This is a genomic window from Bacillus infantis (assembly GCF_020171945.1).
GTDB lineage: Bacteria > Bacillota > Bacilli > Bacillales > Cytobacillaceae > Bacillus_AB > Bacillus_AB infantis_A.
In genome coordinates this window covers 57,672-114,068 of record NZ_JAIVAP010000013.1, presented here as the reverse complement: position 1 = coordinate 114,068, position 56,397 = coordinate 57,672, and the positions used below count along the sequence as shown (strand labels likewise).

The following is a 56,397-nucleotide window of genomic DNA, read 5'->3' as shown; positions in this document are numbered from 1 at the left end:
TGTCCGGGTAGAACTGAAGCAGGGCAAAGCGAACCCATTTTTAAAGGTTTCGAGCAATAACCGATCCTGCCAGACCGCAATTATTGTGTATTGCATATGTTCACTCCCTGCCTTTGCGTCTCTAATGAAAAATCCTATTAAATAACTTCTGTAGATACCCGAATACTCCTGCCCGAAAAGATACAGCCCTTTGTTAAGTAATTTTCTTGGGGTTTATGATTAATTTGCCCTTTTAGAATTGTAACCGCACTTCATATGTTAAAATTAGGAAAATGGATGCGTAGCAGCAGAGAGGTGAATAAGAATGGATATCGCATTTATGGTTGCCATTGCGGCACTTTTCTTTTACCAGATCTTCATTAAAGCAGATAAAGACGAGTGGAGCGGCTATCATCCTGACTCTTTTTCAATATTAGCCCGTTACCTGTATTTCGGAACGATGACTTCTATATATGCCTATTTTGCATTCAGGATCACCTGGCTGCCGTGGATTGCCCTTTATTCTCTATTAGGGGTCATTATTAGTTTTAAACCGAAGGATGCAGAAGCAAAAAATCGAAAAAGAACGTTCGTACTGATTGCACTGCTTTTGCTCATTATCAATATGATCAGGATTCCGAATAATCCTGACTCATTTCAGGACTATATCAGCAGCAAAGAGACGTATCAGTGCATCCATAGTTTTGAGTGTGTGAAAATGGCGTCTGTAATAAATTCAGATGATTCCTTGGAAACAAAGGTCGAGGTCTTGCCTGTAGAAGGATACACTTATCATTCGTATTTCTTATTTGCGAAAGCTTCTATGACACTCGAAGGCGAGGAAGAACGGAAGGGAATCAATATTGCGGGATTTTGGATTGAATATTGAATGGGGCAGTACTTTTGCAGCATAATAATAAAACAGCGCAGTCTACTAATGACTGCGCTGTCTCACTTCACTAATGAGGTTAGGTGCTCAATTGATCATGTAGTGATTACATACATGTCAGTGTTCATTGAGCGGTAATGTGTAAAGGTTTGTTCTACCTGTTCTCTTTGTTCCTCATCAACTTCCACCATCACCAGGATATTTCCTTCTTTTAAATACCTGTTATATTCTTTTGCTTTGTCTTCCGGTATGCCAGCGCCCGTTAAAGCACCGACGATTCCGCCGCCAGTGGCGCCAATGGCTGCGCCGCTTAATGTGGTCGCGAGCGGCCCGGCAGCTGCCAAAGCACCGATTCCAGGGATGGTCAGAAGCCCTACTTCAGCAATCAGGCCGACGATTCCGCCCAGTACACCGCCTGTGCCTGCCCCAATGCCGGCTCCTTTCCCCGCATTTTCTCCTCTATCTGAACCATGATCAACCTCTTCCACATCTGTTTTATTCTCAATATTATCTAAGGTGTCCTCATCTTTTGCAAGAACAGAGATATGGTCTTTATCAAATCCGCTGTCTTTTAAACTTTCTATCACTCTCACTGCTTCATCCGAATTTTGAAATACTCCGCCCACAATCATTTTTTCCATATTAAAACTCCTCCTTTTTGAATTTATTTCCCAATATGCCGCTGCATTTAACAGCGGGTATATTTAACCCTTACCCTGCTTAAAACCTAGTAAACGCAAGAATTTATTCTATCTTCATGCAGATGAAAAAATTACAGGAATTAATATTTTCGGGATATTTCCCAAACTTTTCATTTAATATCCGAGTCTATCAGACTGCCGAACAGGACGAATCGTTCAGGTGCATTTCCAATATATCCAAAAGGGTAGCAGGTTGTAACAGTCAGTGATGCTTCGGGCTTCGGTACGATGACCGTCCTGTCATCAGCATCGACAATCCGAATCTTTTCAACCCTGTAAGTAAAGGTGCCGGCTGTCGTTTTAACTACCATCAGATCACCTTTTTCCACTTCGCCAAGCCGGCGGAACACTGTATCCCTGTGTCCGGACAATACACTGTTGTTATTCTCCCCTGGGAAAACACTTCCTGAAAAATGGCCTACGCCTTTCGCCAGCTGGTCCTCATCTGCTCCTTCATAGATAGGAATCGCAATTTCCAGCTTTGGTATGGTTATTTCACCGAACTTCTCCCCGGCAGCAGGTTTTTCCGCATAAAGGGGTTCTCCTTTACTTCGTTTTACATTAGCTTCTTTATCAGGAACAGGCTGATGATCTGCCTTTACCTCTTCAACCGCAGAATACCCCTTTACCCAGCTGACAGTATGGTTTACTGCCAGAAACAACCCTGAGTATATCAGGAGACAGCCAAGGAGAGGAACAAGAAATCTGTTCCGCCTGCCCATTAGCGGTCACCGAATTTTCTCCTGGCAGCCAGCATCATACCGCCAAGCATGGCCACTCCAACACCAAGCAGTGCGTAAGAAAGGGAATCAGAGGCTGTTTCAGGCATTTCAGCCCCTTTTTCGGTTTCGGCATTGTTTGGCGATTCACTTGTGTAGTATCTCAGTGCGTCGCCCAACTCATAAAGGAACTGGTAGTCCTCAGGAGTTTCCCCATACTCTTCCAGGAGCGATTTATATTCATCTTCTGTCAGTCCATATTCTTCAATCAATTCCATTTCATTTTCATCGGTCAGCACAGGGCCCACTTTCGCTACCAGATCTTCCAGTTGATCAAAATCGTCCAGGCTCATATCGTAATTGTCATTCAGATAGGTATTAAATTCGTCCACAGACCAGCCCAGAGGCTCCAAGTAGGTTTCCTCTACCCTTGACATGAAAACATCATCATTCTCATCTGAGTCCGGCTTGTTATTAACGGTCCCTTCAATTGTTTCATCAGTCTTTTCCGGCTCAGTACTTTCACCTGATTCATCAGTTCCATCCGTTTCTTCATCCGTTATATTGACAGGCTCATACCCTTCCTCTAAAAGGGCATTTTCGAGGTCCCCGGCGAAATAGATATTATCCCTGTTCTCGTATTGATCGAGCAAAGCAACAAGCCCTGCACTATCAAGATCATATTTTTCCATAATATCAAGAATGTTTTGGTCCCCTCTGTCCCCATTGGCAATAGAATCCAAATCAATCGGTTCGCCAAGGTCACCCTCAAGGTCTCCAACTGTGTCATAATCAGCTAAGGAAGTTCCATAGTTCTCTTCCAGATAGTTATTCCAGTCCTCTTCTGTCCATCCGGTCAATGCAGGATATTGATCCTTCACCTCATCATATTCAACTGCACCTGCAAAATGGGGAGCAGTTCCTAAGGCCAGAGTTGAAGCAACTGCTGCTGTCATAATCTGTTTTTTCACACTTGACTCCTCCTTTTTTGATTACTTTTGGCGGCTATGATGAAAAGTTCATACTTCCTGCCAAAATAAATAAAAGCCAATCTATGTTGTTTGGCCTATATTTTTCAGTTACCCGTAAGAATTTCGTTAAAACGGGAAATTGGCATTTGGAGCCAGAGAGGCTTATGAGCCGGGGGGTCAGGTCCCTTGGCACAGAACCAATTTTAAAAAACAAAAAACGTCCCCTGACCCCGCTATCAGTAAAACTTCTACAAAGCGGGGACGGGCACCTAATGGGGATGCTTTTTCGCAAAAAGACTACTCTTTCGGATCGGGTTTATCGATACTATTCTGTATTTTTTTCAGTGTGCTATTGATATTATTCAAGCTCAATAATATAAAACCAAGCATTATAAAAGTCACGATTTCTCCTGTGAAAAAAGATGCGATTGCCAAGATCGCAAAATAAAGAGCCAGGGGGTCAGGTCCCTTGGCCCAATCCGTAAAACCTGTACAACAGGCACGCCCCCTATCTCCTTATGTGAATGATTTGTCTATATTAAAGCCGATGTTCCTCAATCAGATCAATATTCCTCTTATGTAAGGCATAATCCTGGATTTGCTTTCCTATGTCCGCATATAGCTGGATCTCTTCGAGCTGGGATAATGCTATCCATTTTACACCAGTTTGATTAGGATCTGGCTGTTCTGGAAGCCTTGCAGCCAAGCCGCTTAGTCTAGTACATTCAAACATCAATACTAGAGTATGGACCGGCCCATATTTTTCGCCTGTCAGATGAGGTGCATATTCGTAGACAAAGGCCAATGGACCAACCTCCACTTCTATGCATGCCTCTTCTTTAGCTTCTCTTTTTACGGCATCAATAATAGACTCGCCCGGTTCCACTCCTCCTGCAGGCAAATCATACACAATCCCTCTGTTTGGGTCGTTATACTCTGTCAGCAGAATTCTGTCCTGCTCGATAATGACTGCACCTGCTCTAACCCTCATATGGTAAGGCATCTTTTGTTCCTTTCTTAAATGGCGTCATCTTCTTTAGCTACTGCACTTCCCCTTGAAAGACATAAGAAGCAGATTGTTTCAGCAACTGCTTGATTCCATTTTTATGATAAGGCATCATTTCATCAGCAGTTTCTAAGCTTACCCATTTTACTTCTGCTATCGTTTCAGTATCTTGTATACTGATTTCACCGCTTATGATCCTTGCTTTAAATGTAATGAAAACGGCATGATGATCATGATTCATCATCATCGCTTCATTTACAGAAAGTATGTGATCAACCTCAATCGTTAGACCTGTTTCTTCTTTAGCTTCCCGAACAGCCGCTTGTGATAGAGTTTCTCCAGCTTCAACCGAACCGCCCGGCAAAGACCAGTTATCATATTTGGAATTCTTTACAACCAATACCTTCTCCTGTTTTTCGTCAAAGATAAGTGAATAGACCACATCTACCCTTTTCATGAACACACTCCTTTTTTCTGCCTTACAACCCTTTCTTTATCGCGAGTAAAAATTCCTTCTTTTACCAACGGGGTCTTCTTTCAGGATAAAAAACACAAAGTATGCTATACTTATGATATTAAAAAAAAATATGTTGGGAACTATGAGACTTTGCTTAGTCACCTCCCCCCATAGTGGAAGGAGGCTAAGACTATATGTCTCTAGACCATATGAGAACAATGTTAACTACCATACAGGAATATCCTAACTGTGAAATTTCATTAACTTTTAATGATGACGACCAGCAGCCGGTATTGTATGTATGCTATAAAGAAAATCTATTCGAAGTCACACATGCCCATACACATGCTGTTGACACATTTTATACAGTAGAATCAACACTCAAAGCGATTGACAATGAAATAAATTCTAAATTGCAAAAAAACCTCTGATTAGAGGTTTTTTTGTTTGCCTGCAGGACGGAAAGCCAGTTTTCTATCCCTGCCCTATAAAAATAGGAAAGCAAAACTGCCCCATTGTCTCTTATATTGTATACCTAAAACAACGAAAGCCCTGCCTCTCTTTCATCATTACGGCTCCTTGTCCGTGCCAGTGTGAATCAGGATTAACTTAAAAATCGAGTGACTGTTTTATGAGTTATTTGATGATATTGTAATCGTAGAAATTGAAATGGATAGACAGAAATAACAAAGAGGTTAATTCTAAAGGTGAATTGAAGAAGTAGAGTGCCCTGGCACCTTTACTGCCAAAAGATTCAGGGTATTTACTCTATAGCTTTAACAGAAGCTTTTTATTTGAGTTTCAGTGATTCCCTTCATTAGTCCCAGTTCGCTGATCAAAATTTCATGTGCGTTGTTCAACATTTGTCTTTCGCTTGTGTTAAGTGCTTTTTCTTTCTTCATACGCATTAAATCACGTACAACTTCCGTACATTCTTGAATTTTGCCCGTTTTTATTTTATCCGTGTTCACTTTATACCTTTGCTTCCAAGGCAGTACTCTATCTGTTTCTCCGTTTTGAAAGATGTTTATAAGGTTTTTTAGCGCAACTATATCAGTAACAGGACGTATACCTGAACTCACTATTTTACCCGCAGGAATCATGACTTCCATATTGCCGATCAACATTTCTATGACATAATACTGTTGTTTTTCCCCTAAGATTTCCTTTTCTTCTATCGCTTTAATGATCCCTACTCCATGCATTGGATAAACAACATTATCGTCAACCTGAAACAAATAATCCCCTCCATATTGCAACTACCTTAACCTTAACACACATATAAATTTTTATCAAATTTTTAATAATATCATAAATTAATTTTAACTGTCAACAGTTTATCCTTCAAAAATCAAAAAAGAGCCAGGGGGACAGGTACCTTGGCCCAATTCTTTAAACCGGGACAGCAGCTTCTTCTCAAATCGTATACTTAAATAAGAGCTCTCCATTCTGCGGATCTCTTTCATTCATATACTCAAAACCGATACTTTTGTATAAGCTGTAAGCTGTTCTGTTCTCTTCTTTAATACTTAAGTAGATAACATTTACATCATATTCTCTTGAAGCAATCTCAATCAGTTTCAGCATCGCCAACTTACCCAGGCCTTTACCCTGATATTTTTCATCAATCATGATTCTGTCAATCCAAGTATCTTTATTGGGGCCAAAAGAACCGTACATGGCAAAGCCAATCACTTCTTCATCCCAATATACAGCCATCGGCTGCCATTCACTGTAAGTACCCGCTTCTTCTAAACACTCATCTACAGTTTCAATGAACTTTTCCTGCCCGGGTTTTAGTTTGATATTCCTGACTTCATATTCATTAGAAGCATAAATGTTTCTGAAATGCACATTACTCATAAGTTAAGATGCACCTCCACTCTTGGTAAATAACTTCCCTGGCCAGCAGCTGTTTTCAACTTAAAAATCCGCTATTTTAATTACAATTGCAGTGCGAGGAAAATGGTCAAAAGCGATATAGCTGTGATGCCGTAAGCAAAAAGGGATTTTTTGTTTTCTCTGAAGGCTTGGATGCCCAGCATAATCAGATTTAATGACAATAAGATATAAGCGATGTATAGCAGCTCACTATATCAATCATAGTTCAATGAGAAAATGACTAATAACACAGCTGGAAAGATGAGCATGGCCCTTAACCTTTTTTCCATCGTATCTCTCCGTTCATAAGATGCCTTTACTATAATATACCAGTTTTAACCAGATGCCTGTACTTTTTTGAAACAAGAACAAACCGCCTGTTTGGCATCTGCTCCTGCTTTCAAGTATCCTGTCCAGATAAAAAATCAATCTTCACAAAGAAGTGTGATTGGTCACATATTCCTCTCGCTGTATTCAACACCCATGCCATCCAGCCATTCTCTAAGCTCCATTCTGGGCATATATTCTTTTAATGTATAGATAAACGTGTCATTTTCACTTTCAAACTCCAGCTGTTCTGGCTTGCTATTATTGAGAACAATGACAACCTGATCGATTTCGTCCCACAAAGTTACTTCTTCTTTAAATCCTTTTAGCGATGTATGGTGAATCCCTGTTGAGTCAATATAGGTGTATGTATGAAGGGCAGTAAAAATAAGTACAAATGCAATCAATATAGTAAGCACACCAACAGATTTCATCCAAATTTTCTCAAACAAGAAAGCCAGAACACCGGCTGATATAAGCAGTCCGCCCACTATATTCACCATATAGGCTTTACTCGGTGTATCCTGAAAATAAACAGTGCCAGGGAATATATTTACTTTTTGATAAAACATCATTACCAGAAAGCCCAGAGGAAGCCACCCCAAAGCAAAGATAAGCCCTAAAGTAAATATCTTCGGCCTATTTGAAAATTTAATTTCCAACTATATCCCTCCTCAAAAATTAAAAAAGGACGGGAAAAGCTCCCCGTGCAGCAACCCAAATGGTATTTATTGGATATTAACCTTATATTGATTAAACGAATAAGGCGGGATAAATGTAACAGTTTAGGGTATAAACGGTTGGATTTATGAATATTTGCGTTAACAGTTTAGCTGACTGCCATAGTAAAGAATGTTAGCCTTTGTGGTAAAGGTGTGTTATGGTTTAGTTGACTCATCCAAAGGGACAAGAGACTTTTCTTAGTCACCCCTAAGCTAAGTAAGGGGGCGAAATCATTTGAAAAAAATTAATGTATTCTTAGATGACTACAGGAAACCGCCGGATGGCTTCGTATATGTTAATACAATTGTGGAATGCCTGGAACTGCTCCGAACCTGCGAAATTGGCCACTTATCACTGGACCATGACCTGGAAAGCAAAAGAGAAAACGGTATGCTGCTAGTCAATATTATGGTCAGGGAAAAACTTTCTGCAGACCATATAACCGTTCATTCAGCAAATGCGGTTGGCGGAAAAGCCATGTATAAATGCCTTAAGCTGGCCCAAAGCAGCCATATATACTCCTTTGATACCACCCTCTCACTAAGACCCCTGCCCTTGGATTCTTATACTCCCATGATGCTGAAGCATTACCAATAGCATAGATTGGCCAAGGGATTTATATCTCTTGGCTTATTTTATTTTTCCATGAAGTGATAATCGCAAAGGGTTTTTCTACCGTTAATCAGTATGGTTATTTTTATACTTCAGCCATTCGTCTATCTCTGATTTAATAAATCTTTTCTGTTCATCTATTTCTAAATAAGGTATAAACTGGTATGTATCGTACGTACTTAAATTAGCTTTTGCTGACATATCTTCCCTGATGATCTTTTCTATTAAATCTTCGCTTATCTGTAAATAACCGGAAAGCTGATTGATGGTCATTACATCATTTGCTGAATATGTTAGAGGCTGCGTCTGCCCATTTTTATCAGCAGACTTTATGCTATTACCTATAATAAAAGCAGAAATTACAATTGACAGACTTAAAATTGATACTCCAATGATACACGTTAGCGGTTTCAAGTGTGCTGCCTCCATATAAAAAGATAAAATTCCTGTTGGTTAATAAGGGGTTATACTCCGGCATCTTCTCCTATATCCTCTATCAGATCCTGCTGCTGAACGATCCGATAATACCCCCTGCAGAACACTGCACCTCTCGGCTTGATTATTATCAATACCGAATTGATAATATCTGCAGCAGAAAAAATGAAATTAATCCAACTCACAAATATTAGGAGGGTCTGAATATCCCCTGATACGAAAATCGCCACAAAGGCTGGCACTACTGATAATCCTATAAACGGCAGAGTCATAAAGACCAAGAATCTTCTTTTTGATAAAACGGCATTGGTATTCAGCCAAAAAAATATCCCGCTGAAAGTCAGGCTTATATCACCTTTTTTATATATGGTGACAATATGCAGAAATTCGTGAAAAAGGAAGACCGCAATTCCTATTAGAATCAGAATATATAGGGGAATTCCAGTAAAAAGCCCTCCCAAGAGGCCAGGCACCAAAAAAACAGCAAGCTGAAGTAAATAAGCAAATTTCATAAAGTGTTCCCGAAACCAGCTGTTCTGTATGAAAGGGGTCCATTCTGAGGAATTCATATTGATTTGGGGCAAGCGGCGGAACCAATGGATCATAAGGGGTGCACTCCTTCAATTTCTCTATCAGTAAATAAAACCTGCAAGATCAAAGAAACTAATATAATCTGCCTGCCAAGTTATAAGGATCCATTTCCCAAGTCTCATAGGGAACGATATTCTTCGATTTCATCGCATCCATTGTCCGTGACTTCATATGGGGGCGGGTTATATATTGGCCAATATTGTGTTCATTTAACAGTACGAACCCGGCTTCCTGGATCTCTTCAGGCGGAAATTTGATCTCCGCTAATGTATGCTGCCTTAAAAACAACTGATAATATTTGCTTGGCCGAATTATAATATACGCCTGTGATGCCAACTGGCTTGATATGAATTCCGGTTTCCTCAAGAACTTCCCTTGCGACTGCCTGATCCAGCGGCTCCCCCAGCTCCACCTGGCCCCCGGGCATTTCCCATGTATCCTTTCTCCATTGAACCTTTACCAGCAGTACTTCATCCTTTTCGTTTTTAATAAACGCTGAAACCGCATTAATATGTTTAGGGACTTTGTGCATATTCGCGCTCCTATAGTTGATTTATATATAGATTCTAGAGAGAATATGAGAATTCCTTTTTTATCCAAAAGGGTGTTTATCTAAAAAAAAGCTGAAGCAATGCAGTTTACTTATTCTATATCACTGCTTCACAGCTTTTTATAAATGCCAATGTCTTTTCGAACAGCTTCGGCTGGATTTCCGGATAAGTAAGGTTTATGGGTAAATCCTCAAACAGTTTGATCTCATCAATTTCTGAAGCTGGCAGCTGGTCCAATTCTCTTATTACTCCTAGGTATAGCCTTCCGTATTTTTTAGCAGCCGTATCGCCTAATGAATAGTCACATATCGGGATCAACTGGCCATCTATACAGCCTGTTTCTTCAAATAACTCTCTTTGAGCCGTTTCCTCCATGTTTTCTCCAAATTCTCTATGTCCCCCTGCAATTTCCCATGTGGTTCTATCCTTATGCCTGACATACACCCATTTTCCTTTATAGATGGCGCTTATTACTGCAAACTCTATCTGTTTATTATCCACTTTATCCAGTTGGTAAAATTCAAGTTTCATATAATCACCTCAGCAGCTTCCTGCACCTTGACCAGCACTCGTACCTCACTCAAACACCTGCCTAAGTTCAATCTGCCCTTCCCCATATCCCTGCGGGTCCGGCATCCGCTTAGCCCAATCGATGGCTTCTTCCTTCGACTTCACATCAATCAGAATAAATCCGGCGATCAATTCATTCGTCTCTGCAAATGGACCTTCTGTAATCACCGGACCTTCTCCCGGTTTCGGAAAAAAAAGGCGCATTCCATCTGAACTGGGATGCAGCCCTTTCGCCATAACCCTTACGCCTGCCTTAACCAATTCTTCATTGTACTTCGTCATGGCTTCCATCAGTTCAGGGCTGGGAAGATTACGTCCCTCCGAATTCTTTGAGGCCTTGACAATGAGCATGAATAGCATAGAATTTCCTCCTTCTTTTCTCAAATTTATATCTGTTATAAATTCAACTCCGTTAAAACCTAACTATTCCTCCAGCTCCCCTGCAGCTTCCGCACATACACCATCTGCCCAATATGGTACGCATTGTGTGTGGACAGATTCCCAATGATAGCCCACCATTCCGCCGATTCAGGGAAACCGTTCACTTCACTTTCTAGCTTTTCTTGGGAGAGAAGATCCTGCCACTGCAACAGCACCTCTAATAGCCGCTCCTTTAAATCACTGAAGGTTATATTTTCCGGCACCGCAAAGCTTTCATCATTTTTGCCAATGGGCGGAACTGCATTGACATGACCCTTTTTATATCTCTTTTGCCAGGTTTCATTCCAATAAAGAAGATGCTGCACCATTTCGGCGATGCTGCTGCCCTCCTCATTCGGCTTCCAAAAAGCATCTTTTTCTGATAAGTCTTCAACAGCTTCTGAAAAAGGAACATACCAGCTCGGATCATTCGCATTTGCAGACAGCTGGCCGGCCAGCACATCAATAGCATGAGCCATACTCTCCTCACTCCTTTGATAAGATAGTGACTTATTCGCTGCGATTACCGGACTTCCTGCCTGATTGATAAAAAGGGATCATAACCAAGGCCTTGCTCAGAACACCATTATCTATTTTCCAATAAATACAAAAACAGGATTATATATAGACGAGAAATGTTAAAATATAGAAAAAGGAGGTGGGCGAAATGCCTTTATGGATTATATTGCTGGCAATAGGAGCCTTTTTCTTTGGTCTTGGGAAATTAATTGATTTTCACTACAGCAGGGAAGGCCGCAGTATAGACACCTCAGCTTTAAGGGAAAGCACGAAGGATAATTTAGGCGGGAGCGTTTATTTTCAATAAAGGCCGGGTGCCAGTATAGACATCACACCATTAAGGCAGAATAACGAAGATAATTTGGGAGCAAAAGTTTTTTAGAACTTATTTTACCACGTCCTCTCTGAGCATGGTCACTTTGAATGTCCGAAAGATACTTGGAGAGGAAATCTCTGTGGTAAAAAGACAAACTCAAATTAAGCGGGCAGAGGGGGGAAAACATCAGCCAGCCGAAGCAGCGAGGCCTTTTAACCCATATTGCCAGCGACTTTGATTAATACATGAATACTTACTATAAAAATGACAAGAGCAAAATGGTAAACAGATTGGCAATAAAATGACCGATAGCACTGACCAAACGTTGTCAGTTAAAAAAAACAACACCGTATAAAACACTAATTATGAAGATTAATAATAAATCATAACCGTTTATTACTGTGTTTATATTAGAATGATATTTTGAAAAAGGAGGCCGAAAAGAGTTAGTCCCAAATCCGGGTTCTTGGGACTCCTGCGGTTCTTAAATAATCCAATAACTGCCCAGTATGAACGGATTCATGATAAGCAACCCTCAATAGCATGTCACCTAAATCTCTTATGTATCCTGACTCGGAGCGGTCAATCTTAATATTTTCCAAGTCTTCCTCAGAAAATGATTTTATAGTGTCTATAAATTCTCTTCTGTGAGTTTCTGCAAAATCCAATTCATTTTGTACTGATATGTACGGACGATTTTCGTACGGCGAATTATAAACGGTTAAACTCCCTCTATTTCGAATAGCCAAATGATAGTAGTGTTCACTTTCTAATACGTGCCGGATCATTTCCAGACAATTCATTGCTTCATTATCAGGCTTCCAAAAGAGCTTTGCATCAGGAATAGTTGTCCAGACTTTAATGCTTCTTCTTCTGACTTCATTTAAGTTTAAAATGATTAAATCGATTGAATTCATACAAAAACCTCCTCTTCTTTTTATCAATTATACACGAATGCATGTTCGCTTTGAAGAAAAAGAAGAAATGTTTAGATAACTGTTGAAAATATTTTAGCGGAGTTTTATTGCAGCTATTTCCGTGCTAAAACTGCTTCACTCAAATTGATGCCATAGCATTTTTAGCAAAAAATACAGGACCCTATTAGGAAGCTAGGGTCCTGATCATTTTTATTATTCTGGCCGCTCAATCGTAAAAACTTCCCCAATCTTGCCATAATCATTCCCAGCCAGCCTGCTGACGGCAGCAAGCTCTTTCTGGTCGATCCGTCCCTTTTCATATAGATGTTCTTCTATATGGAATTGAACAACCTTCCCGATGATAAAGTCGGTACCAGGTGAGTCTGTCCCGCCTAATTCCAAGGCATGCTCCAGCACGCATTCCATCCGGACTTTCGCTTCCTTTACACCAGGTACTGCTATTTTTTCGCTTGCCTCTGCTGTAAAACCGGCCGCCTCTATTTCACTCTGTTCAGGAGGAAGAGTGGCCGCTGTTTGATTAACCTTTTCGATATTATGCTCGTCAACAATGTGAACCACAAATTCCTTTGATTCGAGAATGTTTCGGGCTGTATCCTTCTGCCTGCCCTGCGCACGCTGGATGGATAGTGAAATCATGGGCGGATTGGCTGAGACGATGTTGAAATAGCTGAATGGTGCACCGTTCACCACACCGTCCTTTGAGATGGTGGTCACAAAGGCAATAGGCCTTGGGATGATGCTGCCGATGAGAAATTTATAATTTTCCCTTTCCGGCAGGCTGACAGGATCAATGGAAAGCATATGAATCATTCCTTTGCGAGTTAATCAACTTCTCTTACTCTGATCGGGATCAGACTCTGTTCTAACTGCTCTCTGAATTGCTCATACTGCTCGGGAAGCATAATGAGCCAGGGGGACAGGTCCCTCGGCCCATTCGGACCAAAGGACCTATCCCCCTGGCTCTTATATTTGCCGGTTAGCGGATGGTGGATAAAGCTGTTGACCAAGGGATCAATTGATCCAGCATTTGATTGACTGAATCCTCTTGTACTTCTTTCGGTTTGAATTGATTGCCATTTTCAAAGTCTGTGAATAAAGACAGAGCCGGATGGACGCGGACGTCAGCGACTGACAATTCACCCAGAATGCCGCGCAAGTGTTCTGCAGCACGCGCCCCGCCTACTGAACCGTAAGAAACGATTCCAGCTGCTTTGTTGTTCCACTCAACACGCAGGTAATCCAGGGCATTTTTCAGCGCGCCTGTGATAGAGTGGTTGTATTCCTGCACAATGAAAATGAATCCATCCTGGGCAGCGACGATTTCTGACCATGCTGCAGCCCCAGAAGCATCTGCGCCCGCTTCGCCAAGCAATGGAAGCTTGTAGTCAGCGATATCAATGATTGTATAGTTCGCGTCACCGCGCTTGTCAGCTACTTCTTTCACCCATGCACCTACTTGCGGGCTTACCCTTCCTTCACGTGTAGAACCTAGAATAATACCAATGTTTAATTTTGTCATCGTTTCTTCCTCCTCTTTCTTTGTTCCAAGAAGTTTATTTAGAAAACCCATAGAATAGCTCCCCTTCCAACATATCTCCAGAGCCGGGGGACAGGTACCTCGGCTCGTTTGGGCCAAGGTACCTGTCCCCTTGGCTCAATATATCTCGAATTCGAGATATATTCTCAAAAAAATTAAATGCATTCTGCCCTGCAGCCGATTTTTTTCATTAAATCAATCGTTTGATTGACTTCATCCGCACTTAACTCATCGAACACTTCACCCATTTTGCTTTCATGCCGGGGGAAGACTCCATCCATCAAAGCCTTCCCCTCAGCTGTCAGCACCGCATAAATGACCCGGCGGTCTTCTGGGCACCCCTGGCGCCTTACATACTTTTTCTGCTCTAATTTATCCACCACATAGGTGATGCTGCTGCTCGAGATAAGAACTTTCCTGCCAATCATCTGAATAGGCTGATCACCCTTATGGTATAAGAGCTCAAGGACAGAGAATTCCGTAGGATTCAAGTCGTAGTTGGCTGCATCTTTGCGAATCGCTTCTTGTATGGCTTGGGAAGCACGAAGTATGACCGTTACAGCTTTCAACTTATTCATACGTTTTTCTCCTTTAACCAGCAGCCCCCTCAAGTTCTATATTATGCTGCTGGATTTACTTCTAATTCCACTTTGATTTTAATATCCTTGCCTACAAGGACACCCCCTGTTTCAAGAGCTGCGTTCCAAGTAAGGCCGAATTCTTCACGGTTGATTTTTGCTTCTGCTTCGAATCCGTATACTTCAACGCCCCAAGGGTTTGTTCCTTTGCCGCCGTATTCTACATCAAAAGTGACCGGCTTTGTCACGCCCTTGATAGTTAAATCGCCTGTTACTTTATAATCATCGCCGTCTTTTGCGATGTTTGTTGATTTGAAATCAATCGTCGGGTGGTTTTCAACATCAAAGAAATCCGCTGACTTCAGGTGATTTTCACGATCCTCACTGCGCGTATTAATGCTTGCAACATCAAATGTGAATGCAATTGAAGCAGTTGTCAGATCTGTTAAGTCTGCCGCTTCCACATCTGCTGTATAAGAATCAAAAGAACCTTTCACCTTTGAAACCATCATGTGCTTCACTTCAAAACCTACTGCTGAATGTGATTGATCTACTGTCCACTTTGCCATTTAAAATCTCCTCCAAATTGTCATTTTTATTTATCTCGAATTCGAGATATGTTGTCAAAAAAATAAGCTGCGATGCTTATTCAGAAATAAATTATCTTTAATTCGAGATAAATTTATCATATATTGGGAATGGAAGTCAACAACTTTTTTTGGATTGGGCCAAGGGGTCAGGTCCCATGGCCCATTTTAAAAAGAGCCAAGGAACCTGTCCCCTTGGCTCACTTCACTCCCCCTGTTCCTCTCCATTTTCTCTTTTCTTTTCTGACATCAAGTATGCAAACGCCACCCCCACCGCAAGAAGGGAAGCAATCACTGAATAGCGGAATATGGTAAAAAAGTATTCTGCGTATGGCGTCACGATAGTTGAAGTGTATCCCTCATAATTGGTTGCTTCATCTTCCCTCTTCGTAAAAGCAACCAATATAAAAAATGGAATGATAAATGAATAGACTCCTGTTTTCACTAAGATTTTTTCCATGGTTACCTCCGTTTTTCGTTTTAAATTTCTTTATGCCGGCCTATCCGCTTTCCTGCAGGCTTGATTTTTTTTTCTTTTGCCATCGACCCCTAAGGCTGCATCTCAATCCGGCTGCTTGCTGACAATTTCAACATTCTGTTCAGCAAGCAGCGAATAAAAGGCGCTTCTCTTCACTATAAAATCACTTTGCAGGTCAAATTTATATGTCCCAGCACCTTTTATCTGAAACTCTAATTTGTAGGGAACTCCATGTTTGCTTATTTGTGTAACTTTTTGAATTCTGTCCCATTCAAAGTTCTGTTCGCGGGCAAAAGGCTCCTTGACCATTAGGCCTTCCTTGATCAGATAGGAATGGGTTTGAAAGGACTGCCAGAGGAAGAAGACTGCAATCGCAGATAAGAGGATGTTAGATAAGATCAATAGAGGCGCAGCCTTTGATTTAACGATATAAAAAAGCAAGGCAACAATGACAAAAAGAATGGCATATCCAATAATAAACAGGAAATAGGCTATCTTAGGTGTACTGAAAAACAGATAATAATCAGGCTGAAAATAAAACTTCTGAATCGCATTAACGCCCAAAACACTGATTGGCAAACAACTGACGGCTAATATCAGGCCAAGAGCAAAAAACTTTGGCCCCAAATCTTTTCCATGTATCACTTCCACAACTCTCACCCACTCTCATTTCAATTAACTAACTTATACGGACATAGCCGCAAAAAGTTTCCAAATTTTAGAATATCCTTGTTCCTAGTGTTCAATTAGAACAATAAAAAAGGCCGCCATGATGGCAGCGAGTTGTGAAATGGGTATGCCACGGGAACAGGTCCCATGGCCCAGTTTTTTAAAAAGAGCCGTGGGGTCTGTCCCCTTGGCCCAGTTTCAAAAAGAGCCGTGGGGTCTGTCCCCTTGGCTCATTAATACATATCCTTCTGAGTGAAGTTCCAAAATGCCACAGCCAGGCAGGCAGCCGTCCATGCGGCAAGGATGATCAATGAAAATGGCAGTGTCATCCCTTCGATCGGCGGTGCTTGGCCTTCCAGATAGTTGATCAGATCAAAGTTCAGGTTCACCAGATACTTGGAGCTTGTCCAGCTCGACCCGATGGAGCTCAACAGGGTGCCGGCGATTAAAACTGCCATCATCGCGCCTATTCCAGTCGCTGTGTTTTTCACGAGCACAGAGATCATGAGGCTGATGGTTCCAACCACTGCAGTTACCACCCAGGCAAGTCCCACTGACATGAGCAGGTATTCCCACATCGGCAGGGTATGGATGAATTCCGTTGAAAATTCGCCGGTTGCCGAGGCTTGAAATCCGGTCAAAATAGGTGCGGTCCAGCCATCATAACCGAGCACGATTCCTGAGACCGCATAGCAGGCGATCACTGTTGCCGCCATCAGCAGGGAGGTGTAAAGCAACACTGTCAGCCATTTGGCCATCAGGATTTTCCACCGTCTGACAGGCCTGGACAGCAAGGTTTTAATGGTGCCGTCATTGTATTCTCCGCTCACGATATCGGCCATGATGATGATAATGAATAATGGCAGGACAAGCGTGACTCCCTGCGAGAAAAAGATGCGAATAAACGTAGGAGCCCCCGGATAGTTCGGATTGATATCGTTGTCGAGATAGTATTGCTTTTGCTTCAGGTCAAATTCAAGAAACTGCCTGAATTCATCCTGGATCCCGCTCGAAGCCAGCCGGTTTTGCCGGTCAACGATCTCCTGCTGCAGATCCACCCTCCAGTCAAGAGTGCCCTGCTTTTCAATCTTTTCTTGTATCTCCCGGTATTGTGCATATGTAAACATTGAGACCAGTATGACTAAAATCAGTATGACAACCGGCAGGCGTTTTTTGGAGCCTATCTTCATCACTTCATTGCGTATGAGGCCCGCCATATTCGGATTAGACAATATGATCGCCTCCTGTCAAACTAATAAATAAGTCTTCCAATGTCTGCACTTTCCTTTCGATCGTCCATACATCAATGCCCGCCTTCAAGAAAGCTTCATTCAGGATCGAAGTTTTACTTTCATCCATAAGCGTGTGTATCGTATGGTCGTCGTACAGTTCCGCAGCCTGGACATAAGAGGATTCATTTAAAATGGAGAGCGCACGGAAGGCATCACTGACTCGCCAATCTATACCAGATGACAGTGAATGGACCAGGTCGCTTACGCTGCCAGTCTTCACAATTTTTCCATGGCTCATAATTGCCACGCGATCTGCCAGCAGTTCAATTTCACTTAAAATATGGCTGGATACGAGCACGGAAAGACCAGTTTCATCGACCAGCTTCCTGATGAATGTGCGCAGATCTTTTATTCCCATTGGGTCGAGCCCATTCGTAGGCTCATCCAGTATAAGCACATCAGGACGGCCTAACAAGGCTTGTGCAATCCCAAGCCGCTGGCGCATTCCCAATGAATAGGTCCGCACCTGGTCATCTACCCTTGCTGTCAGATCTACCAGATCAATGACTTCCTGGATCCTTTCTTCATCGACTCCCGGCAGCATCCGTGCAAAGATCTGCAGGTTCTCGCGGCCGCTCAAATATTTGTACAGCTCTGGATTTTCGACGATGGATCCGAGCCGCTGCATCGCCTGGACAAATTGCTTTCTGACATCAAAGCCGCAAATTTCAATTTTCCCGGACGTTGGCTTAATGAGCCCGACAAGCATCCGGATCGTAGTGGTTTTCCCGGCGCCGTTCGGACCGAGGAATCCAAATACTTCTCCCGGATAAATCTCAAATGATATTTGATCAATAATCGTTTTCTTACCTATGATTTTCGTTACATTTTCTAATCTAACAGTTGGCTTTACGCTCATAGCATCACCCTAAGTTCTATTTTAGCGAAAAAATCGGACATTGACTCTTTTGAATACTCAACAAAAGGAAAGATTGATACAATCACGTTAGAAGGAGAGGTCAAACGATGAAAAAATGGAAATGGCCGCTGTTTATCACACTATCCCTTGGCCTGACAGTTTTATTTGGCTACGGCCTTGTCAGCGCCTATATGGATATTACCAATCCTCCCCAGGCACAGACATTGGCAAAATCAGATGAAGCGCCTGTTACCCCGGGGGACACCTATATCGCACTCGGAGATTCATTAACAAGGGGTGTAGGCTCATCAAAAGGTGAAGGCTTTGTCTCGCTGACCGGGAAAGAGCTCCAGGAAAAAGATATGGTTGAACGCTACCAGAATCTTGGCATAAGAGGCGCCAGAATCGAGGACCTGCTGGAGCAGCTGGAACAAAAGGAAGTCCAAAGAACTCTTGCAGACGCTAAGATCATCACCATCACCATTGGAGGAAACAATCTTTTTAATAGCGGGGAAATCTTCAACAAATATTCAGAAGAAACCGCACTAGGCATCCTGAAAACCGAAATTCCTAACTTGGAAAAAGCCTTTAGCAGCATCCGCGAAACTAATCCGGATGCCGTCATCCTCTATATGGGGCTGTATAATCCATTCAAGCAATCACCGGACGGAGATTCATTCGATTCTATCATCCAAAAATGGAATGAATCAGCCCGCACACTAGGCCTAAAATACAATATTCAAATCGTGGATACCTTCAACCTGGTCACAGATCCCAAACGCGACCTTTCCAGCGATATCTTCCACCCCAATGACACTACTTATCAGCAAATAGCTGATAGCATGTATCTTGTGATTGAAAAGAGCCTGATTCAATGAGCCGGGGGGACAGACCCCTTGGCTCCTATTCCAGTAATATACTGTTATCATAAATCAAAAATATAAGAGGTGTATGCGCATGGATGACAAAAAAGCTGTCTTGGATAATGGTCCTTTTTTTCATGGCACGAAAGCAGCATTAAATATTGGGGATCTATTAGAGCCCCGGCATATCTCAAATTACCAGGATAAAAAATCCAACTATATTTACTTTACCGCAACATTGGATGCTGCCAAATGGGGTGCTGAACTAGCAGCATCTTCTTCAAAAGAAAGAATTTATATTGTAGAACCATTGGGAGAGTTTGAGAATGATCCGAACTTAACCGACAAAAGATTTCCCGGCAACCCCACTCGTTCTTACAGGTCTAAGTTCCCTTTGAAAATAATAGCAGAACTAAGCTCATGGGAAAGACATTCCGATGAAGAAATCAATCATATGCTTGCATCTTTAAAAAAGCTGCGTGAACAAGGAAAAGCTGTTATATACGATTAAGGCCACAGGGACAGATCTTTTGGCCCTGCCTTAAAAAGTGAGCCAAGGGACCTGGCCCCCTGGCTCTTTTTAATACCCCTCTCTCAGGTTTCTCTTTTTTCTTTTATTTACCTGAACTTCGAGGTTTTTTATTTTTAAATTTAATCTTTGCAGCTCGTCTGATTGCTTTTGGTAGCTTTTATATCTACTTTCAGCAATAGTACCATCCTCAATAGCCTGTTTAACAGCACAATCTGGTTCCGTCACATGCTTACAATTTGAATATCTGCAATTACCAAAAAGTTTAGTTATATCACTGAAACTCTCTTCAAGAATGTTTTCCTCACCCCAAAGCTGGACTTCTCTTAAGCCTGGAGTATCAATGATCATAAAGCCGGAAGAGTGACTAATTAACTCAGCACTCGTTGTCGTATGTTTCCCTTTACCAGTCGACTTGCTTATTTCCTGTTTTTTTTGTTTCTCTTGACCTAGCAGCAGGTTGGTTATGGTTGATTTGCCTACACCAGAAGAACCAAGAAAAGCAATAGATTGACCATTTTTTAAAAAAGGAGATAAACTAGCCATATTCATCTCTTTTTCAGCACTTATCGGGAAGACTGATACTCCGAGGGCGACTTTATTTACCTCTTCCATTACTTCCTCTAACCGGGTGCAGACATCCATTTTATTTAAGAGAATCACCGGGCTGGCGCCGCTATTATATGCCAAGGTAAGGTATCTTTCTATTCTTCGAAGATCGAAATCACTATCCAGTCCGCATACAATAAAGATAGTATCTATATTTGACGCAATAACTTGTTCTTCTGTAGAACCGCCATCAATAATCCCCTGTTTCATTTTTCTTCCACCGGAAATGGCCAGCTTTCGTGAAAAGCAGCTTTTCCTTGGCAAAACAGCATGAATGTATCCAATACTGCTGTTATCTTTCACCTCAAAAGCCACCCAATCCCCTATAGCCGGAAAATCCTTTGGAGCTTTAATTTGATACAAAAATCTCCCCGTAAGTCTGGCAAGAAGATTATTCATCCCATCATTAATGATATAGCTGTCATTGGACCTTTTAACTACCCTGCCTTGTACCAATCCTCTTTCTCCAAAGACCCTGAAATTGTCCTCAAAAAATGAATTCCATCCTAGTTTTGCTAATAGCATACTTTTCCCCCAATTAATTTATTATTTGTTCATTAAGCTGGAAGAAAAATTCTAACTGACCACCTAATTCATACAAAAAGCCACAGGTCAAAATAACCCTGTGGCTCTACTATTCTTAAACTCACGACTAAAAAGGTATTATAAATATCCTACTATTGACCGTCTGAGTAAGTGAAAGCATAATTGTCCATCAAGGTGATAACCATTGAATTTCTCTTCATCGTTTTCACTCACTCCCTCCTGTTAATTATAGTAAAATTTTAACATAAATCTATTTTTTAAACAATACTGCTTTGATCAATACGGCCACCTGGACGGGTCGCGTGGCCCAAACTCAAAAAGAGCCAAGGGACCTGTGCCCTTGGCTCTCAAACAATCCTTTTCCCACTCTTGCCCAATGCATAGTAAATGCCATGCTGAAGTGATTGCAGGCATTCGAATTTCCTCAGGTTTATGAGGCTGTGGGATATTTTTGCGGCTAATTCTGCAGATATGCCAACCAGAATAACTTCAGTTCCCAGTAATCTGGAAGCGGCACCAAGCTTCTCAATTAAATTTGCAGTGTAAGTGTTTACATTGTCCTGAAGGCCTTTCAAATCAATAAGCAGATATCTTGTTTTATGGGCAGGCAATTTAGCCAGTGTATTCTGCAGGAGGGTTTCCCCCCGCTGTTCATCATATGTTCCGATCAGCGGAACCACAGAAATGCTTTCGAGCACCGGAATAAGAGGAGATGAAAGCTCCATAATGAGCTCCTGCAGTGTTCTTGTTTTGTCCTCAACCAGATCTTCAAGTTCTTTAATCTGTCTGGCCTCCTGCCTGCGTGTCATTTCTAAAATATTCTGCTGGACGGTAATATCAGAAATAAAGTATTCAACGATGCTATATGGATTAACTTCATTTTGATGCTGAAGGATTTTATACCAATAATTCTGGCCGAACAGGCCTGTGAAAACTCCAGCATAATGGGCAGGAACAAAGAGAAGAGCCAAGGGGTCTGTCCCCCCGGCCCTATCTTCCATCCGCCACGATATGGATGTCTATGTTGGATGTTTCTCTCATGATCATGTTGACTATGGATCCTTTTTTGATTTCTTCCCATCTGGTTCTGGCAGACTGACCTAATAAAATTTGAGTGACATTCAGTTTTTTCGCTACTTCAATGATGACAGCTGCCGGTTTTCTGCTGCGTCTCTCTTCTAGTATGATTTTGGCATTAAACTGTTCTGCGAGCATATGCCATTCTTTTATTTTCTGCTCATTGACCGGACTGGCGTCTGTGATTTTTTCTGCGGTAACATTTAAGATATATAAATCAGCTTTCATCCTATGGGCCATCCGCCAGCCCCGCCTTATTAATTTTTCGGCAGTGGGGCCGTATTGGACGCAGACAAGTATTTTCTCGTTCACACCGATAGGGCCGTTTTCGAGGCTGCCGCTGATCTGCTCGATCCTTTCATCAACATCGTTGGCAATCTCCCTTAGAGACAATTCACGCAGGGCTGATAGATTATTAATCGTAAAGAAATGGGACAGGCTTTGTTCGATTTTCTCTGGTGCATAAATCTTTCCGTCCGAGAGTCTCTTCCGCAATGTTTCCGGCGGGATATCAATCAGCTGAATTTCATGGGCCTTTTGCACAAAGGTGTCCGGGACCCGCTCTCTTACCTTAACCCCTGTAATTTGCTGGACGATATCATTGACGCTCTCGAGATGCTGAATATTCACGGCAGAAAAAACATCAATCCCGGCATCGAGGATCAGGGAAACATCCATATACCTTTTTGGATTTTCAGATCCCGGAATATTAGCATGGGCCAGCTCATCGATAATGACAAGATCTGGTTTCCGTTCTATGATGGCCTCTACATTCAGTTCATAAAATTTCTTTCCTTTATAGGGAATGATTTTTAAAGGAACCTGTTCAAGGTCTTTGATTTGCTCCTCCGTCTCTATACGGCCATGGGTCTCTATGAAGCCGATGACCACATCTTTTCCCTCTTTCTTCAAATCTGCAGCATCTTGCAGCATTTTATACGATTTCCCGACACCAGGGGCTGCACCTACATATAATTTAAGTTTTCCGCGGCTGGATTCAGTGATTTCATGAAGAATCTCTTCAGGTGTTCTTCTTCTAAAATAAGGATGATTTTGTTTCATTCCCGTCACCTCGATTCAAGATCCGCATACGCAAAAGGCACCCTAACCAATATGATTAGGGAGCTTTTTCACTACTGCAATATTTTATCCAAGCCAAGATTAAGCATCAGAACATTAACACGTTCTTCACCAAACATGCCCAGCTCTTTGCCTTGGGTGTTTTCTTGGATCAGCTTTGTTAATTGGTCTTCCGATAGCCCCGTTTCATCCATGATTCTGTTAACCTGGGCCAGCGCTCCCTCTACTGAGATATGGGGATCCAGCCCTGAACCTGAGTCAGTAACCAGATCGACCGGCACCTCACTGATTGGCGTATCAGGATTAGCTGTTTTCCAGGAATCTATTGACTCTTCCACCCGCTGGAGCAGATCTCCATTGGAAGGGGCATAGTTATTGGAACCGGATCCTGCCCCGTTATATTCAATAGCTGAAACCCTTCCATGGAAGTATTTCGGATTTGTAAAATTTTGTCCAATCAATTCAGATCCAACCACTTCATTCTGTTCGTTATAAATCAAGCTTCCTTCTGCTTGATCCGGCATGATGGCCTGTGCAATTCCAGTTGTCGCAATAGGATATATCAGGCCGGCGAGGATCATGATGGTAAAGCTGGACCTGATGATTGGACCAATAAGCTTTTGTTTTTTTTCCATAAGTAACTTCCTTCTTTCATTTATGAGTTAGATAAAAATTGAGACGAGCATATCTATTAGCTTGATTCCGATGAACGGTACAAGGACACCGCCCAGTCCATATATGGTTAAGTTTCGTTTCAATAAGCTGTTGGAGCTCATCGGTTTGTATGCGACCCCTTTCATGGCAAGCGGAATCAACAATGGAATGATGACTGCATTGAAGATCAAGGCCGAAAGGATGGCAGACAATGGCGTTGACAGCCCCATGATGTTCAAAGCAGACATCTCCGGAATGGCCAGCATGAACATGGCCGGGATGATGGCAAAATATTTCGCGATATCATTGGCGATACTGAACGTCGTCAGTGCTCCGCGGGTCATAAGCAATTGCTTTCCTATGGAAACCACTTCAATGATCTTAGTTGGATTGGAATCGAGATCCACCATATTGGCGGCTTCTTTGGCTGCTGTTGTACCGCTGTTCATCGCAAGGCCCACATCTGCCTGGGCCAGCGCAGGTGCATCATTGGTGCCGTCGCCTGTCATGGCCACTAGCTTCCCTTGGGATTGCTCATACTTGATCACTTCAATCTTATCTTCCGGTTTACACTCAGCGATGAACTCATCCACACCCGCTTCCTTCGCTATGGTGGCAGCGGTCAGAGGATTATCGCCAGTTGCCATGATTGTTTTAATGCCCATTTTCCGTAGCTGGTCAAAGCGTTCTTTCATTCCAGGCTTCACTGTGTCCTTCAGATAAATCAGGCCCAAGATTTTTCCTTCCATCGCAACGGCCAAAGGTGTACCGCCTTCACGGGCAATTTCCTTTGCTTCTTCATCCAGATCAGCCGGAATCTTTCCTCCCTGGGCCCTTATCCAGCTTTTGACTGAATCGACTGCCCCTTTCCTCACCTGGCGGCCATCCTTCAGATCGATCCCGCTCATTCTGGTCTCTGCCCTGAACTCAATGACCTGGCCTCCTGCAGCCACCGAACCATCGAGCCTGCTGCCTTTTTCCTTCAGCAATTCTATGGTGGAGCGCCCTTCAGGTGTTTCATCATTCAGGGAGCTGATCCCTGTCCAGTAGTGGAGCTCTTCTAAAGAAGCATCTCCCACTGGGATGAAATTGCTCGCCATCCGGTTCCCAAATGTAATCGTACCTGTCTTATCCAGAATAATCGTATTGATGTCCCCTGCAGCTTCTACTGCTTTCCCTGACATGGCAAGAACATTGAACTGGGTAACACGGTCCATCCCCGCAATGCCGATTGCCGACAGCAGTCCCCCGATCGTCGTCGGGATCAGGCAGACAAGCAGTGAAATCAGTACAGGTATTGCAAGCGAGAACCCAAGGTAATTCGTGAAAAATGGAAGTGTGACAACCACGATCATGAAAATTAACGTCAAGCTTGTGAGCACAGTGTTCAAAGCAATTTCGTTAGGCGTTTTCTGGCGTTCTGCTCCTTCTACTAATGAAATCATCCGATCTAAGAAAGACTCGCCAGGATTGCTGGTGATTTTCACTATAATCTGGTCACTGACCACCCTTGTTCCGCCCGTAACAGAATTGAAATCACCGCCAGCTTCCTTGATGACAGGAGCCGATTCACCAGTGATGGCTGATTCATCCACAGACGCCAGGCCTTCGATGACCTCACCGTCACCGGGAATCATTTCACCCTGTGAAACCACGACTATGTCGCCTTTCTTGAGAGATGTTGAAGCCGTTTTTACTGTTTTTCCATTGGCTTGCAAAAGGTTTGCTGTAATTTCCTGTTTCGATTTTTTCAAAGAATCAGCCTGCGCTTTTCCGCGTCCTTCTGCCAGTGCTTCAGCAAAATTCGCAAATAACACAGTAAACAGCAGGATCAGGGCCACGGTGATATTGAACCACGGTTCAACCTCGCTTCTGCCAAAGGCATCAGGCGCAAAGCATAAGATCAGTGTAATGATGAAACCGATCTCCACCACGAACATAATCGGATTCTTCACCATTTTTCTCGGGTCAAGCTTCGTAAAAGAATCCTTAAGCGCCTGAACCACCATCGCTTTATCCATCATTTTATTTTCATCCTTATTGTCTTTATGGTTAGGCTGCTGGGGAACATGGGGCTGAAAAGATTTTTTGTCCTCTTTGCCATGCAGCCCTGCAGCTTGATTTGCTTCTTTTAACACATGATTAGCCATGATTATTCACTCCCACCTACAATGTCAGATATTCTGCGACTGGCCCCAATACAAGTGCCGGGAAGAATGTCAGTGCACCTACAATAAAGAAAGTACCGACCAGAATCACTCCGAAAAGAGGGGTATCTGTGCGGAATGTCCCGATTGTCTCGGGAACAACCTTCTTCGATGATAGTGAACCAGCGACAGCCAGCATGGTGACAAGCCCAAAGAATCTTCCTGCATACATGACGATGCCTGTTGAAATATTCCAAAATGGTGTTGCATCCCCAAGCCCTTCAAAACCGGATCCGTTATTGGCAGCGGAAGAGGTATATTCATACACTACCTGTGAGATTCCATGGAAGCCGCTGTTTGAAATGGCTCCGGCACCAAGCGGCGTATACAAGGCAATTGCAGATGCACCCAGTATCAAAAGAGGATGCATAAGCATTGTTAAGGCGATGAGCTTCATTTCCCGCCCTTCTATTTTCTTGCCCAGGAATTCAGGTGTACGGCCCACCATCAGCCCTGAAAGGAATACGGCAATCATGGCATACATGATTACATTGATGAATCCTGCTCCAACCCCGCCGAATACTGTATTTAAGAGCATGTTGGAAAGGGCCAGCATTCCGCCTATAGGTGTCAGCGTATCATGCATCGTGTTGACGGCACCTGTTTCAGAGGCTGTTGTGACAAGCGCATAGAAGATGGATTGGCCTGTGCCGAACCGGACTTCCTTCCCTTCCATGCTGCCTTGATCTGTATTAATTCCCAGTGCATTCAATGCAGGATTGCCCTGATATTCATAGAACAGTGCCGTGCCAAGGAATACAGTGAAGACCATCAGCATCGATACAAATAAGACACGTCCCTGTTTGGCATTTCCGAGCATTTTTCCATATGCAAACGGCAAAGCAGTCGGCAATAGGAACATCAGCAATATTTGAATGATGTTGCTGATAGCATTCGGATTTTCAAACGGATGAGCTGAATTGACTCCAAAAAAACCGCCGCCATTATTGCCAAGTTCTTTGATGGATAAAAATGTCCCGACAGGTCCGCGCGCGATCTCCTGGGCAGTCCCCTCGATAGTATTGACTGTTACAGTAGGCTCCAATGTCTGCGGAACCCCCAATGCGACCAGAATTAATCCTGACACAATGGCGATTGGCATCAAAACACGCGTAATCGCTCTGAATAAATCAACAAGGAAGTTTCCAATTTCTTTTCCAGACAGCGCCCTGACAAATGCGATGGCAGCTGCCAAAGCCGTTCCCGGCGCCGCAAACATCATAAACAGAATTCCAATCATCTGCCCGAGATAGGAAAGGCCCGACTCACCGCTGTAATGCTGCAGATTGGTGTTGGTCATAAAGCTGATGGCTGTGTTAAAGGCCAAGGTTGGATCCATGCCAGGATTCCCGCTTGGATTCAAAGGCAGGATGCCCTGCAGCCGGAAAACCATATAGACTAGGAGAATCATAAATCCATTGGCTAAAACAAGCGTCATGGCATACTGCTTCCATGTTTGGTTTATCTTTTTGATACCACTGATTTTAAAGAGAATGTTTTCGATAGGGCCGAACACTTTATCCAGCCCTGTTTGGCTATAATCAAAAGCCTTTGCCAGATAGATGCCGGCAGGCTTTGCTATCAGAATCACCGCCGCCATAGTGACAATGATTGAAAGAATCGTCGTAATCACCTTTTTTTACCCCCAAGTAGTTAAAATTTCTCCGGATTAAGTAATACATAGAATAAGTACAATGTAGTAAACGCCGTAATGCCAAGCAGCAGAACCATTATTCGTTTTCACTTCCTTGCTCTACGGCTTCAGCGGACCAGCTGCCAAGTCCGAGCATTAAAGCCGGCAGGATGATGAAAAGGCTGACCATGATAATGTCCGACATTTTGATAACCTCCTGTTTTCTAACTTAATAGACATGAAATATTGCTGCTTTTGGAATACACCACATATTTTGCTCCATATGCGCAATAAAGGCGCATTGGATAGCCATGAACGGTGGCAGCGACAATGATAGGTGCACAAGTGCTGTTCCTGATGACCTTCAGCAGGGTGCATGTTTCTGCAATCTCACTTTCAAAGACAATCACCTTCCTGAACCGTCCCTGGAGAATCAAGTACTCATCTTTGAGGCCGAACTCCACCACACGCTGATGGCCCCTGCTTTTTAAAGCTCTGATCACTTGAGGATCAGATGAAACAAGGCAGCATGAATGCGAATCGCTCAAATGGCTTTGTACCCGCAGGAGCACTTCTTCATTTGGAATACAGACAAGTATGGCATCCTCTGTTTGAGGCAGTGTCAACACAGTTACCTCCCTTCTTTTTTAAAGCCCTGATTTACTCGTTGCTCAGAGATCATCAAAAAGCATTATCATGCCTGAAAAGTTGTGAAAGCGTTTGTTCTCAGCTGAAATAATGGAAATAAAAACCATATACTGAAAACAAAAAGAGACCAATGATTACTTCTCCCCCAATATGAATCCAAGAGCGCAGATCATCCGCATCTTTGTCCAGATGCAAAAAACTGCATAGAAAAATCTCTTGTTCATTTGGAGAAAAAGCACCCATTGGTCTACTTAACACCCAGCCGGCTGGCATCAGCCCTCTATGTGTTCTGTCTTCCATGTTCACTTTTTCAAGATAGGCATAATAAAAAGACCTTCTTATCACTCAAGCTGCCCTGTTCGTTGTTTGGCACAACAAAAAGGGCCCCCTGAAAAGGCGGTCTCTATGACCTCCTTCGCTTTAGCCGACGAAGTTAGCTGACGGGTAGGATGGCGAAAGAGTTTGAATCTCATCCCTTCTGCAATAGCAGAATTAACCCCTGTTGATTGGTTCCTCCGTTCTCGTTTCCGAGACTAGGCCGAATATTGAGTTGTTTGATTGCTGTTTACGAAAGCAATCGTACTCCTGCTCAAGGAAAATGTAAATCTTAAAAAAATGCCATATTTGGCTGGTTTTTTTGATATTGAGGATTTTTCTTTAGTTTTTCTCTTAAATGCTGACTAATTAGCTGTTTTTCGATGTTTTTTGAAATTCATATTTTTATTGACTTTAGCAGTGCCTCTCACTAACATAAACCTTGAAATTCGCTATAACTTTGAAAATCTCAGGGAGGAACTGGAATTGCAATCTTCTAAACGACGATTAGAGGCTGAATTAAGTGAAGCATTCATCAAGCTGCAAAGGGAGCTGATCGGCCGCGGGCCGCAGGAGACCAGGACTTATATTGTAGAGGACATGGTCATTGCAAGATTTAAAGGCGTCCTGACTGTGGAAGAAAAGCACTTAGTGGAACATGAAACCGGCAGGCAGCTTGTGAAAAAGATGCGTCAGGTTCTAAGAGAAATGTACAGCACGAACATTGAGGAGATAGTAGAAAAGCATACAATGTGCAAAGTGTTATCAAGCCACAGCGACATCAGCACCAAAATGGGAGAACGCATGGAAGTGTTTGTGCTTGATAAGAATCTGGAAAAATGCCTTGAAAGCTAAAAAAGCTGAATTTCTTTAAAAACAGGAGCATTTGAGAGTAAAGTGAATTTTTCCGAATAAATTCGATCGTATTTTCTTCTTTTCCGGGTTTTTCCTTTGCACTAGTGGAGAGTATGATAATTTCTAATTCTGACCTGATCCGCTGAATCCATACAGAACGGAGGACCCAACCGATTATTTTAGAATAATCATGGGGTGAAGCCGCAAGGCCGGGGGACTTCTGCCTTCCGAACCCGTCAGCTAACTTCGTAAGCGTTGCAGGAGAGAGGAGCGATATCCATCCAGCCAGCCTGATTACAATTAAATAACACTGAAACGCTGAATCTTATTGAGCGGGGGAACCAACTTTTGACTGCAGGCTGCAGTCTTGGGGTGAAGCCATGAATGGCAGGGAGACTCTTACCTTCCTAATCCGACAGCTAACTCCGTAAGCGTTGTTTAAGAGAGTGATCGTTGCCATAAAAGCACACGTTTGTTTACCTGTGCCAAAGCTGCGGAGAATACTCTCCGCAGCTTTTTTAATTTTTGTAAAGGGGATAGTGTCGATGACTCAAGTGTCAGAGCAAAATAAAAATTATATTGAAATAAAAGAAGCCCAGAAAAAATATCATATAGAACTTCTTCATCTTCAATTTGTTGATTTAGAAGGAATCCTTAAACATGTGACTATTACCTTTGATCAGCTGGACGATGCCTTAGAGGGAAAAATCATGTTCGATGGCTCCTCCATACAGGGATTCAGCCCCATCAACCAATCAGACTTATACCTTAAGCCGGACATAAACACTTTTTCCGTCATTCCATGGTCGATAGAAGAAGGATATAGTGAAGCCAGGCTTTTGTGCAGTGTGGCCAATCCTGATGGCACCCCGTTTGAGGGTGACCCCCGCAATGTGCTGAAGAGAACGATCGAGAAAGCAGCAAGCTATGGTTATTCAATCAGCATCGGCCCGGAACTGGAATTCTTCTTATTTGCGATGGATGAGGAGGGCAATCCTACGACAATACCGCAGGATAGCGGAGGATATTTCGAGCCGGCCCATGACCTGGGTGAAAAAGTCCGTTTGGAAATCTACCGTACCCTAAAGGCCATGGGATTTAAGATTGAGGCATCCCACCATGAGGTAGCGATGGGCCAGCATGAAATTAACTTTAAGTTCATGGATGCCCTGGCATCAGCCGACAATGCCACCACTTACAAATGGGTCGTGAAAAATATCGCCAAAAACTTTAACCTGCACGCCTCCTTTATGCCAAAGCCGGTTCAGGGTTTAAACGGTTCCGGCATGCATGTGAATATCTCACTGTTCAAAGACGGGCAGAATGCATTTTTTAACGAAAATGATCCAAACGGACTCTCGGAAGATACTTATTATTTCATAAACGGCCTGATGAAAAACATTGCGTCCCTTACAGCCATCACAAATCCAACCGTCAATTCATATAAGAGGCTTGTCCCTGGGTTTGAAGCGCCTTGCTATATGGCCTGGTCCACCTGCAACCGGTCCACCCTGATCAGAATTCCTTCATCACGGGGAGACGCAACCAGAGTGGAAGCACGCCATCCTGATCCATGTGCAAACCCTTACCTGGCTTATTCGGTGATTGCAGAAGCTGGGCTGGAAGGAATCCGATTAAAGCAAAAACCTGCAGAGCCCATTAATGAAGACATATACAGCATGCCTGAAACCAAAAGAGAATTGCTCCGGATCAGCCACTTACCGGACAATCTGGAAACAGCACTCGATCTGCTGGCAGACAGCCCTCTCGCAAGAAAAATTCTCGGCGACCACATATTCCGGAAGTTCATCTCTCTGAAAAGAGCCGAATGGAAGGAATACCGGAACACAGTTCATGACTGGGAGCTTAAGAGGTATCAGATGAAGTTTTGAATGAGCCAGGGGGACAGGTCCACTGGCCCAAACTCAAAAAGAGCCAAGGGACCTGTCCCCTTGGCTCCGCTTGGCTCTCAAACGATCCTTTTCCCACTCTTGCCCAATGCATAGTAGATGCCATGCTGAAGTGATTGCAGGCATTCGAATTTCCTTAGGTTTATGAGGCTGTTGGATATTTTTACGGCTAATTCTGCAGATATGCCAACCAGGATAACTTCCGTCCCCAGTAATCTGGCAGCGGCACCAAGTTTCTCAATTAAATTTGCAGTGTAAGTGTTAATATTGTCCTGGAGGCCTGTCAGATCAAGAAGCAGATATCTTGTTTTATGGGCAGGCAATTTAGCCAGTGTATTCTGCAGGAGGGTTTCCCCCCGCTGTTCATCATATGTTCCGATAAGGGGAACCACAGAAATGCCTTCTAGTACCGGAATAAGAGGAGATGAAAGCTCCATAATGAGCTCCTGCAGTGTTCTTGTTTTGTCCTCAACCAGATCTTCAAGTTCTTTAATCTGTATGGCCTCCTGCCTGCGTGTCATTTCTAAAATATTCTGCTGGACGGTAATATCAGAAATAAAGTATTCAACGATGCTATATGGATTAACTTCATTTTGATGCTGAATGATTTTATACCAATAATTCTGGCCGAACAGGCCTGTAAAAACTCCAGCATAATGGGCAGGAACAAAGACACCTTCAGATTGTTTGTCATCAAGCCTGTTCATTTTGTGCTCCCAATCGTCCTGTAAATGGAGAACGAAAGAACCGCTCTCTTCATCCATGTCATTAATGACCGCTTTCCCCCAGCCAGCTGGTGCATACGTATTTGAAAGCCATTGAATTACATTATGCTTATCAATACCGGCAATTTTTTTATAACCTTCCCCAACGACAATCCCTTGCCGGAATCCAGTCGTCTCCAAAACAAGATGTGTAGCTTCTGCACCGGAGATTTCCCTTATCGTATCGAAGAATGTTTTCATGGCAGAAACCCAAAAGAACACAACATCCCCGCCATCAAACAAAACCTTCCCTGTATCCAAATCCCAGTCTAATTCTATGCCGCCTACCTTGATTGACTTTTTAGTTTCCACTTATCACGCACCCCTGTCTCTGGTAGTTATGATAAGAATTATTATACATCATTATTTGCAAAAAATGAGGCTGGGGGGACAGACCCCTTGGTTTATTTATTTTCTCCCTAACACCTGATCCCGCTGATCCCTCCTGACAGCTAAAACTAAAGCAGCAAACCAGCCAATCAAACTCCACCCTAAAAATAGATTTATAAAGTATATTAATACTCTATTAGACTTACTTTTTCTCTTTGCTATAATGCTTGGGATAAAATAAAAAAATGTCCCGATAAGCAAAGGTATAATTTCCACTTAATTTCTCTCCTTTAGGCCGGGGGGACAGACCCCTTGGCCCAGCTTCAAAAAGAACCAAGGGACCTGTCCCCTTGGTTCTTTATTTGACTTTAATAATAATCTTTCCCTTTGTACGTCCGCTTTCGATGTGTCGGTGTGCTTCTACAATCTGTTCCAAAGGAAAACATTTCTCAATAACTGGCCTTAATTCTCCTTCCTCCACAAGACCGCTTAAGAAATCTAAATCTCTATCGTTTGGTTTTGTAAGATGGATTTTAGCCTTTTTGCGTCCCATTAATGAACCTAGCATCAATTGGGCTGGATGGTATTTAGGGTTAAACAGGTGTTCAGTAATATAAATCCCTTTCTCTGTTAAAGAGCTTAAACAGCTGAAAAAGGTTCGCTTGCCAACTGCATCCAGAATTATATCGTACTTATTTTTATTATGTGTGAAATCTTCCTGGGTATAATCAATAACATAATGTGCCCCCAGTTCTTTAACACACCCAAGATTCGTTGTACTGCAAACAGCCGTTACCTCAGCCCCAAAGTAATTAGCAAGTTGAACAGCAAAATGCCCTACTCCGCCAGAAGCTCCATATATTAAGACTCTTTGGCCTTGCTTTACCTGTGCTACATCCCGCAACGCTTGTAATGCAGTTTGAGCAGCACATGGAATAGAAGCCGCTTCCTCAAAAGTTATGTTTTTCGGCATATGACTTAGGAAAATCTCACGTGGAGCGACATATTCAGAATGAGATCCGAAGCAGCTCCCAAAAATATGATCACCCACCTTAAATTTGTTAACATTTTCACCAACAGCCTCAATAGTCCCGGCAACATCTATGCCTAGTATAGGACTCTTGGGTTTTGTTAATCCATTATCCATCCTTGTTGGTAAATAGCCCTTTCTGTACAAGCGGTCTAATGTATTGACCGATGCACTGTGTACCCGAATCAACACTCTATCTTGTTCTTTAATGGATGGCTGTTCGACATCGCTTATACGAATAACCTCTGGGGGACCATAAGTGCTATAAACAGCTGCTCTCACCTACTTTACCTCCATAATATATTTTAAGAACTTATTTAATCGAAATCTCCTTCTTATTGTATGAATGCCCGCGGACTATTCAGACTTACTTTTCGAAAGGCCGCAGGGACAGGTCCCTTGGCACGCTTTAAAAAGAGCCAAGGGACCTGTCCCCCTGGCTCACAATGGAAATGAATTGCCACAATGTGTAAAATACAGAAAAAGAGATTAAAAGGAGTATGTCTATGAGACTATTGGTGCGCGGTGAGAGAGCAAAGCTTGATGACTTTAGTTCTTCTAAACAGCTGGAGATTGCAGTTGAGGTCCATTCCGGGATGGAGGTTGATGTTACATGCTTCGGCCTGGATGGAGATAAGAAGCTTTCTGATGACAGATATATGATCTTTTATAATCAGCTTCAGTCACCAGCCGGTGAAATCAGCATGAAGGCCCATAGCAGCGGCTCGGGTACGTATGAAATCGATCTGGACAAGCTGAATCCGTCCGTAAAGAATCTAGTGTTTACGGCGGCAATCGACGGAGAGGGTACCATGACGCTGGTTTCATCCGGTACCCTCACTGTGAAAGCGGACGGACAGCCCATTTTGCAGTACAGCTTCACAGGCAGCGATTTTCAAAATGAAAAAGCAATCATTATCGGCGAGGTATACTTGAAGGATATTTGGCGGATTGCCTCGGTGGGAAAAGGATTTGATGGAGGACTGGCCGCTCTGCTTCGGCATTTTGGCGGAGAAGTGGCAGAAGACGAAAGCGGACAGGCGCAGCAGCCTGCTCAAGAAATAGCACCAGCTCAGCCTCACGTCCAGCAAACAGCGCCTGCTCAGACTGCTCCGGCACAGCAGCCGGCCAACAGCAAAAAAGTCATGCTGGAAAAGAAGATGGAGCAGAAGGCGCCAAAAATTCTCGATCTCTCGAAAAAAGTGAAAGTGTCCCTCGAAAAGGCAGGCCTTCAGGATCACAGCGCCAAAGTGGCATTATGCCTTGATATTTCCGGATCTATGTCAAGCCTGTACCGTTCCGGGAAGATCCAGGAATTTGCCGAACGGATTCTGGCACTTGGCACAAGGTTCGACGACGATGGTTCGATTGATATCTTCCTTTTCGGCCAAAATGCCCATCATGCCGATGAGCTGACCATTGATAATTTTGATGGATTTGTAAACAGGCTGAACCAGGCTTATCCGCTCGAAGGCGGCACTTATTACGGGAAGGTAATGAAAGAACTTCGCCAGCATTATTTCGGCTCTGCGGGAAAACGCTCCAGCCCGGAAGCCCGTAACATGCCGGTATACGTCATGTTTGTAACAGATGGCGCCACCTTTGATGAACGTGAAACGCGGAGTCACATCCAGAACTCTTCCTACGAACCGGTTTTCTGGCAATTCATGGCCATCGGCAAATCCAACCGCGATGCAAGCAAAAAGAAAGGCCGGCGCGGATTCTTCAAGGCCATGTTCCAATCCGACTTCACCTTCCTCGAAGAACTGGACAACATGGACGGACGCTACCTCGACAACGCCGACTTCTTCAGCGTCGAAGACCCGAAGGCGATTGCCGAAGAAGAGCTTTATGATCTGCTGATGCAGGAGTATCCGGAATGGGTGAAGCAGGCCAGGAGCGGGGGATTGATTCGGTGAGCCAAGGGGACAGACCCCTTGGCCCACCTGCAAAATAAAACAGGTGCCTGCCTACACACTAACCTATAGCACATATGTGGCAGGCACCTTTCCAAATCTATTCATTACTCTTCTTTCCTATCCATCACAATCTCCTTCATCCTCTCTGTCCCAACAGCACCCAAATTCAATACATTTTCATCCAACCAATAACCAATCCTAAAAGATGAGCCATCCTTAAGGTGAATTCTCAAAAACACTTTCCTGTCGCCTTTAATTTTTTTATAAACCTTATCAAAACCGACATACTCCAGCGAAAGAAAATCCCCAATAAACTCCGTTGTTTCCTTCTCTGTAAAATCGGATATATGGCTGCCATCATAATCACTTTCCAGACTCATCTTCGCTACCCTTCCTTTTATATCCAATAAATCAGAAAGTGTCTTTGCTTTGTTATTTTCACTTACTTGATACACTTGATTGCCCGCAAGCACTCTGAAATCGGGTCTATACCCGGCGATTTCAAAAATTTCTGTTCCAACAGGCAGAAATGCAGCATCGCCATTTTTCAGCTTATGACCTAGACATGCATTATCTGCTAATGTGTAGGTAACCTCACCAATTTTTTTACTCTTCTTCGGCGCTTCTCCTTCCGATAAGCCTTCATCTCCTCCCTCGTATTTAATTCCATTCACCATTAATACATCTACCCACTCTATCACTGCATTTGGTGGACAATCACTTGCAGTACTTCCTATGTTGGAACAAGCAGACAACAAGTAAACCACTATAATGGAAATGAGACCGAGCTCCTTAACCAAACCATCACTCCTCGTTATAAGAGATTTGAAAATAAACATGATGGTAAAAACGCGCCATACTTATTAGACGGAGGTTCCGCCTTAATCGATACATTTTTTGTGAGATAATGAGCCAAGGGGTCAGGTACCTTGGCTCCAATACGAATAGCTAGAGCCCGTTTGGAAAACCTAACGAGTGAGTAAACACTGGAGGTAATACATATGGCCCAAGCACAATCCTTATACGAAAAAGTAGGCGGAGAAGAAGCCGTTGCCAAGGTAGTGGATTATTTTTACGAGGAATTGGTCCTGAAGGATGAAACGGTCCAGCATTTTTTTGTAAATACAGACATTGAAAAACAGAAGCAGCATCAAACGAAGTTCATCAGCTTTGCCCTTGGCGGCCCTAAGAACTACACTGGCAAGTCGATGGCAAAGGCTCATGAAGGGATGAATATCCAGCCGGAGCATTTTAATGCGATTGCCACACATCTTCATGATGCCCTTGCCCATTATGGAGTTGAAGAATCTGATATTGGCCAGGCACTGGAGAAGGTTGCAGCGCTTAAAGACGATATCATTTATAAATAGGCCAAGGGGTTGGGCCCCCTGGCCCAGCCTCAAAAAGAGCCAAGGGACCTGTCCCCCTGGCTCTTATCTATGCGAGTCATGAATAGGACTGAACAAATCTTCCTCGGCATTCCTCACAATAGAAAAGTGCTCTACATTGTAATGGCCATGCAAGGTTCTGTTATGATGCTTGATGATCTGTTCGGCCGGCAGCACGTCACTGTCCGCTGTTGAATGGCCATCACCTACTAAAGTGACATCAAAGCCGCTGACTGTCGCCGTTCTAACCGCAGTGTCAATGCAGTACTGTGTGGCACAGCCCATAATCACAAGATGCTCAATCTCTTGGGAACGCAAATGCTCTAAGAGCTCTGTCCCATGAAAGGAGTTAGTGGCCGTCTTATTGAAAATCACCGCATCCTCAGGAACCTGAATTCCATTATGGACCTGAAATCCCTCGCCTTCTCCTCCCGCAATATCAAGGTCTCTGACAAAAACGGCAGGAACACCCGATTCCCCTGCTTTGCCAATAACCAGATTGATATTTCGGATCAGCTGCTCTTTATTAAAAACCGGACTGCTCTCTCCATGACTTCCATCAATCAATGCCTGCTGGGCATCAATTACCAATAAGGTCTGCTTCAAAATGGTTTCCCCTTTCAAATATAAAATGATGTTGGCTAGTTAACTGCTTCTTCTATCTCCCTTGTAACCATCCATCTCCCGTTAATCAGGCCCCAATTTTCAATGGTAAACAACCTTGCCAGTATCTCCCCATCCTTCACAATCAACTGTTCATAAAACACGACAGCATTTTCATTATTTCTTAGTCTGATGACCCTGTTCTCAAACCGCTTCTCTGCCCCCAGAAAATGTGTGACCGATTGTCCCATGCCATCTACTGCTTCTTGCTTCGTGAAAAAGACTGGTTTTTCACTTTCACCATTGAAAAAGGCCACATAATAATCATCTGCCATCCTTTCCACCAGGGATGTATCCCCTGATTTCATAGCATGGCTCCAGCCGCGAATAAACTCATCATGGATTTTTGTGAATTCGTCTATGCGATTATAGACTTCAACCATTGTCAGATCCTCACTTTCTTTTTCTGCTTAATGCTCTATTGTTCGGCGTGACAAAGGGGTTTTCCTTCCTGGAGCCAGCGAATTAAAAGAACCTGTCCCTAAATCGGGAACAGGTTCCTTTGTTATGGTCAAGGCTATTAGTATGTTAAGTCCCTACTCAGCCAAAATGAATCAGATAGATAAAGAACGATAAATCTCTCCAATAATCCCCTTCATCTGATGAACCTCCAAGTCCGTATTCATCATGATGACAACGCCCGCGCCCTTATATGGATAAGCAGCCATCATACATTGAAAGCCGGCTCCCCATCCAAGGGAGGAGATTTCAAGCTCTTTATCCGACCCGTCTAAAAACACACCCAGACCTGCCCAGTCTTTGCCTTGCTGCTGGATTATTTCCTTTGCTTCCTCTGCAGAGAGACCTATTTTGCTCTTACCATTTATAGCATTCATCAACTCAATAACCAGCCCGGCTAATTCAGCAGGGGTTGTCCAAAGTCCCGATGCCGCTGGATATGGATAGATAGAATAGTTTCCCTCAATCACCTGTCCCTTTTTGTCATGTCCGCAAGCGTAATTTTCACCAGAAATCAGCCTTGGAAAAGAGCTGTTCTCCATTTTTAAAGGCTTAAAAATCAACTCATTTGCGAGATCCTCAAATGATCTTCCAGTCACATCTTCAATCAGCAGCTGCACGATGCAATAGCCGGCATCTGAATAATGAAATTCACTCCCTGGCTCATATGCCGCCTCAATAGGTCCCATGCAATAAGCAGTCTTTCCCTCTAATAACTCAACTATTGAGGGCACTTCATCCTTCAAATTAAGTTCTGGGAAACTGCCATCCGGATCCACCACTCCCGAATGATGGCTGAGCAGCTGGCGCAAAGTAACTTTATTATTAGCAGTGAGTCTATTATTAGGGACCTTCCAGCTTTTAAGCCTGAGGTTTATATCCTCATCTAAATCAAGAGCCCCTCGACCCGCTAATACCATAACAAGTATCCCCGTTAGAAACTTACTCATTGAGCAGGCATTAAAAATGGAATCACCTTGAACTGAATTAGTGGTTCCCGCTTTCCTCAGGCCATGCAGCTCCTCTGTACTCATCTGACCATCTTCAATTAGAACCAGGCTTAGCCCCTTTACCTGATAATAATTCATCCGTTCCTTAATATTGATAGTATGAAGTCCCATTTCACACCCCTTTTTATACAATTATACAATCACTATGAGTATGCCATCTTTCTTTGTAAAAAAAAGAACCTGACTACCTATCAAAAACAAGCCCTCTCATACCGCTCTCATTTCACCAGTTTCACACAACAACTTCCTCAATGATTGAACTCCCCTCAGTGCTTTCATCATCAAGCCATTGCCATTTTTCGTACAGCCTGATTCTTCCGTCCGGCAATATTTCAGGAGTAGATACACATTTTCCGCCTCTGATCTCATCCCTGCTGTTCACGTGATTATACCGGAATTCCAGGCAGCCATCTTCCTTCACAAGCCCAATCAGCGTCCCTTGTACAATATCGCCGCCGCCATAGGCTGCCGAGATGATATGCCCCTCCTGCCTGTAGACAAAGAAAGTCTTTGAGGAAACCTCTCCATTCTCTGTATTTTCAACTGACACAAAAGAACGCCCATCATAATTGATCACTGCTTCTCACTCCTGTTTGTTGTTATTTAGTGCATTATATCATGTAGATGCAGGCACTTTTAAGACAAAGGAACAGGGTACCACCCTAACTAATTTTTCTCCTTTATCCTTTAATCTCCTGTCCCTCCAACCAAGAAATTGCCCAAACTCCTTCTCAAACCTCAGTTCCACCGTTCCAACCGGCCACTCCGATTCTTAACAATATCCACTTCATTCGCCATCATTTTAGCTATGATAATAGGCAACCCAATAAAAGGGCTTAAATCTTACCGGCTGTTGCCTGCGCCCACCTCTTAATCTAGTTTGGGAAGCATCGCCTTGTTTTTGTTTAATTCAGAATGTTTCACATGAAACATTTAAATCAATTAATATATCGTAATTTCTTTTATCATCAATCTTCAACCTCAATCAATAATATTCTCTCTTTAAACCCTCCGCGCTTCTCTGCTTTCTTCTCACGCACCTTCTCTACCTCTTCAATGGAAGATTCATGGTGATGAGCTAATGAGTGAATAATCTCCAATAAGTCGGCCAGCTCTTCTAAAGCCGGGGGGACAGACCCCCTGGCCCATTTTTAAAAAGAGCCAAGGGACCTGTCCCCCTGGTTCCTCAAAACCCCTGCCAAGTCATCCAGCTTTCCCCGCCCCTCAATCAAGTACCGCATCCCTTCCTTCCGCAGGTATCCCTGCTCACAGAACTGGGCGAGTACATGCAGCAGATGCCGATAGGAAACTCCGAGGAAGTCGCAGACGGTCACATGCTTCTCTTTATACACATCCCCGTCCGCCGTCTGCAGGATGAAGTCTGCGAGGCGGTTTTCGAGCGGGAAGGCGAGGCTTTGGGAGTATTTAGCAGCCATATGGGTGGCTTTGAGGCTGAGGAATTTGGTCAGTTCGCGCAGGAATAGTGCGTCCTCAAGCATTTGGTTCCGGTATTGGCTTAGGGGGATGGCGAAGCAGATGGTGCGGGTGGAGGCCTGGATGCCTTTTGTGTAGTAGACCTCATGTAAGAGCTCCATCTCGCCGATATAGTCATGGGTGTTAATGAAGTTGATAAGGGATGCTTTGCCATTTTGGTAGGTGATGTAGATTTTGGCTTTTCCTTCGATCACATAGAAAAGATAGTCAGGGCGCATGCCTTCGCGGATGATCCATTCGTCGCGCTGGTATTCGTGGACTTCTACGCCTTCTTCTATAGGGAATGAGAAAAGATGGGCAATGCTGTGTTTCTCGAGGTAACGCTGTTTTTCTTTCTGCTGGACTTTTTTCATTTTGCATCCCCTCTTCCTTTTTCTTCAAAACAGACTCATAATATGAGATATCTCATATTATTTTACTTTTCCTCTTGGTATGATGCAATCATTGGAGGAATGAACGATGAATTCACAACGCTGGATGAGTAGACAATTTTTTAGTTTCTTTTTTACCTGGGGGATTTTCCTTCCTTATTGGACCGGGTGGATGATTCATACAAAGGGAATGACGGTTGGCCAGGCGAGCCTGATCATGAGCCTCGGGCTTGTGGTGCGCGGCTTGTCGACGCTGTTTGCCTTTCCCTATCTGTCAGGAAAATTCAGCAGCAAGGTACTGATCAATGGAATGGGCATCGGGACGTTCGTTATTTTGCTGCTTTGTATCCCGGCTGATTCGTATTCGACTTTGCTTGCTGCAGTGCTTTTTCTGCACTTCTTTTATCCGACCCTGATGCCGGCGATGGATACGGCTGCCGGTGTGCTTGTGCAGCATAAGCAGCTGAAGAATTATGGCAAGAGCCGGTCATGGGGATCTCTGGGATTCATTATCAGCGGCCTGATCCTGACGATGTTCACAGGGCGGTTCGGGGACGGCTTCATCCTCTGGGGGCTGCTGTTCGGTGTCTTTATGCTCGTCTGCCTGGGAATGATGCAGGCTCCTGATGTGCTGTCACAGAAGCCAAAGGCGGATGCCGGGAGCAGAGGCTCGCTGCTGAGGCCGTTCAAGGCCCAGCATTTCGCGATTGTGCTCGTGATCGTCATCCTGCTGCAGGCAGCACATGCTTCTTATTACAACTACGGCTATATTTTCCTGCAGGAAATCGACGCGCCGAAATACCTGATTGGGGCAATCCTGAACATCGGCGTCATTGCCGAAATCCTGTTCTTCCTGATCGCTGACCGTGTCTTCCGCAATGTATCGCCGGGCTCCCTGCTGGCACTGGCAGCACTCGGGAGTACCGTTCGCTGGATCCTTGTGTTCGCCTTCCCGAATGTGGAGATGTTCTCGGTATCGCAGGTCCTGCACGCCCTCTCTTTTGCCATGGGGCATTATGCATTCATGAAATACATGATCCAATACATCCCGCCGAAGGATGTCCCGATCGCCCAGGGCATCTACTCCGCTCTCGCCCTCAGCTGGAGCACGGCAGTCTTCACCATCTTTGGCGGATACTTGTATGAGATCGAGCCGAGATATGCGTTCCTCGGAATGCTGGTGTGTACGGTGCCTTCGCTGATTGTGGCACTGATTTATCGGAGGATGGCGGATAAGCAGAGTACTGCTGGAGGCCACGCTGCTGTAAAAGAGGCATAATGAAAAAAGCTTGGATACCATCGCATCCAAGCTTTTTTCCTGTTTTTGATTATACGGACTTAGGCGCCAATTCCACTGCCTGTCTCATCGCTTCCACCAGGCTCTTCTCGTCAGCAATTCCTTTGCCGGCGATATCAAAGGCTGTGCCATGGTCGACGCTTGTCCGGATGATCGGCAGTCCGACGGTGATGTTAACGCCGGCATCAAGGCCAAGCACCTTCACTGGACCGTGGCCCTGGTCGTGGTACATTGCCACAACGATGTCAAAGTCACCGCGGACAGCACGGAAGAATAGAGTGTCAGCTGGAAGCGGGCCAATCGCATTGATTCCTTCTGCCTGCGCTTTTTCCACGCCAGGGATGACCTTTTCTTCTTCTTCACCATAGCCGAACAATCCATTTTCACCGGCATGAGGATTGATTCCGCAGACGGCAATCTTCGGTGAATCGATTCCCGCTTTGGTCAGTGTCTCGTGCGCTAGCTTGATGACATGGTAGACACGCTCAGGGTTAATCATTTTTACCGCATCCAGGATGCCGACATGTGTTGTGACATGGATGACCTTCAAATTAGGAGCGGAAAGCATCATGGAGTAATCCTGAGTGTTCGTCAGGTCTGCCAGAATTTCTGTATGGCCTGGATACTTATGGCCGCCTTTTTGCATCGCTTCCTTGTTCAACGGAGCTGTACAGATGGCAGCAATTTTCTTTTGCTCCGCAAGCTCAATCGCTGTCCGGACGAATTCAAATGCAGCATGTCCCGCTTCAGGTGATACCTGCCCTACAGGAAGGTCTGCCGGCAATAGATCCAGGTCCAGGCAATAGACAGTGCCCAGCTGGTAGTCCAGCCCTTCCAGATCCTGTTCGTTCACTGTTTCGATCGTTAATTTGCTGTCTACAAAGCCCTTTGCGCGTTCAAGGATTTTGCGGTCCCCGATGACAAGCGGGTTGCAGATCTGGTAGATTTCCTGATCCGCAAGTGTTTTTAAAATAATTTCCGGTCCGACTCCCGCTGCATCTCCCATTGTGATTCCTACTGTTGGTTTATTTTGATTCACATTTCTCAACCCTTTCGATCATATAATTTACCGCATTCATCAAAGAATCTTCCTTGCCGAAACCGCCTGCCTTCGTTACAGCCCAGTAATTCCGGGCACCGCTCTTGATCCTGCCAAACGGCAGTCCCGGTTCTACTTCGGAAAGAAGCTCCATTTCACTCACACCCAGCTCCTGGCATACAGCTTTCGCTGTATCCCCACCGGTTAAAATGAGGCCATCAATTTTATCTGCTTTTTCTAAAAAGATGCGGGCCGCCTTTCCCAGCCCAGTGGCAATCCTCTCACTGACTTGGTTTGCGGTAAGATTCTCCGCAGCCCCCGCTTCCTTCGCCAGCATCCGATTTTCCTCCGAGGAATCGACGTACAGAATGAACTGGCTGTCTCCCTCTGCATTTCCTGCTTCTTTCAAAAGACTGTCTATATCAAGGCTATCTTTTACTAAATCAACGGGATTTACTTCGATAAAGCAGCTTTGTTCTTCATGCTTAAGGCTCTCAAGCTGGCTTCTCGTTACAGCGGACAAGCTGCCGGAGACAATCAATGTCTGCTGGACGGAAATCTCTTCTTGTTGCTGCCCGACCTCTGGATCAAGCTTCAATGCTTCAGGGAGATATTCAATCAATCCGCCTGAGCCGGCCCAAACTGTTTTCTTTTCCAAGCCGGCAAATATCCCGGCAATCTGCTCCAGGTCTGTCTCCGTCTCTGCATCGCAAACAAACCAGGCAGTTCCTGAACTGAGCTCATTTTCAATAAAAGAAACGACTTCATACTTTGGCCCCCTTAACAGAGAAGCATCTAGCAGTACAATCTTTTCCTTAACGATCCCCTTTAGCAGATCAGGTATATAGCTTTCTGTTACAGGCGTCTTCGGATCGCGCCCGAATTCCGTTTCCGTGATCAGCTGGCCGTTTACATAATGTTTCCCGTTCAGCGTTGTACGGTTCAGCTTAGGGAATGCCGGGGCAACCACTACAGCTTCCGGCTCGTAAATATGAACTACTGACGCCAGCTCGGCCGCAATATTTCCCCTTAGTGTGGAGTCGACCTTTTTATAGACATGATCGTACCCTTGCTGAAAAAGAAGAGAAGCAGCTTTTAACACTGCTTCGTATGCGGCTGCTTCCGTCTTCCCGCGGCTGTCGGTATCGACAATCAGCACATCTGTATGAGAGTGGACATTGGTGTCGATATCCATGACAACGGTGGAGTTGAATCCTTTTTTCGCCAATTGGACGCCTGAATCATTTGAGCCAGTCAGATCATCAGCGATAATTCCCATTTTTGTTTTCAATGCAGTCACACCCTTAGTTGCTGGAATTTCTTCTATATTACCGTAAAATTACCGGTTAACCTCTTTGCTGAAATCATACCCTTTTTTCTCCATTCGCTTCACGAGGAAGGCGATATACAATGGCAGAAGGATTGCTGTTGTTACTGTGGAAGCTGCGACCTGGACTGTCGCCAGATCAGCATACTGGGAAAAGCTCGCGCTTGCCGCTGCGATTGCAGCTGGAGTTGCTACCGCATTCCCTGCAGTTGAGCCTTCTGCTGCCCCAACAATTGGGTTCCATTTCAATGCTTTGAAGACGAAGTAGCCGGCAGTTCCTGTTACAAAAACAGTCAGGAAGCCAAGAACAACACCTGTCAGACCGCCATTGACGATAGCGCCGAAGTCGATTCCCATACCAAGCGCAAAGGCGAAGAAAGGGATCAGCATAGAGCTGCCTTTATCAAGGAAGGTGCGCATTTCATCATCCAGGTTTCCAAGCACCATTCCGACCACGATTGGAAGAAGAACAGCAATGAAAGATTGGAAAGAGAACATTCCGTTTACAAAGCCCATAGCACCGAAAATCGATAGTGCAACCATTGTCAGGAAAGGGCCATCATTCAAAGCCAGCAGTGAGTAAGCCGCACGGTCTTCTTTGCTGCCGTACTGTCCTACAAGGGCAACGAACAGACCGCCGTTGCTATTTGTCATTGCGGCAATGACAGCAATTGGAGCAAGTCCAAGGAACAATCCGTTATCACCGGCAAACATATAAGCAATCAAACCTGCGACTGCACCGACTGCCCATTTGGTTGCAAGCAGTGTGGCGCCTTTTCCCACGGAAACCCCGAAGGATTTTACATTAATCTGAGCCCCTGTACATAGGAGGAACAATGCGATCAGCGTGCTGGCACCGTTTACAAATAAGGCTTCAGTAAAGTTGCCGATTCTTAGTAGATTTGGAGCAAATGTATTTATAGTGGCAGCAAGCAACAGTGGAACAACCATCATGCCGCCGGGAATTCTTTCAAGACCTGCCTTTATTCTCATAGTATAGCATCCCCTTTATCATTGTTGAAATTTAAAACATACTGAAATCGTTTACAAACTTATAGTAATCGTTTTCATTGGATTTTGCAATGGTTTTCACGAAAAAAGTGATGCGTTTATCTTCAACATCTAAAAAACGTTGCATTTTTAAACATATATAAATATAAAAAACAGGCTTAATTAATCCTTAAGCCTGCGCCATAAGGTGGAACGGTTAATCCCAAGCCGTTTTGCCACCTTAGTCTGATTGAAGTTTTCCTGAACCATACACTCCTGAATGATTCTTTTTTCGATTTGTTCTAATGTGCCCTCAAGGAAACTTTCCGGAAGGGCTGTTCCTTCCTTCTGTTTCTTATCCAGAAGGGCATCTATTGTTTCTTTTTGCAGCACATAGCCATTTTCATTCCCGGCTGCGTCGAAGACCACACTCTTCAGCTCAGAAATATTGCCTGGCCAGCTGTAGGTTTCGAGCAGCTGGAATGCGTCTTCCTTAATCTTGATCGGGGATGTTCCCTTCTCCTGATGTGATTCTGCAATAAAATAAGCGGTGATTGCCCTGATATCTGCCTTTCGTTCCCTGAGAGCCGGCAGGTAAATACGCGCGGCATTTTCATCAAATAACCAGCTGTGAAAAAGAGAATCCTCCTCTTCATGGGCAATAATCACAGTTTTACCGGTTCTGATCCAAACTTCAGCCAAGTCTATCAAGTTCTTTACCTGGATGTGCTCCATGTTCTTGGTGCCGGTTATATAGACGGTTGTCATATCCTCATCGAGCTGAACATTCCCGAGGGCCGCTTCAGCCGCATCAATCATCTGCAGCAAGCCTTGCCCCTGATGTTTCTGATGATGGATATAGCGGGCCAAATCCCGTTTGCCTGTCCCTTTTTCGCCAATCAGGTTCCACTTGTTCTTTTGGATATGATCCGCCACATCCTGCAGGCTATCCCTCATAGGCTTGCTTTCATGAATGATCAGAGGAGGCTGGGAGACGGATTCCAGCCAGCCGGAGCTATCCGTACGTTCATTTTGAAGCTTACTGAAGCTGCGGAGATCATACCGCTTTCCTTGTGTCACCAATGGCGAAGACTGCATCTTTACTTTTCCTCCGGCTTCATCTTCCATGATTGTGGAGCTGAATGCTCCATCCACCTGCTGGGCTGTGAGGGAATGTGGTTCAAAAGGAAGGGATGAAGGATCGATTGCTCCCCATTGCTCAAACACAATCTTCTTATCCTCATCCACGATAATGAGATCGGTGCCTATTTTTCCAAGTGCGGCCTTGAGTATCTCGATTTCTGCCTGTTTCTTTTGGAATAAGGCCGTAACACTGCCTGCCCTTTGGAAAGCATCAAAGATGGCCTCCCTCCCCGACTGGATCAGTATGCCTTCCAGGCCATGGCGGTCGGCCACATTGACGGTAACCACATCCCCCATAATGACCCTGAAGCCCTGCTCCTTTAATTGAGGGACGAGCATATCAACTTCCTCCGCCTGTTCAACCGTATATACCTCTGTCGGAATCTCCAGTATATCCGTGATCGTCTTCGCTCCGAGGGTGATATTCGAAAAGCCCACAATTGCTTTCTTACCTGGAAAATCATTGGCGAGCGTAAGTACCCTGAGCATATCATAGCCTGAAATATGTACATCAATAACCGGAAGATTGGTATATTTCTCTATTCTTTTGGCTGTACCCCCGCGGCTGATAATCACATGATAGCCATCACGTTCAGCCTGAGAGGCGATCGGGACTGCCTCCTCCAGGTTTGCCACCTTTACATCCACATCAACCCCCGCTTCCACCCTGCACTGCTCAATCAAATTCGACATGGCCTGATAGGGAGCAATAAATAAAATTTTCATACTCATATCCATCACCCGTTCTTTTATATCCTTCATACATAGCATACCATGCTGTAAATCGCAACGATTAGACAAAAAACAAAAAGGCTGCAGCACTTCCCCCAGGAAGCCTGCAGCCTTCTCTTTATTCAGCCGTTGTGCCGGTTTCAACACTGGCTGGCTCTCCATCCAGGAACGCCTGGATGGCTTCTGTGTTCTGTTCAAAGTCGATATCGAGCGCCAGTCCGATTCCGTCATATCTTTGGTCTGTATATGAATTCTCGACGGGAATGGTCAGGGTTTCCACTGTCTCCGGCTGTTTCAGGGCGAGGCTCTTCATCAGGCCGAGAAGATCTGTACCCTTAAGGTTTGTCTGGATATATGGCTGCACGGTGCCAAGCATCTTCGGCAGTTTGAGGACGCCATTGGCACTCAGGAGCTGGTCCTTCATGGCATTGATGACCTGCTGCTGGCGGCGGACGCGTCCGAAATCAGCTTCGGCATCTTTGCGGAAGCGGGCATATCCAAGCAGTTCCTGCCCATTCAGCCTTTGAAGCCCAGGCTCGAGGGAGACACCTATGTTGGCGGACATCTGTTTTTCCACATCGATTTCGATGCCTTCCGGAGCAAGGGCATCGACCACTTTTTCAAAACCTTTGAAATCAATCATAGCGTAATACTCTATATCCAGGTCAAAATCATTTTTCAGCGTTTCGCGGAGCAGGTCCGGCCCGCCCAGATAGAAGGCGGTATTGAGTTTATAGTTTTTATAACCGGGGATCTCAGTGTAGATATCCCTCATCACGGAAATGACCTTTGCCGTTCCTTCCTTCGGATCATATTGTGCGACCATGATGGAGTCAGTGCGGGACTTTTCTTCATCCGGACGTGCATCGACCCCAAGCAGAAGGACATTAATCTTTTCATCGAGGCTTTTCACCCCGTTGAACTCAATCTCCTCCTGCTGCTTTGCCTTCACCGGGTCTGCCATGTCGACACCCGCCTGGTATTGGTAGACGAAATAGCCGCCGGCTGCCACAATCAGCAGCATCAGGACAGTTAATACTTTCCATCCGCGTTTTTTCTTTTTCTTGCGTGCTAGTCTGCTCATGTTATCTCCAATCCTTTATATGGTCTTTGTTTTTTTCATCGGAAGGGCGTTCATGGCCCAATGGATCACCACTGCATCGTCTAAATATCCGACCGGAAAGAGGTAATCCGGGATGCAGTCAACAGCGGCAATGAAGTAAAGGAGGGCTCCTCCCATCAGGGCAAGCTCCGTCTTTGTCCCTTTTTTCAGGGAGAACTTCTCGTACATGTCCTGCAGCTGCTGGATAAAGGGTCCCATGCCTGCCACTTTTTTGACCTTCTCATCAAACTGGCTGAGGATCGTGCCGGCCCCTTCCCCTGTCTGTGAAAGCTCTTCAAATCTAGCCAGCTCTTCTTTCACATCTTCGAGGCGGAACTCCCCGTCCATCAGCTGGGCCGTTTCAAGGATATCCTGAATTTGGCCAATTGAGTCATTGCGCTCTGATGCGGGGCCGACTGGATAGCCTGCAGCCTCGTATAATCTGGAGATCGGAACGCTCAAATGCTCGGCAAACCGCTGCAGGTGCTCAGGAGTCGCCTTGCGCTTTCCGTTGACGATCTTTGAGATCACCGCCGGATCAATCCCCGCCATCTGGCCCAGCTTCCTCATCGACAGTGACCGCTCTTTCAGCAGCCCCTTCAGAAGCCCGCCAATTTCCTTGCTATTCTCTGCCATGCTCTCTTTCCTTTCTAGCTATGTCACTTCTATTAATATTACAGAGAGTGTTGACGTTTTGTCAACACTCTCTGTAATAGGGTGCCGGAAGAGCATATATTCTATTTAATGAGTGATTTTTTCTCCTCGTAAAAAGGAGGTGCCGACGCTTATTTGCGAGTTTTTGAGTTTATTTGCGACTTTCGGAAGATATTTGCGACTTCTGGAATATATTTGCAACTTTAAATTTTTATTTGCGACTTTCTCGATATATTTGCGACCTGCCCATCTTGCGGGCGCAAAAAAGAGACCGGCTCCAGTCCGGTCCCCCTCCTCACTAATTCCACTCACCCAACAATCCTAGTCCCATGAGCTTCCCGAACATTTAGCTCCGCAGCAATCTCAGGCAGATTCTCATCCGTAATCCCCCCGCCCGGCATGATAGTAATTCTGCCGGCAGCATGATCAATATACTCCTGAAGACGCGGCAGATTCTCCAGAATCCCCGAACTAGCTGGCCCTCCATGCGTCAAAATACGATCCACATCATGCTCCGCGAGCCAATCGATGGCCTGCAGCTGTTTGTCATGCCGGATATGGTCAAACGCCATATGAAAGACAGTCTCAAGCCCATCCGCAAGGTTCAATAGAGCGCTCATAGCTTCCTCATCAATCCAGCCATCCTCCGTCAGGCAGCCGAATACCACGCCATCTGCGCCGAGGTGCTTAAGATGAATAATGTCTTCCTCCATAATCGCAATCTCTTCTGCGTTATAAACAAAATCCCCGCCCCTCGGCCTTACCATCGCCATGACTCCCACGTTATGTCTGCGGCAATATTCAATTGCCTTCACTGCAACGCCATGGCTGACGGTTGTCCCTCCGACCGAGAGATTATCGCACAGCTCCACGCGCTGGGCGCCTTTGTTAATCTTCTGAGGAATCAGAGTCAGATTCTCCACACACACTTCCTTCAGCATCTTCTTCATCCTTTCGGCTTAAAGCATGTCTCTTAAATTAGATTGGATTAAATCGGGCAGCATTTGAAAAAACAGCCCCTCAAACATGATATCCAATACACCTGCTGCGATTAATAGAAGCAGCAGAATTACCAGCCATCTCTTTTTCGCCATCTTCATCCCCCTATCCTTTAAAGCCATTCACAAAGTACACAAGCGTTTCTTGTTCTTCATTGGTAAGCTCCCGGCCATAGGCTGCTTCTAGCCCTTTTTCCATCTTTTCCTGATCGCCCCCGTAAGCTGCCGCTAAGTGGGCCAGAGTCCGGAGCAGGTCTGCTTCCGCCTGGTATTCTTCTCTTGTAATTGGCTTCCAGTGGGAGATGATATACGTATCTGCGTCGAATATTTCAATTTTTTCAAGCATATCGAGGGTGGCCTGAGCTGTGTAGCGCCAGGTGGGCGCGTACATTTTCGGCGCAGTCGCATCGGCCAGAAAGACCATCCGCTCTTCTTTTATATAAATAATCACAGAGTCAGGGGCATGGTCTCCGCCCACCTGCTTTAGTACGCAGGTGATGCCGCCAAGGTCGATCGTCATTTCATCCTTGAATGTTATGTCCGGCAGGCTGATCCGGATAGGCCGTTCCTGATGCGGGAATTCTTCCTTGATTGCGTCCGCACAGAATTGGATCTCAACTCCCTCCTCAACCCGCTTGGCCAGTGATTGATCATCCCACTTAAATGGGACCAGTTGTTCCATCTCCACCCTTGTATCAGCAGAGGCAATCGACGGAATATCCAGCGCTTCAAGCCCAAAGATATGGTCCCAATGCCAATGGGTGATGGCCGCCAGAGTGGGCTGCGGCCTCCCCGCTTCTTTTAATTTTTCCAAAAACAGCTTTGCATGTGCCGCTGAATTGCCGGCATCTATCATCAATGTATGCCTGTCCCCTGAGACAGCCATCAGAATCGGCCTGTCTGTCGGGCCAACAGGTGTTAAATACGAAATCCTGTCTGACCATAGAATCAATTCTTGTTCCATCATTCAATCTCCTTTGGCTGATTTCTATGCCCTTTCTTTATAGCATAATTCAGGGAGATTATCATGGCCATCTTAATGTACTTCTTTTACCTTAAGCGCTGCTTCCTTCTTCCCTCTGTAAAAATAGAACCCATAGAGCAGAAGGAACCATACAGGCGTCAGCAGGAGCGCCGGCCTTGTTTCTTCAGCAATCAGCATGATGACGAGGATCATCGCAAATAATGCAAGGACGAGATAGTTCACTAATGGAGTGAACGGCGCCTTGAATGCAGATGCCGCATGCAGCTCAGGGCGCGTTCTCTTATATTTCAAATGGCAGATAAGGATGACACCCCATACCCAGATGAAGCAGATTGCACTGATGGTCGTCACAATGGCAAAGGCCTGCCCTGGCAAAAGCTTGCTCAAAAGAGCCCCCGCGGATACGACCAGTGCAGACAGCCAGAGCGCATTGGCCGGCACATGCTGCTTGTTCAGCTTATTCAGGCGTGCCGGTGCCTGATTGTTTTTGCTTAGGTTGAACAGAATCCGGCTCGTCGAGAATAATCCGCTGTTGCAGGCAGATGCCGCTGATGTCAGCACAACGAAATTGATGATTCCTGCCGCAACCGGGATTCCGATGAGGCTGAATGTTTTCACAAACGGGCTTTCTGCTGCATTCAGGTCCGTCCATGGATTGATCGATAAAAGGACAACCAGGGCGCCCACATAGAAAAACAGGATGCGGAGCGGGATCTTATTGATGGCAGACGGGATATTTTTCTGCGGGTTGCTCGTTTCCGCTGCCGATACGCCCACGAGCTCCACGCCGACGAAGGCAAAGACTACCATCTGGAAGGAAAATAAGAAGCCTGCCGCCCCGTTCGGAAATGCTCCCCCATGCTCCCAGAGATTGCTCAGCGAAACGGTTCCCGCATCAGTCTTAAATCCGGTAATCAGCAGAATGATGCCGACTGCAATTAACCCAATGATGGTGATTACTTTTATAAGGGCAAACCAGAACTCCAACTCCCCGAACAGCTTGACCGTCAGCAGATTGAATCCGAGCAGAATGACCAAGGAGATAACAGCCGGCACCCATTGCGGGATGTCGAACCAGTATTGGACATAGACGCCGACTGCGATCACATCGGCCATCGCGGTCATAATCCAGCAGAACCAATAGGTCCAGCCTGTCACAAATGCCGCCCGCGGCCCAAGATAGTCCTCTGCGATGTCTGTGAAAGACTGATAGCCCGCTTTAGAGAGCAGAAGCTCCCCGAGCGCCCTCATCACAAAAAACAGAGCTGTACCGACGAGAAGATACGCCAGGATGATGGACGGGCCGGCCTGCTGGCTCGCTTTCCCCGACCCCAGGAACAACCCTGTCCCGATCGTTCCGCCTATTGCGATCAATTGTACATGCCGATTGGCTAAATCTCTTTTTAACTCCTGCTGTTCCATTCCTGATTCCTCCCTTTAAAATAGGGTCTGACCCCTGGGATGTGAAGTGTTGAACATAAAGTTTTAGTGAAAGAACAAAAGCGCAAAGCGCCTTGATCACCCTTTAGGAACGCAGACTAAGAACGCCACGTCCTGTGGCAACGTCTGCATGACCAGCTTCCTGGGGGCCTCAAGACGAACCTCCCGAAAAGGCGTTCTTTGCCTTTTTGGGAGGTTTGGCTTGCGACCTCGGCGCAGCTGCTGGACGTTGATCAAGAATTGATAAATACTCACAAGCCTTACAATCTATGAATTCCTACGTAATAAAAAAAGAGACTGGGGCATCCCCAATCTCCTGATCATCAGAATAACGAATATAAAGGCAAGTCATAAGGCATGCCAAATGTATATCCAATACTCTTCTGTCCTTTTGCCTGAGATGGTGAACCCTTCGGCGCCGCGGAAGCCCGCAGTCTCTCCAGAAGCTGCTCCTGCCATAGTACGACCCATGGCATTCATAGCTTTGTTATGAAATTATACAACAATATTTTTTATATAATAGTAGCGAACAAGCAGTTTGTCAACCGTTCGGTTTGTGATCTTTGAGAATGTGATCCTTTTCTTCACCCCTTCAACCTCTCTGATATTATGGTAAGGTTATCCATATACGTTAGAGAGAAAGGTGGCACACTATGCTGAATCAACAGCTCTATGATTTATATAAAAGGTACGATCCAGGCATGCTTACAGCTCTTGAAGGAAACAGTCTCAGCAACCCTCTTCTTCTGAAAATAAACGATGAGGAACAATATCTAAAAGCCGACTTGAAAGTGATGTTTTTTGGCCAGGAAACAAATACATGGGAAGGCGGGCTGGGCTCTAAGGGCATAGAAGAGCTGCAGGGGACCTACTCCCGATTTTTTGGCGAGGGGAAGTGCTTCCGCTATGGAGGGCCGTTTTGGAACACGGTAAAAGATTATACCGGGGAAATTAAGGAAGCATACCCGGACAAGCGTGTGGAGATAGTCTGGAATAATCTTATCAAGCTTGGAAAGGAAAGCAGCAAAGGCGCTCCCAGGAAGAGTCTGGTGGATATCCAAAAGAAAGCATTCCCTGTTATCAAAGAGGAATTGGCGATTCTGAAGCCTGATGTTGTTTTATTTTTCACCGGACCGCGATATGAACAATACATTAAAGCCGAGTGGCCGGATTTGACCTATCATGAACTCGCTCATGAACCTGCTGGAAAACTAGCAAGGTTAAAAGGCGGATCCTTGCCTGTTCAAGCTTTCCGAACCTATCATCCTAATTATCTCTACAGGGCGGGCAAACCATTTTACAATGCTGTTAAAAAGTCCATCATCAGCAGCATTTCAGTTGCACCAAAAGTATTTTCTTGAAAAAACAGGTAATTATCATCACGCAGGGAATATATTGGTGAAAGATTGAAGTGAGGAGGAATAAAGATGTTTCAGACAGTGGATGGTTTTTTAAAGCTATGGAACTATGAAGTGCATACAACACAGAAGGTCCTCGACCAGCTGACAGATGAATCTCTGTCCCGGGAGGTCACTGCCCAGAACTGGACACTTGGGAGGATTGCCTGGCATACGGCAACCAGCATTGGTGTGATCGCCTCACAGACAGGCCTCGCCTTTGAAGCACCCGCCAAGGATTATCCGGTCCCCCAATCAGCTAAATTCATCTCTGACATCTACCAAAAAGCGAGCATCGCTCTCGCCCATGCAGTCAAGGAGCAATGGACCGACCAGTCCCTCAAAGAAGAAAAAGACTTTTTCGGCCAAAGAATGTCAAACGGACAGCTTCTATTCTTCATCATCCAGCATCAAACACACCATCGCGGACAAATGACCATCCTCATGCGCCAGGCAGGATTAGCGGTTCCCGGTGTTTACGGACCTGCTAAAGAGGAATGGGCGATGATGGGGATGGAAGCGCCGCAGATGTGATGATGAAAAGATCTCTGCTCTTTTTCCCATGCGCTTTGATTGTTTTCGCAGCTTCCGCCCAGGCATTAAGCTGGGCCTACCCTTTCGTCGTCTGGGATGGAAATGTTTATGAAGTGACAGAGGAAAAAGTGCCGGAAAGCCAAATCGAAAAGAAGATTGGCCAAGTAGAAACCCGGCCCGACGACATGACGGGTGACTACTACGGGAATGCTTCCAACGAATACCCCATCGGAACGAAGTATTTTGAGATTAAAGATCTGCCAGCTGACGAGGGCATAGCTGTTGAAATTGCGGAAAATGAATGGCAAAAGGCCGTTTTTGCCCATGAAGCACCTTTTCATTGGATGGATGCGGTTCCCTACATCCTGCTCACCGCCCTATTGCTGGCTGCTGCCATCGCTATCGCTATCTACCTTAAGAAACGGAAATAAAATAGGTGCCTTCCCCGCTGCTATACAGCTCAAAATGGGGACAGGCACCAGTTTTTTTATTATTTTATTCTCCCTGCTCCAATACCACGAGCTGATCCCCCACATTCAGCATCAGCTTTTCTTTAAATGTAACAAACGCAAGATCGCCGTTTTTCCTTTTTACGCATAAAGGTGTTCCATTTGGCTCCAGTTCTTCTTTTACCAGCATTTGTTTCCCTTCGATTTCGATTGTCCTTATCTGATAGCCGATGTTGACCTTTTTATTCAGTTCTGTGAAGGTTGCTCCTTCTCCAAACAGCAGATGCGCTTTAATGGCAGATGAGATCTCCCGGTGCTCTGACTGCCTCGCAGCAATTGGCAGGGAGAATGTGTTGTTATATCCGAATTCAGGGATATAGGTTTGGCACACAAGTGCATTATAAGCCGCATCCCCCTTCATGGCGAGAAGGTTATTATAAGGACTCTTGTCGATCTCAAAGTCACTGTGCTCTGAAAGGATTTCCCCATGATAGGTCGCAATTCCCAGCTGCCTTGCATGGTATAGCTTATCAAAGGAAGTATCCGTGATCAGCGCTGGAACGCCCAATTCCTTCAGGTGACTGGCAAAGGCAATCGCAAAGCTGCTCGCCCCCACAATCAGGACGCCGGAAGAATCCGGATTCGCCAGCTTCAGCCTCCGGGCAATCGGACCGATGGTAAAACCGTGAACACACACGGTGATAAAAACAAGTGCGAGAGTCAGCGGCGTTAAGATTGAGGCATTAGAATAGCCATCTTCAATCAATAGTGCAGCAAAATACCCCGAAACCGTCAATGCAACAATCCCTCTTGGCGCAATCCAGCTCACAAGGGTTTTTTCCTGCAAGGTCAGTTCTGTGCCAATCGTTGAGATCCATATCGATAATGGACGAACAAGGAAAAGCATAATGATGACGAATAAAATGATTGGCCACGTGAACACGTCCATAATCGTTTCCCTTGTCAGGGAGGCGGTCAGCAGAATAAAGATAGTCGAAGTCAGCATAACCGAAATATTTTCCATGAAGTGGCCGATGCTTCCGATTGAATGGACATATTTCTTCGTCCGCGCAAGTGTCAGCCCCATGACAGTTACAGCGAGCATCCCGACCTCGTGCATGATCGCTTCGCCAAGCACGAAGCAAATCAGAACAAAACAAAAGATAATCGGTGACTTCAAGTATTCAGGCAGCCACCCTCTGCCTACTAAAAGGCTGACCAGAATCCCAATTGCATAGCCGACTATGATGGCAAACAAGGAATCAATGAAAAATGGAATGAAATCACTGATATGCACAGGCTTATCCAAGGTTATTTTGATAATTTCATACGCAAAAAGGGCCAGCAAAGG

The 56,397-nt window shown here is 44.7% G+C and carries 66 protein-coding genes, 2 pseudogenes and 4 riboswitches (2 of these 72 running past the window's edge); of the genes and pseudogenes, 14 read left to right on the top strand and 54 right to left on the bottom strand.

Features of this window, described 5'->3' with window-relative positions:
* Positions 1-96, bottom strand: partial view of an aminoglycoside phosphotransferase family protein gene (locus tag LCM00_RS17115; protein WP_224904332.1) — the 5' portion only. Its footprint begins 1,161 nt before the window's first position; 96 of the gene's 1,257 nt are visible here — the first part of the coding sequence; it begins with the start codon at positions 94-96; the stop codon falls past the left edge of the window.
* Between the two features lie 208 nt (positions 97-304).
* Here LCM00_RS17115 and LCM00_RS17110 point away from each other — a divergent pair, with 208 nt between their 5' ends.
* Positions 305-868, top strand: a complete 564-nt coding sequence (locus tag LCM00_RS17110; RefSeq protein ID WP_224904330.1) for a hypothetical protein — start codon at positions 305-307, stop codon at positions 866-868.
* A gap of 95 nt (positions 869-963) precedes the next feature.
* On the opposite strand, the gene LCM00_RS17105 is transcribed toward LCM00_RS17110, so the two are convergent.
* The 5 genes from LCM00_RS17105 to LCM00_RS17085 form a co-directional block, all read right to left on the bottom strand.
* Positions 964-1,509, bottom strand: coding sequence for a general stress protein (locus LCM00_RS17105; protein WP_224904328.1), 546 nt, complete (start codon positions 1,507-1,509; stop codon positions 964-966).
* Between the two features lie 170 nt (positions 1,510-1,679).
* Positions 1,680-2,291 (bottom strand): class D sortase, encoded by a 612-nt coding sequence (locus LCM00_RS17100; RefSeq protein ID WP_224904326.1) that lies wholly within the window; start codon positions 2,289-2,291, stop codon positions 1,680-1,682.
* Positions 2,291-3,259: a processed acidic surface protein gene (locus LCM00_RS17095; RefSeq protein WP_224904324.1), complete on the bottom strand. Its 969-nt coding sequence runs from the start codon at positions 3,257-3,259 to the stop codon at positions 2,291-2,293. Before LCM00_RS17095 ends, LCM00_RS17100 begins: the two co-directional genes overlap by 1 nt.
* Positions 3,260-3,797: 538 nt before the next feature.
* A complete protein-coding gene (locus LCM00_RS17090; protein ID WP_224904322.1) occupies positions 3,798-4,262 on the bottom strand; it encodes an NUDIX domain-containing protein in 465 nt (154 codons plus the stop codon).
* Between the two features lie 37 nt (positions 4,263-4,299).
* A complete protein-coding gene (locus LCM00_RS17085; protein ID WP_224904320.1) occupies positions 4,300-4,722 on the bottom strand; it encodes an NUDIX hydrolase in 423 nt (140 codons plus the stop codon).
* Positions 4,723-4,940: 218 nt separating this feature from the next.
* On the opposite strand from LCM00_RS17085, the gene LCM00_RS17080 reads away from it, so the two are divergent.
* Entirely contained in the window at positions 4,941-5,153 is a 213-nt protein-coding gene (locus tag LCM00_RS17080; RefSeq protein ID WP_224904318.1) for a hypothetical protein, read from the top strand.
* Between the two features lie 345 nt (positions 5,154-5,498).
* Here LCM00_RS17080 and LCM00_RS17075 read toward each other — a convergent pair whose 3' ends face one another.
* The 3 genes from LCM00_RS17075 to LCM00_RS17065 form a co-directional block, all read right to left on the bottom strand.
* Entirely contained in the window at positions 5,499-5,960 is a 462-nt protein-coding gene (locus tag LCM00_RS17075; protein ID WP_224904316.1) for a CarD family transcriptional regulator, read from the bottom strand.
* A 178-nt stretch (positions 5,961-6,138) separates the two neighbouring features.
* Positions 6,139-6,585 carry a GNAT family N-acetyltransferase gene (locus LCM00_RS17070; protein ID WP_224904314.1) on the bottom strand — a complete coding sequence of 149 codons (447 nt, stop codon included), beginning with the start codon at positions 6,583-6,585 and terminating at the stop codon, positions 6,139-6,141.
* Positions 6,586-7,055: 470 nt separating this feature from the next.
* The gene (locus LCM00_RS17065) at positions 7,056-7,505 is read right to left on the bottom strand and encodes an HPP family protein (RefSeq protein ID WP_224904312.1); all 450 of its coding nucleotides are present in this window, start codon (positions 7,503-7,505) and stop codon (positions 7,056-7,058) included.
* A gap of 382 nt (positions 7,506-7,887) precedes the next feature.
* Between LCM00_RS17065 and LCM00_RS17060 the strand changes: the two genes are divergently transcribed.
* On the top strand, positions 7,888-8,250 hold the full coding sequence (locus LCM00_RS17060; protein ID WP_224904310.1) for a cyclic-phosphate processing receiver domain-containing protein: 363 nt from the start codon (positions 7,888-7,890) through the stop codon (positions 8,248-8,250).
* Positions 8,251-8,331: 81 nt separating this feature from the next.
* Here the strand turns inward: LCM00_RS17060 and LCM00_RS17055 are convergent, their stop codons facing one another.
* From LCM00_RS17055 to LCM00_RS17030, 6 genes and pseudogenes are all read right to left on the bottom strand, one after another.
* Positions 8,332-8,679, bottom strand: coding sequence for a Clp protease ClpB (locus tag LCM00_RS17055; RefSeq protein WP_224904309.1), 348 nt, complete (start codon positions 8,677-8,679; stop codon positions 8,332-8,334).
* 50 nt (positions 8,680-8,729) lie between these two features.
* On the bottom strand, positions 8,730-9,305 hold the full coding sequence (locus LCM00_RS17050) for a DUF3267 domain-containing protein (RefSeq protein WP_224904306.1): 576 nt from the start codon (positions 9,303-9,305) through the stop codon (positions 8,730-8,732).
* Between the two features lie 58 nt (positions 9,306-9,363).
* A pseudogene (locus tag LCM00_RS17045) lies at positions 9,364-9,823 on the bottom strand (NUDIX hydrolase).
* A 115-nt stretch (positions 9,824-9,938) separates the two neighbouring features.
* Complete coding sequence (locus LCM00_RS17040) at positions 9,939-10,373, bottom strand: NUDIX hydrolase (protein WP_224904304.1); 435 nt, start codon at positions 10,371-10,373, stop codon at positions 9,939-9,941.
* Positions 10,374-10,418: 45 nt separating this feature from the next.
* Entirely contained in the window at positions 10,419-10,772 is a 354-nt protein-coding gene (locus tag LCM00_RS17035; protein WP_224904302.1) for a YciI family protein, read from the bottom strand.
* Positions 10,773-10,831: 59 nt separating this feature from the next.
* Positions 10,832-11,311: a DinB family protein gene (locus tag LCM00_RS17030; protein ID WP_224904300.1), complete on the bottom strand. Its 480-nt coding sequence runs from the start codon at positions 11,309-11,311 to the stop codon at positions 10,832-10,834.
* 188 nt (positions 11,312-11,499) lie between these two features.
* Between LCM00_RS17030 and LCM00_RS17025 the strand changes: the two genes are divergently transcribed.
* Positions 11,500-11,658, top strand: coding sequence for a hypothetical protein (locus LCM00_RS17025; protein ID WP_224904298.1), 159 nt, complete (start codon positions 11,500-11,502; stop codon positions 11,656-11,658).
* A gap of 455 nt (positions 11,659-12,113) precedes the next feature.
* Here LCM00_RS17025 and LCM00_RS17020 read toward each other — a convergent pair whose 3' ends face one another.
* From LCM00_RS17020 to LCM00_RS16980, 9 genes are all read right to left on the bottom strand, one after another.
* Positions 12,114-12,584 (bottom strand): DinB family protein, encoded by a 471-nt coding sequence (locus tag LCM00_RS17020; protein ID WP_224904296.1) that lies wholly within the window; start codon positions 12,582-12,584, stop codon positions 12,114-12,116.
* Positions 12,585-12,797: 213 nt separating this feature from the next.
* The gene (locus LCM00_RS17015) at positions 12,798-13,406 is read right to left on the bottom strand and encodes a flavin reductase family protein (protein WP_224904385.1); all 609 of its coding nucleotides are present in this window, start codon (positions 13,404-13,406) and stop codon (positions 12,798-12,800) included.
* A 175-nt stretch (positions 13,407-13,581) separates the two neighbouring features.
* Positions 13,582-14,175 carry an NADPH-dependent FMN reductase gene (locus tag LCM00_RS17010; RefSeq protein WP_224904294.1) on the bottom strand — a complete coding sequence of 198 codons (594 nt, stop codon included), beginning with the start codon at positions 14,173-14,175 and terminating at the stop codon, positions 13,582-13,584.
* Between the two features lie 122 nt (positions 14,176-14,297).
* Entirely contained in the window at positions 14,298-14,720 is a 423-nt protein-coding gene (locus LCM00_RS17005; RefSeq protein ID WP_224904291.1) for a MarR family winged helix-turn-helix transcriptional regulator, read from the bottom strand.
* 41 nt (positions 14,721-14,761) lie between these two features.
* Complete coding sequence (locus tag LCM00_RS17000) at positions 14,762-15,289, bottom strand: YceI family protein (RefSeq protein ID WP_224904289.1); 528 nt, start codon at positions 15,287-15,289, stop codon at positions 14,762-14,764.
* Positions 15,290-15,512: 223 nt separating this feature from the next.
* Positions 15,513-15,767 (bottom strand): hypothetical protein, encoded by a 255-nt coding sequence (locus tag LCM00_RS16995; protein ID WP_224904287.1) that lies wholly within the window; start codon positions 15,765-15,767, stop codon positions 15,513-15,515.
* 102 nt (positions 15,768-15,869) lie between these two features.
* On the bottom strand, positions 15,870-16,430 hold the full coding sequence (locus LCM00_RS16990; RefSeq protein ID WP_224904285.1) for a hypothetical protein: 561 nt from the start codon (positions 16,428-16,430) through the stop codon (positions 15,870-15,872).
* 257 nt (positions 16,431-16,687) lie between these two features.
* On the bottom strand, positions 16,688-17,686 hold the full coding sequence (locus LCM00_RS16985) for an ABC transporter permease (RefSeq protein WP_224904284.1): 999 nt from the start codon (positions 17,684-17,686) through the stop codon (positions 16,688-16,690).
* A complete protein-coding gene (locus LCM00_RS16980) occupies positions 17,679-18,605 on the bottom strand; it encodes an ABC transporter ATP-binding protein (RefSeq protein ID WP_224904282.1) in 927 nt (308 codons plus the stop codon). The genes LCM00_RS16985 and LCM00_RS16980 overlap by 8 nt, the downstream gene beginning before the upstream one ends.
* Before the next feature lie 107 nt (positions 18,606-18,712).
* Here LCM00_RS16980 and LCM00_RS16975 point away from each other — a divergent pair, with 107 nt between their 5' ends.
* Positions 18,713-19,483, top strand: coding sequence for an SGNH/GDSL hydrolase family protein (locus LCM00_RS16975; protein ID WP_224904280.1), 771 nt, complete (start codon positions 18,713-18,715; stop codon positions 19,481-19,483).
* A gap of 79 nt (positions 19,484-19,562) precedes the next feature.
* Complete coding sequence (gene arr / locus LCM00_RS16970) at positions 19,563-19,979, top strand: NAD(+)--rifampin ADP-ribosyltransferase (protein WP_224904278.1); 417 nt, start codon at positions 19,563-19,565, stop codon at positions 19,977-19,979.
* Between the two features lie 69 nt (positions 19,980-20,048).
* Here the strand turns inward: arr and rsgA are convergent, their stop codons facing one another.
* The 9 genes from rsgA to LCM00_RS16925 all read right to left on the bottom strand — a co-directional run bounded on the left by rsgA (position 20,049) and on the right by LCM00_RS16925 (position 28,751).
* Positions 20,049-21,131 carry a ribosome small subunit-dependent GTPase A gene (rsgA, locus tag LCM00_RS16965; RefSeq protein ID WP_224904276.1) on the bottom strand — a complete coding sequence of 361 codons (1,083 nt, stop codon included), beginning with the start codon at positions 21,129-21,131 and terminating at the stop codon, positions 20,049-20,051.
* A 368-nt stretch (positions 21,132-21,499) separates the two neighbouring features.
* On the bottom strand, positions 21,500-22,153 hold the full coding sequence (locus LCM00_RS16960) for an STAS domain-containing protein (protein WP_224904274.1): 654 nt from the start codon (positions 22,151-22,153) through the stop codon (positions 21,500-21,502).
* Positions 22,143-23,291: a KdpD-like non-kinase potassium sensor gene (gene kdpDN, locus LCM00_RS16955; protein ID WP_224904271.1), complete on the bottom strand. Its 1,149-nt coding sequence runs from the start codon at positions 23,289-23,291 to the stop codon at positions 22,143-22,145. The genes LCM00_RS16960 and kdpDN overlap by 11 nt, the downstream gene beginning before the upstream one ends.
* Before the next feature lie 71 nt (positions 23,292-23,362).
* A complete protein-coding gene (gene kdpC / locus LCM00_RS16950) occupies positions 23,363-23,944 on the bottom strand; it encodes a potassium-transporting ATPase subunit KdpC (protein ID WP_224904269.1) in 582 nt (193 codons plus the stop codon).
* Positions 23,945-23,971: 27 nt separating this feature from the next.
* Positions 23,972-26,113, bottom strand: a complete 2,142-nt coding sequence (kdpB, locus tag LCM00_RS16945) for a potassium-transporting ATPase subunit KdpB (RefSeq protein ID WP_404802172.1) — start codon at positions 26,111-26,113, stop codon at positions 23,972-23,974.
* Positions 26,114-26,129: 16 nt separating this feature from the next.
* Positions 26,130-27,791, bottom strand: a complete 1,662-nt coding sequence (kdpA, locus tag LCM00_RS16940) for a potassium-transporting ATPase subunit KdpA (RefSeq protein ID WP_404802174.1) — start codon at positions 27,789-27,791, stop codon at positions 26,130-26,132.
* A gap of 32 nt (positions 27,792-27,823) precedes the next feature.
* Positions 27,824-27,901: a potassium-transporting ATPase subunit F gene (locus LCM00_RS24930; RefSeq protein WP_083783119.1), complete on the bottom strand. Its 78-nt coding sequence runs from the start codon at positions 27,899-27,901 to the stop codon at positions 27,824-27,826.
* 126 nt (positions 27,902-28,027) lie between these two features.
* Positions 28,028-28,429 carry a hypothetical protein gene (locus LCM00_RS16930; RefSeq protein WP_224904265.1) on the bottom strand — a complete coding sequence of 134 codons (402 nt, stop codon included), beginning with the start codon at positions 28,427-28,429 and terminating at the stop codon, positions 28,028-28,030.
* 100 nt (positions 28,430-28,529) lie between these two features.
* Positions 28,530-28,751: a hypothetical protein gene (locus tag LCM00_RS16925; protein WP_224904263.1), complete on the bottom strand. Its 222-nt coding sequence runs from the start codon at positions 28,749-28,751 to the stop codon at positions 28,530-28,532.
* Positions 28,752-28,858: 107 nt separating this feature from the next.
* Positions 28,859-29,001: riboswitch (cyclic di-AMP (ydaO/yuaA leader) on the bottom strand.
* Between the two features lie 251 nt (positions 29,002-29,252).
* Here LCM00_RS16925 and LCM00_RS16920 point away from each other — a divergent pair.
* A complete protein-coding gene (locus LCM00_RS16920; RefSeq protein WP_224904261.1) occupies positions 29,253-29,621 on the top strand; it encodes a DUF2294 domain-containing protein in 369 nt (122 codons plus the stop codon).
* A gap of 130 nt (positions 29,622-29,751) precedes the next feature.
* A riboswitch (cyclic di-AMP (ydaO/yuaA leader) is annotated at positions 29,752-29,891 on the top strand.
* 36 nt (positions 29,892-29,927) lie between these two features.
* Positions 29,928-30,071, top strand: a riboswitch (cyclic di-AMP (ydaO/yuaA leader).
* Positions 30,072-30,160: 89 nt separating this feature from the next.
* On the top strand, positions 30,161-31,513 hold the full coding sequence (gene glnA / locus LCM00_RS16915; protein WP_404802171.1) for a type I glutamate--ammonia ligase: 1,353 nt from the start codon (positions 30,161-30,163) through the stop codon (positions 31,511-31,513).
* A 77-nt stretch (positions 31,514-31,590) separates the two neighbouring features.
* Here glnA and LCM00_RS16910 read toward each other — a convergent pair whose 3' ends face one another.
* The 3 genes from LCM00_RS16910 to LCM00_RS16900 all read right to left on the bottom strand — a co-directional run bounded on the left by LCM00_RS16910 (position 31,591) and on the right by LCM00_RS16900 (position 33,937).
* Entirely contained in the window at positions 31,591-32,607 is a 1,017-nt protein-coding gene (locus tag LCM00_RS16910; RefSeq protein WP_224904257.1) for an STAS domain-containing protein, read from the bottom strand.
* 96 nt (positions 32,608-32,703) lie between these two features.
* A complete protein-coding gene (locus LCM00_RS16905) occupies positions 32,704-32,901 on the bottom strand; it encodes a superinfection immunity protein (RefSeq protein WP_224904255.1) in 198 nt (65 codons plus the stop codon).
* Positions 32,902-32,983: 82 nt separating this feature from the next.
* A complete protein-coding gene (locus LCM00_RS16900) occupies positions 32,984-33,937 on the bottom strand; it encodes an NAD(P)-dependent alcohol dehydrogenase (protein ID WP_224904253.1) in 954 nt (317 codons plus the stop codon).
* Between the two features lie 224 nt (positions 33,938-34,161).
* Between LCM00_RS16900 and LCM00_RS16895 the strand changes: the two genes are divergently transcribed.
* Positions 34,162-35,574: a VWA domain-containing protein gene (locus LCM00_RS16895; protein ID WP_224904251.1), complete on the top strand. Its 1,413-nt coding sequence runs from the start codon at positions 34,162-34,164 to the stop codon at positions 35,572-35,574.
* A gap of 104 nt (positions 35,575-35,678) precedes the next feature.
* Here the strand turns inward: LCM00_RS16895 and LCM00_RS16890 are convergent, their stop codons facing one another.
* Entirely contained in the window at positions 35,679-36,374 is a 696-nt protein-coding gene (locus LCM00_RS16890) for a hypothetical protein (RefSeq protein ID WP_224904249.1), read from the bottom strand.
* 201 nt (positions 36,375-36,575) lie between these two features.
* Here LCM00_RS16890 and LCM00_RS16885 point away from each other — a divergent pair, with 201 nt between their 5' ends.
* The gene (locus LCM00_RS16885) at positions 36,576-36,944 is read left to right on the top strand and encodes a group I truncated hemoglobin (RefSeq protein WP_224904246.1); all 369 of its coding nucleotides are present in this window, start codon (positions 36,576-36,578) and stop codon (positions 36,942-36,944) included.
* Between the two features lie 63 nt (positions 36,945-37,007).
* On the opposite strand, the gene LCM00_RS16880 is transcribed toward LCM00_RS16885, so the two are convergent.
* The 6 genes and pseudogenes from LCM00_RS16880 to yeiL all read right to left on the bottom strand — a co-directional run bounded on the left by LCM00_RS16880 (position 37,008) and on the right by yeiL (position 40,941).
* Positions 37,008-37,568, bottom strand: coding sequence for a cysteine hydrolase family protein (locus LCM00_RS16880; RefSeq protein ID WP_224904244.1), 561 nt, complete (start codon positions 37,566-37,568; stop codon positions 37,008-37,010).
* Between the two features lie 35 nt (positions 37,569-37,603).
* Entirely contained in the window at positions 37,604-38,008 is a 405-nt protein-coding gene (locus tag LCM00_RS16875) for a hypothetical protein (RefSeq protein ID WP_224904242.1), read from the bottom strand.
* A 171-nt stretch (positions 38,009-38,179) separates the two neighbouring features.
* The gene (locus LCM00_RS16870; RefSeq protein WP_224904381.1) at positions 38,180-39,205 is read right to left on the bottom strand and encodes a serine hydrolase domain-containing protein; all 1,026 of its coding nucleotides are present in this window, start codon (positions 39,203-39,205) and stop codon (positions 38,180-38,182) included.
* A 121-nt stretch (positions 39,206-39,326) separates the two neighbouring features.
* Positions 39,327-39,671 (bottom strand): n-acetylglutamate synthase, encoded by a 345-nt coding sequence (locus tag LCM00_RS16865; protein WP_224904239.1) that lies wholly within the window; start codon positions 39,669-39,671, stop codon positions 39,327-39,329.
* Positions 39,672-40,062: 391 nt separating this feature from the next.
* Positions 40,063-40,218, bottom strand: a pseudogene (locus LCM00_RS16860) (nucleoside triphosphate pyrophosphohydrolase); the annotation flags it as partial.
* Between the two features lie 27 nt (positions 40,219-40,245).
* Entirely contained in the window at positions 40,246-40,941 is a 696-nt protein-coding gene (gene yeiL / locus LCM00_RS16855) for a transcriptional regulator YeiL (RefSeq protein ID WP_224904237.1), read from the bottom strand.
* A gap of 106 nt (positions 40,942-41,047) precedes the next feature.
* On the opposite strand from yeiL, the gene LCM00_RS16850 reads away from it, so the two are divergent.
* Positions 41,048-42,238: an MFS transporter gene (locus LCM00_RS16850; protein WP_224904235.1), complete on the top strand. Its 1,191-nt coding sequence runs from the start codon at positions 41,048-41,050 to the stop codon at positions 42,236-42,238.
* A 49-nt stretch (positions 42,239-42,287) separates the two neighbouring features.
* Here the strand turns inward: LCM00_RS16850 and pdxA are convergent, their stop codons facing one another.
* The 10 genes from pdxA to LCM00_RS16805 form a co-directional block, all read right to left on the bottom strand.
* On the bottom strand, positions 42,288-43,262 hold the full coding sequence (gene pdxA / locus LCM00_RS16845) for a 4-hydroxythreonine-4-phosphate dehydrogenase PdxA (RefSeq protein ID WP_263623405.1): 975 nt from the start codon (positions 43,260-43,262) through the stop codon (positions 42,288-42,290).
* Positions 43,263-43,281: 19 nt separating this feature from the next.
* Positions 43,282-44,595 carry a four-carbon acid sugar kinase family protein gene (locus LCM00_RS16840; RefSeq protein WP_224904230.1) on the bottom strand — a complete coding sequence of 438 codons (1,314 nt, stop codon included), beginning with the start codon at positions 44,593-44,595 and terminating at the stop codon, positions 43,282-43,284.
* A 39-nt stretch (positions 44,596-44,634) separates the two neighbouring features.
* Positions 44,635-45,615 (bottom strand): 2-keto-3-deoxygluconate permease, encoded by a 981-nt coding sequence (locus tag LCM00_RS16835; RefSeq protein ID WP_009794638.1) that lies wholly within the window; start codon positions 45,613-45,615, stop codon positions 44,635-44,637.
* A gap of 180 nt (positions 45,616-45,795) precedes the next feature.
* Positions 45,796-47,556 carry a sigma-54-dependent transcriptional regulator gene (locus LCM00_RS16830; RefSeq protein ID WP_224904228.1) on the bottom strand — a complete coding sequence of 587 codons (1,761 nt, stop codon included), beginning with the start codon at positions 47,554-47,556 and terminating at the stop codon, positions 45,796-45,798.
* Between the two features lie 49 nt (positions 47,557-47,605).
* Positions 47,606-48,571: an LCP family protein gene (locus LCM00_RS16825; protein ID WP_224904225.1), complete on the bottom strand. Its 966-nt coding sequence runs from the start codon at positions 48,569-48,571 to the stop codon at positions 47,606-47,608.
* A 15-nt stretch (positions 48,572-48,586) separates the two neighbouring features.
* Entirely contained in the window at positions 48,587-49,225 is a 639-nt protein-coding gene (locus LCM00_RS16820; RefSeq protein ID WP_224904223.1) for a DUF1232 domain-containing protein, read from the bottom strand.
* Positions 49,226-49,551: 326 nt separating this feature from the next.
* Positions 49,552-50,184, bottom strand: coding sequence for a copper homeostasis protein CutC (locus LCM00_RS16815; RefSeq protein ID WP_224904379.1), 633 nt, complete (start codon positions 50,182-50,184; stop codon positions 49,552-49,554).
* Positions 50,185-50,202: 18 nt separating this feature from the next.
* A complete protein-coding gene (locus LCM00_RS24685) occupies positions 50,203-50,337 on the bottom strand; it encodes a hypothetical protein (protein ID WP_263623401.1) in 135 nt (44 codons plus the stop codon).
* Between the two features lie 10 nt (positions 50,338-50,347).
* Positions 50,348-51,208, bottom strand: a complete 861-nt coding sequence (locus tag LCM00_RS16810) for an MBL fold metallo-hydrolase (protein ID WP_224904221.1) — start codon at positions 51,206-51,208, stop codon at positions 50,348-50,350.
* Between the two features lie 69 nt (positions 51,209-51,277).
* Complete coding sequence (locus tag LCM00_RS16805) at positions 51,278-52,648, bottom strand: amino acid permease (protein WP_224904218.1); 1,371 nt, start codon at positions 52,646-52,648, stop codon at positions 51,278-51,280.
* A gap of 391 nt (positions 52,649-53,039) precedes the next feature.
* A riboswitch (glycine riboswitch) is annotated at positions 53,040-53,119 on the bottom strand.
* Between the two features lie 200 nt (positions 53,120-53,319).
* Here LCM00_RS16805 and LCM00_RS16800 point away from each other — a divergent pair.
* The 3 genes from LCM00_RS16800 (at position 53,320) to LCM00_RS16790 (ending at position 55,028) form a co-directional block, all read left to right on the top strand.
* On the top strand, positions 53,320-54,027 hold the full coding sequence (locus LCM00_RS16800) for a hypothetical protein (RefSeq protein ID WP_224904216.1): 708 nt from the start codon (positions 53,320-53,322) through the stop codon (positions 54,025-54,027).
* A 66-nt stretch (positions 54,028-54,093) separates the two neighbouring features.
* Complete coding sequence (locus LCM00_RS16795) at positions 54,094-54,597, top strand: DinB family protein (protein WP_224904214.1); 504 nt, start codon at positions 54,094-54,096, stop codon at positions 54,595-54,597.
* Positions 54,597-55,028, top strand: a complete 432-nt coding sequence (locus LCM00_RS16790; protein ID WP_224904212.1) for a hypothetical protein — start codon at positions 54,597-54,599, stop codon at positions 55,026-55,028. Before LCM00_RS16795 ends, LCM00_RS16790 begins: the two co-directional genes overlap by 1 nt.
* A 64-nt stretch (positions 55,029-55,092) precedes the next feature.
* On the opposite strand, the gene LCM00_RS16785 is transcribed toward LCM00_RS16790, so the two are convergent.
* A protein-coding gene (locus tag LCM00_RS16785) for a cation:proton antiporter (RefSeq protein WP_404802173.1) crosses the window boundary here: on the bottom strand, positions 55,093-56,397 show its 3' portion. It continues 438 nt past the right edge of the window; 1,305 of the gene's 1,743 nt are visible here — the last part of the coding sequence; its start codon lies beyond the right edge, outside the window; its stop codon occupies positions 55,093-55,095.

Bases quoted from the DNA above. Each gene is read 5' to 3' on its own strand.
- LCM00_RS17030 (WP_224904300.1), bottom strand. From the start codon at position 11,311: ATGGCTCATGCTATTGATGTGCTGGCCGGCCAGCTGTCTGCAAATGCG.
- LCM00_RS16995 (WP_224904287.1), bottom strand. From the start codon at position 15,767: ATGGAAAAAATCTTAGTGAAAACAGGAGTCTATTCATTTATCATTCCA.
- LCM00_RS17010 (WP_224904294.1), bottom strand. From the start codon at position 14,175: ATGGGTTTTCTAAATAAACTTCTTGGAACAAAGAAAGAGGAGGAAGAA.
- LCM00_RS16800 (WP_224904216.1), top strand. From the start codon at position 53,320: ATGCTGAATCAACAGCTCTATGATTTATATAAAAGGTACGATCCAGGC.
- LCM00_RS16850 (WP_224904235.1), top strand. From the start codon at position 41,048: ATGAATTCACAACGCTGGATGAGTAGACAATTTTTTAGTTTCTTTTTT.
- LCM00_RS17105 (WP_224904328.1), bottom strand. From the start codon at position 1,509: ATGGAAAAAATGATTGTGGGCGGAGTATTTCAAAATTCGGATGAAGCA.
- LCM00_RS17085 (WP_224904320.1), bottom strand. From the start codon at position 4,722: ATGAAAAGGGTAGATGTGGTCTATTCACTTATCTTTGACGAAAAACAG.
- LCM00_RS16795 (WP_224904214.1), top strand. From the start codon at position 54,094: ATGTTTCAGACAGTGGATGGTTTTTTAAAGCTATGGAACTATGAAGTG.
- arr (WP_224904278.1), top strand. From the start codon at position 19,563: ATGGATGACAAAAAAGCTGTCTTGGATAATGGTCCTTTTTTTCATGGC.
- LCM00_RS17110 (WP_224904330.1), top strand. From the start codon at position 305: ATGGATATCGCATTTATGGTTGCCATTGCGGCACTTTTCTTTTACCAG.
- LCM00_RS16895 (WP_224904251.1), top strand. From the start codon at position 34,162: ATGAGACTATTGGTGCGCGGTGAGAGAGCAAAGCTTGATGACTTTAGT.
- LCM00_RS17005 (WP_224904291.1), bottom strand. From the start codon at position 14,720: ATGAATAAGTTGAAAGCTGTAACGGTCATACTTCGTGCTTCCCAAGCC.
- LCM00_RS17070 (WP_224904314.1), bottom strand. From the start codon at position 6,585: ATGAGTAATGTGCATTTCAGAAACATTTATGCTTCTAATGAATATGAA.
- LCM00_RS17040 (WP_224904304.1), bottom strand. From the start codon at position 10,373: ATGAAACTTGAATTTTACCAACTGGATAAAGTGGATAATAAACAGATA.
- LCM00_RS24930 (WP_083783119.1), bottom strand. From the start codon at position 27,901: ATGGTTCTGCTGCTTGGCATTACGGCGTTTACTACATTGTACTTATTC.
- LCM00_RS16790 (WP_224904212.1), top strand. From the start codon at position 54,597: ATGATGAAAAGATCTCTGCTCTTTTTCCCATGCGCTTTGATTGTTTTC.
- LCM00_RS16805 (WP_224904218.1), bottom strand. From the start codon at position 52,648: ATGGAACAGCAGGAGTTAAAAAGAGATTTAGCCAATCGGCATGTACAA.
- LCM00_RS16885 (WP_224904246.1), top strand. From the start codon at position 36,576: ATGGCCCAAGCACAATCCTTATACGAAAAAGTAGGCGGAGAAGAAGCC.
- pdxA (WP_263623405.1), bottom strand. From the start codon at position 43,262: ATGGGAGATGCAGCGGGAGTCGGACCGGAAATTATTTTAAAAACACTT.
- LCM00_RS17080 (WP_224904318.1), top strand. From the start codon at position 4,941: ATGTTAACTACCATACAGGAATATCCTAACTGTGAAATTTCATTAACT.
- LCM00_RS16980 (WP_224904282.1), bottom strand. From the start codon at position 18,605: ATGAGCGTAAAGCCAACTGTTAGATTAGAAAATGTAACGAAAATCATA.
- kdpB (WP_404802172.1), bottom strand. From the start codon at position 26,113: ATGGCTAATCATGTGTTAAAAGAAGCAAATCAAGCTGCAGGGCTGCAT.
- LCM00_RS16870 (WP_224904381.1), bottom strand. From the start codon at position 39,205: ATGGGACTTCATACTATCAATATTAAGGAACGGATGAATTATTATCAG.
- LCM00_RS17000 (WP_224904289.1), bottom strand. From the start codon at position 15,289: ATGGCAAAGTGGACAGTAGATCAATCACATTCAGCAGTAGGTTTTGAA.
- LCM00_RS17015 (WP_224904385.1), bottom strand. From the start codon at position 13,406: ATGCTTTCCATTGATCCTGTCAGCCTGCCGGAAAGGGAAAATTATAAA.
- LCM00_RS16925 (WP_224904263.1), bottom strand. From the start codon at position 28,751: ATGGAAGACAGAACACATAGAGGGCTGATGCCAGCCGGCTGGGTGTTA.
- LCM00_RS16825 (WP_224904225.1), bottom strand. From the start codon at position 48,571: ATGAGCAGACTAGCACGCAAGAAAAAGAAAAAACGCGGATGGAAAGTA.
- LCM00_RS16815 (WP_224904379.1), bottom strand. From the start codon at position 50,184: ATGCTGAAGGAAGTGTGTGTGGAGAATCTGACTCTGATTCCTCAGAAG.
- LCM00_RS17050 (WP_224904306.1), bottom strand. From the start codon at position 9,305: ATGATCCATTGGTTCCGCCGCTTGCCCCAAATCAATATGAATTCCTCA.
- LCM00_RS17025 (WP_224904298.1), top strand. From the start codon at position 11,500: ATGCCTTTATGGATTATATTGCTGGCAATAGGAGCCTTTTTCTTTGGT.
- LCM00_RS16820 (WP_224904223.1), bottom strand. From the start codon at position 49,225: ATGGCAGAGAATAGCAAGGAAATTGGCGGGCTTCTGAAGGGGCTGCTG.
- LCM00_RS17020 (WP_224904296.1), bottom strand. From the start codon at position 12,584: ATGAATTCAATCGATTTAATCATTTTAAACTTAAATGAAGTCAGAAGA.
- LCM00_RS16810 (WP_224904221.1), bottom strand. From the start codon at position 51,208: ATGATGGAACAAGAATTGATTCTATGGTCAGACAGGATTTCGTATTTA.
- yeiL (WP_224904237.1), bottom strand. From the start codon at position 40,941: ATGAAAAAAGTCCAGCAGAAAGAAAAACAGCGTTACCTCGAGAAACAC.
- LCM00_RS16875 (WP_224904242.1), bottom strand. From the start codon at position 38,008: ATGGTTGAAGTCTATAATCGCATAGACGAATTCACAAAAATCCATGAT.
- LCM00_RS16975 (WP_224904280.1), top strand. From the start codon at position 18,713: ATGAAAAAATGGAAATGGCCGCTGTTTATCACACTATCCCTTGGCCTG.
- kdpC (WP_224904269.1), bottom strand. From the start codon at position 23,944: ATGGAAAAAAAACAAAAGCTTATTGGTCCAATCATCAGGTCCAGCTTT.
- LCM00_RS16835 (WP_009794638.1), bottom strand. From the start codon at position 45,615: ATGAGAATAAAGGCAGGTCTTGAAAGAATTCCCGGCGGCATGATGGTT.
- LCM00_RS17090 (WP_224904322.1), bottom strand. From the start codon at position 4,262: ATGCCTTACCATATGAGGGTTAGAGCAGGTGCAGTCATTATCGAGCAG.
- LCM00_RS16960 (WP_224904274.1), bottom strand. From the start codon at position 22,153: ATGGAAGATAGGGCCGGGGGGACAGACCCCTTGGCTCTTCTCTTTGTT.
- LCM00_RS24685 (WP_263623401.1), bottom strand. From the start codon at position 50,337: ATGGCGAAAAAGAGATGGCTGGTAATTCTGCTGCTTCTATTAATCGCA.
- LCM00_RS17035 (WP_224904302.1), bottom strand. From the start codon at position 10,772: ATGCTATTCATGCTCATTGTCAAGGCCTCAAAGAATTCGGAGGGACGT.
- LCM00_RS17100 (WP_224904326.1), bottom strand. From the start codon at position 2,291: ATGGGCAGGCGGAACAGATTTCTTGTTCCTCTCCTTGGCTGTCTCCTG.
- kdpDN (WP_224904271.1), bottom strand. From the start codon at position 23,291: ATGAAACAAAATCATCCTTATTTTAGAAGAAGAACACCTGAAGAGATT.
- rsgA (WP_224904276.1), bottom strand. From the start codon at position 21,131: ATGCTATTAGCAAAACTAGGATGGAATTCATTTTTTGAGGACAATTTC.
- LCM00_RS17065 (WP_224904312.1), bottom strand. From the start codon at position 7,505: ATGATGTTTTATCAAAAAGTAAATATATTCCCTGGCACTGTTTATTTT.